At 50.6% G+C, this 57,671-nt stretch carries 43 protein-coding genes (2 of these 43 only partly in view); 27 read left to right on the forward strand and 16 right to left on the reverse strand.

Annotated features, from left to right (window positions below):
• Positions 1-890, reverse strand: the 5' portion of a protein-coding gene (locus tag CLV60_RS09940) for a cytochrome P450 (RefSeq protein ID WP_106595224.1). It extends 436 nt beyond the left edge of the window; the window shows 890 of its 1,326 coding nt (coding positions 1-890); the start codon lies at positions 888-890; its stop codon lies off the left edge, out of view.
• 103 nt (positions 891-993) lie between these two features.
• Positions 994-1,473 carry a Dps family protein gene (locus CLV60_RS09945; RefSeq protein ID WP_106595225.1) on the reverse strand — a complete coding sequence of 160 codons (480 nt, stop codon included), beginning with the start codon at positions 1,471-1,473 and terminating at the stop codon, positions 994-996.
• Positions 1,474-1,709: 236 nt separating this feature from the next.
• Between CLV60_RS09945 and CLV60_RS09950 the strand changes: the two genes are divergently transcribed.
• From CLV60_RS09950 to CLV60_RS09960, 3 genes are all read left to right on the forward strand, one after another.
• Entirely contained in the window at positions 1,710-2,363 is a 654-nt protein-coding gene (locus CLV60_RS09950; protein WP_229210900.1) for a lipid-binding SYLF domain-containing protein, read from the forward strand.
• An 8-nt stretch (positions 2,364-2,371) separates the two neighbouring features.
• Complete coding sequence (locus CLV60_RS09955; protein ID WP_106595227.1) at positions 2,372-2,569, forward strand: KTSC domain-containing protein; 198 nt, start codon at positions 2,372-2,374, stop codon at positions 2,567-2,569.
• Positions 2,570-3,027: 458 nt separating this feature from the next.
• Entirely contained in the window at positions 3,028-5,574 is a 2,547-nt protein-coding gene (locus tag CLV60_RS09960) for a TonB-dependent receptor (protein WP_106595454.1), read from the forward strand.
• 191 nt (positions 5,575-5,765) lie between these two features.
• On the opposite strand, the gene CLV60_RS09965 is transcribed toward CLV60_RS09960, so the two are convergent.
• Positions 5,766-7,478 (reverse strand): GMC oxidoreductase, encoded by a 1,713-nt coding sequence (locus CLV60_RS09965; RefSeq protein WP_106595228.1) that lies wholly within the window; start codon positions 7,476-7,478, stop codon positions 5,766-5,768.
• Between the two features lie 238 nt (positions 7,479-7,716).
• Positions 7,717-8,895, reverse strand: coding sequence for an esterase (locus CLV60_RS09970; protein WP_106595455.1), 1,179 nt, complete (start codon positions 8,893-8,895; stop codon positions 7,717-7,719).
• Positions 8,896-9,075: 180 nt separating this feature from the next.
• On the opposite strand from CLV60_RS09970, the gene CLV60_RS09975 reads away from it, so the two are divergent.
• Complete coding sequence (locus CLV60_RS09975) at positions 9,076-11,196, forward strand: S8 family serine peptidase (RefSeq protein ID WP_170118756.1); 2,121 nt, start codon at positions 9,076-9,078, stop codon at positions 11,194-11,196.
• 130 nt (positions 11,197-11,326) lie between these two features.
• Positions 11,327-11,962 (forward strand): hypothetical protein, encoded by a 636-nt coding sequence (locus tag CLV60_RS09980; RefSeq protein WP_146151546.1) that lies wholly within the window; start codon positions 11,327-11,329, stop codon positions 11,960-11,962.
• Positions 11,963-11,989: 27 nt separating this feature from the next.
• On the opposite strand, the gene CLV60_RS09985 is transcribed toward CLV60_RS09980, so the two are convergent.
• The 3 genes from CLV60_RS09985 to CLV60_RS09995 all read right to left on the reverse strand — a co-directional run bounded on the left by CLV60_RS09985 (position 11,990) and on the right by CLV60_RS09995 (position 17,295).
• On the reverse strand, positions 11,990-13,504 hold the full coding sequence (locus CLV60_RS09985; protein ID WP_106595231.1) for a DUF1501 domain-containing protein: 1,515 nt from the start codon (positions 13,502-13,504) through the stop codon (positions 11,990-11,992).
• A gap of 2 nt (positions 13,505-13,506) precedes the next feature.
• Positions 13,507-16,731: a DUF1553 domain-containing protein gene (locus CLV60_RS09990; protein ID WP_106595232.1), complete on the reverse strand. Its 3,225-nt coding sequence runs from the start codon at positions 16,729-16,731 to the stop codon at positions 13,507-13,509.
• A 336-nt stretch (positions 16,732-17,067) separates the two neighbouring features.
• Positions 17,068-17,295: a hypothetical protein gene (locus CLV60_RS09995; protein WP_106595233.1), complete on the reverse strand. Its 228-nt coding sequence runs from the start codon at positions 17,293-17,295 to the stop codon at positions 17,068-17,070.
• Positions 17,296-17,601: 306 nt separating this feature from the next.
• On the opposite strand from CLV60_RS09995, the gene ypfJ reads away from it, so the two are divergent.
• Complete coding sequence (gene ypfJ / locus CLV60_RS10000; protein ID WP_106595456.1) at positions 17,602-18,447, forward strand: KPN_02809 family neutral zinc metallopeptidase; 846 nt, start codon at positions 17,602-17,604, stop codon at positions 18,445-18,447.
• Between the two features lie 12 nt (positions 18,448-18,459).
• Here the strand turns inward: ypfJ and CLV60_RS10005 are convergent, their stop codons facing one another.
• Complete coding sequence (locus CLV60_RS10005) at positions 18,460-18,690, reverse strand: DUF4287 domain-containing protein (RefSeq protein ID WP_106595234.1); 231 nt, start codon at positions 18,688-18,690, stop codon at positions 18,460-18,462.
• A 125-nt stretch (positions 18,691-18,815) separates the two neighbouring features.
• Between CLV60_RS10005 and CLV60_RS10010 the strand changes: the two genes are divergently transcribed.
• From CLV60_RS10010 to CLV60_RS10040, 7 genes are all read left to right on the forward strand, one after another.
• A complete protein-coding gene (locus CLV60_RS10010; protein WP_106595235.1) occupies positions 18,816-19,196 on the forward strand; it encodes a response regulator in 381 nt (126 codons plus the stop codon).
• 54 nt (positions 19,197-19,250) lie between these two features.
• A complete protein-coding gene (locus CLV60_RS10015; protein ID WP_106595236.1) occupies positions 19,251-20,957 on the forward strand; it encodes a PAS domain-containing sensor histidine kinase in 1,707 nt (568 codons plus the stop codon).
• 98 nt (positions 20,958-21,055) lie between these two features.
• Complete coding sequence (locus tag CLV60_RS10020) at positions 21,056-24,319, forward strand: SusC/RagA family TonB-linked outer membrane protein (RefSeq protein WP_106595237.1); 3,264 nt, start codon at positions 21,056-21,058, stop codon at positions 24,317-24,319.
• Between the two features lie 21 nt (positions 24,320-24,340).
• The gene (locus tag CLV60_RS10025) at positions 24,341-25,783 is read left to right on the forward strand and encodes a SusD/RagB family nutrient-binding outer membrane lipoprotein (protein WP_106595238.1); all 1,443 of its coding nucleotides are present in this window, start codon (positions 24,341-24,343) and stop codon (positions 25,781-25,783) included.
• A gap of 120 nt (positions 25,784-25,903) precedes the next feature.
• The gene (locus tag CLV60_RS10030) at positions 25,904-26,164 is read left to right on the forward strand and encodes a hypothetical protein (protein WP_229210901.1); all 261 of its coding nucleotides are present in this window, start codon (positions 25,904-25,906) and stop codon (positions 26,162-26,164) included.
• Between the two features lie 20 nt (positions 26,165-26,184).
• Positions 26,185-27,444 carry a ComEC/Rec2 family competence protein gene (locus tag CLV60_RS10035; RefSeq protein ID WP_106595240.1) on the forward strand — a complete coding sequence of 420 codons (1,260 nt, stop codon included), beginning with the start codon at positions 26,185-26,187 and terminating at the stop codon, positions 27,442-27,444.
• Positions 27,445-27,602: 158 nt separating this feature from the next.
• Positions 27,603-28,556, forward strand: coding sequence for an alpha/beta fold hydrolase (locus CLV60_RS10040; RefSeq protein WP_229210902.1), 954 nt, complete (start codon positions 27,603-27,605; stop codon positions 28,554-28,556).
• Positions 28,557-29,124: 568 nt separating this feature from the next.
• On the opposite strand, the gene CLV60_RS10045 is transcribed toward CLV60_RS10040, so the two are convergent.
• Positions 29,125-30,165 (reverse strand): NAD(P)-dependent alcohol dehydrogenase, encoded by a 1,041-nt coding sequence (locus CLV60_RS10045; protein WP_106595242.1) that lies wholly within the window; start codon positions 30,163-30,165, stop codon positions 29,125-29,127.
• A gap of 351 nt (positions 30,166-30,516) precedes the next feature.
• Here CLV60_RS10045 and CLV60_RS10050 point away from each other — a divergent pair, with 351 nt between their 5' ends.
• The 5 genes from CLV60_RS10050 to CLV60_RS10070 all read left to right on the forward strand — a co-directional run bounded on the left by CLV60_RS10050 (position 30,517) and on the right by CLV60_RS10070 (position 38,842).
• On the forward strand, positions 30,517-31,446 hold the full coding sequence (locus CLV60_RS10050; RefSeq protein ID WP_229210903.1) for a DUF6268 family outer membrane beta-barrel protein: 930 nt from the start codon (positions 30,517-30,519) through the stop codon (positions 31,444-31,446).
• Positions 31,447-31,536: 90 nt separating this feature from the next.
• The gene (locus tag CLV60_RS10055) at positions 31,537-32,832 is read left to right on the forward strand and encodes an esterase-like activity of phytase family protein (RefSeq protein ID WP_106595243.1); all 1,296 of its coding nucleotides are present in this window, start codon (positions 31,537-31,539) and stop codon (positions 32,830-32,832) included.
• A gap of 68 nt (positions 32,833-32,900) precedes the next feature.
• On the forward strand, positions 32,901-33,788 hold the full coding sequence (locus CLV60_RS10060) for a hypothetical protein (RefSeq protein WP_211302229.1): 888 nt from the start codon (positions 32,901-32,903) through the stop codon (positions 33,786-33,788).
• 167 nt (positions 33,789-33,955) lie between these two features.
• The gene (locus CLV60_RS10065; protein ID WP_106595244.1) at positions 33,956-37,288 is read left to right on the forward strand and encodes a SusC/RagA family TonB-linked outer membrane protein; all 3,333 of its coding nucleotides are present in this window, start codon (positions 33,956-33,958) and stop codon (positions 37,286-37,288) included.
• A 12-nt stretch (positions 37,289-37,300) separates the two neighbouring features.
• Positions 37,301-38,842 carry a RagB/SusD family nutrient uptake outer membrane protein gene (locus CLV60_RS10070; RefSeq protein WP_106595245.1) on the forward strand — a complete coding sequence of 514 codons (1,542 nt, stop codon included), beginning with the start codon at positions 37,301-37,303 and terminating at the stop codon, positions 38,840-38,842.
• A 57-nt stretch (positions 38,843-38,899) separates the two neighbouring features.
• Here the strand turns inward: CLV60_RS10070 and CLV60_RS10075 are convergent, their stop codons facing one another.
• Positions 38,900-39,652 carry a DeoR/GlpR family DNA-binding transcription regulator gene (locus CLV60_RS10075; protein WP_106595246.1) on the reverse strand — a complete coding sequence of 251 codons (753 nt, stop codon included), beginning with the start codon at positions 39,650-39,652 and terminating at the stop codon, positions 38,900-38,902.
• 142 nt (positions 39,653-39,794) lie between these two features.
• Between CLV60_RS10075 and CLV60_RS10080 the strand changes: the two genes are divergently transcribed.
• The gene (locus CLV60_RS10080) at positions 39,795-40,160 is read left to right on the forward strand and encodes a DUF4406 domain-containing protein (RefSeq protein ID WP_106595247.1); all 366 of its coding nucleotides are present in this window, start codon (positions 39,795-39,797) and stop codon (positions 40,158-40,160) included.
• Here CLV60_RS10080 and CLV60_RS10085 read toward each other — a convergent pair whose 3' ends face one another.
• Both CLV60_RS10085 and CLV60_RS10090 read right to left on the reverse strand, forming a co-directional pair.
• Positions 40,161-41,459 carry a sensor histidine kinase gene (locus CLV60_RS10085; protein ID WP_229210904.1) on the reverse strand — a complete coding sequence of 433 codons (1,299 nt, stop codon included), beginning with the start codon at positions 41,457-41,459 and terminating at the stop codon, positions 40,161-40,163.
• A 156-nt stretch (positions 41,460-41,615) separates the two neighbouring features.
• Positions 41,616-44,033 carry a TonB-dependent receptor gene (locus CLV60_RS10090; RefSeq protein ID WP_106595249.1) on the reverse strand — a complete coding sequence of 806 codons (2,418 nt, stop codon included), beginning with the start codon at positions 44,031-44,033 and terminating at the stop codon, positions 41,616-41,618.
• A gap of 121 nt (positions 44,034-44,154) precedes the next feature.
• On the opposite strand from CLV60_RS10090, the gene CLV60_RS10095 reads away from it, so the two are divergent.
• A complete protein-coding gene (locus tag CLV60_RS10095) occupies positions 44,155-47,937 on the forward strand; it encodes a hybrid sensor histidine kinase/response regulator (RefSeq protein WP_106595250.1) in 3,783 nt (1,260 codons plus the stop codon).
• A gap of 280 nt (positions 47,938-48,217) precedes the next feature.
• Here the strand turns inward: CLV60_RS10095 and ytxJ are convergent, their stop codons facing one another.
• A complete protein-coding gene (ytxJ, locus tag CLV60_RS10100; RefSeq protein ID WP_106595251.1) occupies positions 48,218-48,550 on the reverse strand; it encodes a bacillithiol system redox-active protein YtxJ in 333 nt (110 codons plus the stop codon).
• Between the two features lie 260 nt (positions 48,551-48,810).
• Here ytxJ and CLV60_RS10105 point away from each other — a divergent pair, with 260 nt between their 5' ends.
• Entirely contained in the window at positions 48,811-49,362 is a 552-nt protein-coding gene (locus tag CLV60_RS10105; RefSeq protein ID WP_106595252.1) for a hypothetical protein, read from the forward strand.
• Positions 49,363-49,372: 10 nt separating this feature from the next.
• The gene (locus CLV60_RS10110) at positions 49,373-49,711 is read left to right on the forward strand and encodes a helix-turn-helix domain-containing protein (protein WP_106595458.1); all 339 of its coding nucleotides are present in this window, start codon (positions 49,373-49,375) and stop codon (positions 49,709-49,711) included.
• Here the strand turns inward: CLV60_RS10110 and CLV60_RS10115 are convergent.
• Together CLV60_RS10115 and CLV60_RS10120 are read right to left on the reverse strand one after the other, a co-directional pair.
• Positions 49,680-50,606, reverse strand: a complete 927-nt coding sequence (locus CLV60_RS10115; protein ID WP_106595253.1) for a S1C family serine protease — start codon at positions 50,604-50,606, stop codon at positions 49,680-49,682. The genes CLV60_RS10110 and CLV60_RS10115 overlap by 32 nt on opposite strands.
• Before the next feature lie 111 nt (positions 50,607-50,717).
• Positions 50,718-51,674 (reverse strand): NADP-dependent oxidoreductase, encoded by a 957-nt coding sequence (locus CLV60_RS10120; RefSeq protein ID WP_106595254.1) that lies wholly within the window; start codon positions 51,672-51,674, stop codon positions 50,718-50,720.
• Between the two features lie 96 nt (positions 51,675-51,770).
• Here CLV60_RS10120 and CLV60_RS10125 point away from each other — a divergent pair, with 96 nt between their 5' ends.
• Positions 51,771-52,631 (forward strand): AraC family transcriptional regulator, encoded by an 861-nt coding sequence (locus CLV60_RS10125; RefSeq protein WP_106595255.1) that lies wholly within the window; start codon positions 51,771-51,773, stop codon positions 52,629-52,631.
• A gap of 7 nt (positions 52,632-52,638) precedes the next feature.
• Here CLV60_RS10125 and CLV60_RS10130 read toward each other — a convergent pair whose 3' ends face one another.
• Positions 52,639-54,639 (reverse strand): T9SS type A sorting domain-containing protein, encoded by a 2,001-nt coding sequence (locus CLV60_RS10130; RefSeq protein ID WP_106595256.1) that lies wholly within the window; start codon positions 54,637-54,639, stop codon positions 52,639-52,641.
• Positions 54,640-54,867: 228 nt separating this feature from the next.
• Here CLV60_RS10130 and CLV60_RS10135 point away from each other — a divergent pair, with 228 nt between their 5' ends.
• From CLV60_RS10135 to CLV60_RS10150, 4 genes are all read left to right on the forward strand, one after another.
• Positions 54,868-55,254 (forward strand): DUF2958 domain-containing protein, encoded by a 387-nt coding sequence (locus CLV60_RS10135; RefSeq protein ID WP_106595257.1) that lies wholly within the window; start codon positions 54,868-54,870, stop codon positions 55,252-55,254.
• Positions 55,255-55,359: 105 nt separating this feature from the next.
• Complete coding sequence (locus tag CLV60_RS10140) at positions 55,360-56,298, forward strand: ring-cleaving dioxygenase (RefSeq protein ID WP_106595258.1); 939 nt, start codon at positions 55,360-55,362, stop codon at positions 56,296-56,298.
• 112 nt (positions 56,299-56,410) lie between these two features.
• Positions 56,411-57,034, forward strand: coding sequence for an alpha/beta hydrolase (locus tag CLV60_RS10145; RefSeq protein ID WP_106595259.1), 624 nt, complete (start codon positions 56,411-56,413; stop codon positions 57,032-57,034).
• A gap of 2 nt (positions 57,035-57,036) precedes the next feature.
• Positions 57,037-57,671: the 5' portion of a pirin family protein gene (locus CLV60_RS10150; protein WP_106595260.1), read on the forward strand. 82 nt of this gene lie beyond the right edge of the window; only the first 635 of its 717 coding nucleotides appear in the window; its start codon is at positions 57,037-57,039; its stop codon lies off the right edge, out of view.

The raw sequence follows: 57,671 nt of genomic DNA on the forward strand, positions 1-57,671 counted from the left end.
TCGAAGCCGGGAGTCGCTTCGAAAATTTCACTTTCCTTTCGTATCCTCGCCACAATCTCCGGTTGGGCCGAGAGCTCCCACAGCAGCCAGCTGAGCCCGGTCGCGGAAGTTTCGTGTCCTGCGGCAAACATGGTAATGGCCTCGTCGCGGATTTGCTCATCGTTCATTTGCTCGCCGGTTTCTTCGTCGGTGCTGTCGAGCAGCAGTTGGAGCAGGTCGTTGGGTGTTTCGCCCGACAGGCGACGCTTGCGTATAAAGTCGTAAATAAGGTTATTGAAATACGCCAAATCGGACTTAAAACGGCGGTCTTCCCCATTGATCGCCATCAATGGCAGGCGGTAGGGCTTGCGGGCACGTGATACCAGATAGGTTTGTGTGCGGCTTACCTGCTGGTAAATCTGATCCTTATCCTCGGTGTTCATATTCCCGAACAGGGTTTTCAGTGCTATGTCGGAAGTGATACCCATCATTTTGGCATCCACATCGATAGCGTCCTTCCCACGGCATTGTTCCAGCTCATCGACGAATGCAGCCGTAAGCTCGCCCATCGTGTTAAATAAATCCAGCAGGCGCTCGCGGTGGAATGCAGGCTGGACAAGCCTTCTTTGCCTTAACCAAAAATCGCCGTCGCTGATCACCAGCCCGTTTCCCAAAACCGGGCGGAGCATTCTGACGGAATTGCCTTTCTTGAAATTCTTGTGGTGCTGTTGCAATACGTGCCGGAAAAACGCCGGATCGCGGGTAATGATAAATTCCCTGAACAGCCTGATTTTGTATGTATCACCGCATGCGTCGAATCCCTGCCGCAAAAAATGCAGCGGATCGCCCGCAAAGCGGATGGGGGCTAAAAGGGGAATTCGGCTGATCTTGAATTCAGGAATAGTGCGCATGATCGGCTATGGATAGGATTCAATGCAAATAAACTATTCCGGAGTCTATAAAAAAAGCCGCGTTTCAATCCGAAACGCGGCCGCAGGTGTGCATAGGTATCTTTTATTTCTTCCCGGCGAACGAGCGCAGCATCCAGGTATTCTTTTCCTTGAACTGCATGAAACGGTTCACCATATCGTTGGTGCCATCGTCACCGGCTTCCTCGGTGGCGGAGAGCAGTTCGCGTTCGAGGCTGATCAGTTTGCTGAAATCGTCGAGCACAGCGTCCACCATGTCGAGGTCTTTCATGCCGATGGTATTGATTTCCTTGATTTCCGATTCGTTGATGTAATCCGCAAAACGGCTGTGCGGCGGCTTACCTAGGGTCAGTACACGTTCTGCGATTTCATCGATCGTTTCCTGTGCATTGGTATACAATTCTTCGAATTTCACATGCAGCGTGAAAAAGTTCTGCCCTTTGATGTTCCAGTGACAGCCTCTCAGTTTCTGGTAATGGATATGGTAATTGGCGAGGTAGTCATTCAACAGGTCCACAACGGGTTTTACGTCGGTTTCGCTCAGACTAATTGCTTTGGCATCCATAGTAAATATGATTGGGATTGACATTGTTTCCGGTAATTCTGTCATCAAAAAACATACCAACGGATCAGAAATGGCGCAGTGGTGCGTTAAAAGTTGCGGATGATGGCCTGTTGGTGCCCAAATGCGGGTTTCCGTTGCCGGAATACCGTCCAAAGAGGCAGACGGGCACGATCCTTGAAGTACTTTTTTATACCCATTAATTACATCCATTTATGTTTCTCAACAATTTAAAATCCATGAAAACGCAGGCCATCCTCCTGATCGGACTGGCATTTTCGGCCCCTTCTTTCGCACAGAATAAAGAAGAAGACAAAATAAACGCCGCCACCGCGGTACTAAGTGATTTTAACGGCATCCAAATCCCCGCGCAGCTGATCGAAGCTTCCAAAGGCATTGTCATTATCCCGAGGATGATCAACGGCGGACTGATCGTCGGCGGGAAGCATGGCCGGGGCCTCGCGATGGTGAAACGCGAAGACGGAGAATGGAGTGATCCGGTGTTTGTGACTATTACCGGCGGCAGTGTAGGCGCGCAGATCGGCGTGCAGGCGGTGGACCTGGTATTGGTGTTCAAAAGCGATAAAACGTTGATGAATATTGAAAAAGGGGACTATACCCTCGGAGGCGACGTGTCGGTAGCGGCCGGGCCGGTCAGCAAAAACGCCTCTGCCACCACGGATTACAAGCTGGAAGCGGAAGTATATTCCTATTCACGGGCGAAAGGCCTTTTTGCCGGCGTAACCGTGAACGGCGCCATGCTCGATGTCGACGTCAGGGCGAATACGGGTCTTTACGGCAGCAAAGCCACCGTCAAATCTATTTTTACGGATTCCAACATTTCGTCCAAGGCGATCGACGACCTCCGCGAAAAGCTGGATGATTTCAACTAAATGCCGCCATGCCATCCACAGTCGTTGCGCAGATGATCTACAACGAGGAGAAGCAGACATTACGCATCGTATATGTTTCAGGGATGGTGTATGACTACAAAAACGTCCCCTGGGAAGTGTACCAGGCCATGAAGGCCTCGGGCTCGAAGGGGACGTTTTTGAACAAACATATCAAGGGCAATTTTGAGTTTGAGAAGGTTGAGTGAGTGGATGAGTGGATAGTCATGTGTAGTCATTGGTAGTCAGGAATAGTAATTTGTTGTGTCCAAAACAATACCTGACAACTCTTGACAATACCTGACTATTCAATCATTTATAATGCCGTTAGGCATGTAATATTGGTAGCTATCGTCTCCATAAATCCTTTCTAATGCCCTTGGGCATGCAACTTTTGTGCATTGTAACGGGCGGGATGCCGTTTGTTATGTTGTTACATCCCTGACGGGATTTCGCCAATCCGATTATCGAAAATTGCTACCAATGTTGTATCGCTACGCGATTGGGCTGCGTGGCGATACCTTCTGGTTTGCGGTTCCTGATCTGTTTTTTGAGCTACTCAATCCAACTTTACAAAAAATGAGTGCACTGGTACATCGGGCCCAACGCAGTTTTTATTTTATTTTGCGATATTTCCATTTGGACATAACGATTGATGTCGCATCGCATGAAGTACCTATTTACTACGCTGATTTTTACATTTCCAATCATTTGCCGGGCGCAAAGCCAGCCTGATACATTGAAAGCGCGCTCGCTCGACGAAGTGGTCGTGACGGCTTCGCGGGTGATCGAAAGCATTTTGGTGTCGCCGGTGAGCGTACAGAAAGTGAGTGCCAAAACTACGGCGCTGTCGCCTGCCTTATCTTTTTTTGATGCATTGGAAAATGTGCAGGGTGTGCATATGATCACCCCGTCGTTGGGTTTTAAGGTGCTGAATGCGAGAGGTTTTTCGAATACGACCAACGTGCGTTTTGCACAGCTGACCGACGGCATGGACGTGCAGTCGCCGCACATCGGCGGAGCGATCGGTAACGCCCTCGGGCCTACGGACCTGGATATCGCCAGCGTCGAAATATTGCCCGGGACTGCCTCTGCATTGTACGGAATGAATACCGTCAATGGCCTTGCCAATTTTTTTACCAAAAATCCATTTGATTCCGAAGGACTCTCAATTCAGCAAAAGACGGCCATCAATCACCTGAACGATAGCCATAGCAAGGCCAGGCCATTTACGGAAACGACGCTTCGTTTTGCCAAAATCATTACTCCCAAGCTGGCATTTAAAATCAACGGCGCTTTTACAAAAGGATATGACTGGATCGCGTCCGACCAGACCGAGCTGAATGGTAATGCCAACAGCAGTACGCAGTTGTTCGGGGCGGATAATCCCGCGAGCGACCCCGTGAATAAATATGGTAACGAAAGTTCCAATCGCAAGACTGTTACACTCGGCGGCAAACGCTACGTGGTAAGCCGCACGGGTTACCAGGAGGCCGAGGTAGTAGACTATAATTTGCAGAATATCAAAGGCGACGTAGGCCTTTACTACAAGGTGGCACCCGGAGCCATGCTGACCTACACCTACCATTTTGGCCTTTTGGACAACGTATACCAGCGCGCTAACCGGTTCCGGCTCGAAAACTATCTCGTGCAGCAGCACGGTCTTCAATACCAGTCGGCTTCTGTGCAGGCTAAGTTGTATGTCAATTCCGAAAATACCGGCCGCTCCTACAACCTGCGTTCGATGGCAGAGAATATGGACCGCAGCTATAAATCCGACAATGACTGGTATGCCGATTTCACCAAAGGCTTCAACAGTGCCGTCACCGGAGGGGCCGCGGTGGCCGACGCGATGCGCCAGGCCCGCGCCGCTGCCGATGCGGGCCGGTACCAGCCCGGGACGGATGCTTTCAATGCGCAACTGCGCAAATTGCAGGACATCAACAACTGGGACGCAGGTGCCGCATTGCGCGTGAAGGCCGATTTTATACATGCCGAAGCGCAGGTAAGCCTCACCGAAAAGTACCTCAAAGCCTGGAAGGATAAGTACGAGCTCGATATCCTCCTCGGCGCCGATCACCGGACCTATATCATCGTGCCCGACGGCAATTATTTCGTGAACCCCGAGCCGGGAAAGGATGGGAAAAGCATCACTTATGGCAAAACGGGTGGTTTTGTTTCCTTAAATAAAGATCTGTTTCAGAGGAAATTGCGTCTCGGGGTGATCCTTAGGGCGGATAAGAACGATTATTTCAAAACCACATTTAACCCGAGATTATCAGCCGTTTACAGCCCGGTGCACGACCACAACATCCGGGTTTCGTTCCAGACGGGCTACCGCTTCCCGAGCATTTTCGAGGCATATAGCAATGTCAATAGCGGCGGTGTGAAGCGGGTAGGAGGGTTACCGGTAATGTCGCAGGGTATTTTCGAGAATGCGTGGCTCGCCAATTCTATTACGAGCTTCCAGCAGGCTGTTTTAAATGATATTAACCAGAATGGCCTCACGCAGGATGCTGCGATCGAGAAGAATAAAAGTTTGCTCAAAAAGAACCCCTACACCTACGTGAAACCCGAGCACACCAAAACCTGGGAGGCGGGCTACAAAGGGCTTTTCTTCGACCGGGCATTGTTTGTGAATGCAGATTTGTATTTCAACCGGTACAGCAATTTCATAGCACAAACCAACATGAATGTGCCGGTCTCGACCGACGCAGCTACTATTCCGCACGACCTGTACGACAAGGCCCGTCAGGCCCAATACCGGATGTATACCAACTCCCGCTCGATCATCAACAACTATGGTTTCAGCGTGGGGCTGAACTACCAGTTGGAAAAGAAATGGGTTTTCGGCGTGAACACGACATTTGCCAAGCTGAAAAACGCCGAAAACCAGGACGGCCTCGAAGACGGTTTCAACACGCCTAAATGGATGTGGAATGGCTCTGTTTCCCGCACCAACCTGCTCGATAACCTCGACGCCACCGTTTCCTACAAATGGCAGTCGGGCTACTATTCGCAGACATTCCTCGTAACCGGCAACGTGCCGTCATACAGCAGTCTCGACGCCCAGGTGACCTACCGCGTGCCTGCATTGAAAAGCCAGATCAAAGTGGGCGCCAGCAATTTGCTGAACAAATACTACGTCTCTTTCCTCGGCGGGCCGTCGGTTGGGGGCATGTATTACGTTACGGTTGCTTTTAATGTTGAATGACCGAATGATTGAATGATTGAATAGTCAAATGTGGTCAGGTATTGTCAAGAGTTATCATTGATGGTATGAAATGGTCGTTTCTAGGCGTAAAATCTCACACACACTAATTAAAGCCATCTGACAAAACCTGACCATTCACTCATTCGGTCATTCACTCATTCAGTCATTCAATCATTCAAAATTAAGTCAACTCAAATATTCCCTTTCCGCATCTCGCGTACTGCATAATCCGCTGCACGCGCTGTGAGCGCCATGTAGGTTAGCGACGGGTTTTGTGTGGCAGTGGACGTCATACACGCGCCGTCGGTGACAAATACGTTGGGGACGTGGTGCATTTGGTTCCATTTGTTGAGCAGGGAGGTTTTGACGTCCTTACCCATTCTGGCGCCGCCCATTTCGTGGTTTTCGCTGCCGGGATTGCGGTGCGTGTCGGAGGTTTTGATGTTTTTAAAACCGGCCTTATCCAGCATTTCGCTGAGCTCTGTATAAAAATCCTTCACCATTTTCATGTCATTCTCGTCGAACGAAACATTCATACGCAGCTGTGGAATACCCCAGTCGTCTTTCAGGCTATCGTGCAGCGCCACAAAGTTGGATTCTTTCGTTACCACCTCGCCCATCATTTGTGCACCGAGCGACCAGCCGCTTTCGTCCGGAGCAAACAGGCTGGCTTTCAGCGATTCGCCCAGGCCGTCATTTGCATTCCCCACTTTGGAAGCTGAAAACGAGGTGGCGTATCCGCGGAGAAAGTCGGTTTCCTGCTTGAAAACATTCCGGAAACGGGGGATATAAGCGCCATTCGGGCGGCGCCCGTCGGTAGTGCGGTCGTGGAAGCCGTCGAAATCGGCGGTTACCCGGCCGCGGTAATTGTGGAAACCGATGAATTTGCCCAGCATCCCGCTGTCGTTGCCCAGCCCGTTTGGAAACCGGCTGGATTTCGAGTTAAGTAGTATCAGGTTGGAATTGATGGCCGAAGCATTGATGAAAATGATTTTGGCATAATACTCGGTCATTTCCTTCGTCTGCGCATCCACCACGCGCACACCCGTCGCGCGTTTCTTCTTTTCGTCGTAAATCACGGAGTGCACCACCGAATGGGGTCTTAATGTGAGGTTTCCCGTTTTTTCGGCCCACGGCAGCGTAGCGGCATTCGTACTGAAATACCCGCCGAATGGGCAGCCCCGCTGGCACATATTGCGGTGCTGGCATTTGGCACGGCCTTGCTGGGTGTGGATCGGCTGCGGATCGGTGATATGCGCCGCCCGGCCGATGATTACGGGCCGCGTGCCTTTGTAGTTTTTCGCCGTTTGGTCGCTGAAATGCTTTTCGACGCAGCTCATTTCGTGCGGTGGCAGAAACTCGCCGTCCGGAAGCTGCGGCAGGCCATCCTTATTTCCGGAAATGCCCGCAAATTTCTCCACATAGCTGTACCAGGGTGCAATATCCTTGTAGCGGATCGGCCAGTCAGTAGCGAAGCCGTCGCGTGCCGGGCCTTCGAAATCATAGTCCGACCATCGTTGCGTTTGCCGCGCCCACAGCAGTGAGCGGCCACCCACCTGGTAGCCGCGCATCCAGCTGAATGGCTGGTCTTGCACATACGGATGCTCGTAATCCTTTACCACAAAATGCATGGCATCTTCCCGGAAAATGTAGTGCTTGCTGGCCATAGGACTTGCCTCCCGCACTGCCAGCGGCGGCAACCCGCGGTGCTCGAATTCCCAGGGCATCATATTCGTGGTCGGGTAATCTACAATATGCTTCACGTCGCGCCCGCGTTCGAGCACGAGGGTTTTCAATCCCTTTTCGGTAAGTTCCTTCGCCGCCCAGCCACCGCTGATCCCGGTTCCCACGACAATCGCGTCGAAAGTTTGCGCCTTGGCGGCATCGATATTGAAATAGCTCATCTTTAAATGATTAATGACGGAATGAATTTTGAATGAGTGAATGACTGAATGAGTGAATGACCGAATGAGTGAATGGTGGGTCACTTATAGTCAGGTGTTGTTTTAATTGTGATGGACTATCGAATGACTACTCCTGACTATAATGACTACCCTTGACCATAAATGACTAATCTCGACCATAAATGATCGCCTGACCATTCACTCATTCACTCATTCAATCATTCAATCATTCAATCATTCACTTCCGAAACAGCCCCGGAAGTAACTTCTCGTGCAGCAGCAAACGCCAGGTACCCCAGTCGTGTGCGCCTTCGCCGCCGATGAAATAGTCGTGTTTGATACCCGCTTTATCCAGGGCGGCATGCGTTGCAGCGGATCTTTTTCCTACAAAATCCAGTTCACCGCTGCCTAGCCCCACGAGCAGGTAATCCACCTTGTCTTTGATTTTGGGATCGCTGAAAAATGCAGGATTCAATTTTTCGGGTTCCAGGTCACCGGCACTCAATATCCCGAAAGAACTGAACAAATCGATCGCATGGAAACCTACGGCCTGGGTATGCCTGCCGCCCATCGAAAGTCCCGAAATGGCCCGCCCTTTCCGGTCTTTTACTGTGCTGTAATGGGCGTCCACGAACGGCACGATCTGTTTGCGCAGTTCTTCCTCAAATAATTGGTACGTCTTTTCGAGGTGTTTGGGATCGTTCCTGTGAACGACCTGGTTGTTAGGCATTGCGATAATCATCGGTACGATTTTCCCTTCTGCAAGCAGGTTATCGGCGATCAGGTTAGCGCGGCCGTCGAGCGTCCAGCCCGAAGCCAGTTCGCCGCTGCCACCAAGCAGGTACAGCACCGGGTATTTCTTCTTAGGATCATAGCCAGGTGGCGTGTACACAAACATTTCCCGCTCGCCATTCAGGACATTGGAATGATAAATATGCCTTGTAATGCTGCCATGCGGCACATTCCGGGCATCATAGTACGCGGGCCCGCTGCCGTGTACGACGAGGTTGCTATATCCCGGCTGGTTTGAAGTGCCCGTCAGCGTATTGTTCGGGTCGGCCACCGCCACGCCGTCGATCAGAAAGCGATACACATAGATATTCGGCGTCACCGGCCCCACTGTCAGCGTCCAGAGCCCCTCGGCGTCTTTTGTGAAAGGGATATTGGCCTTGCTTTTCAATGCGAGCAGAATCGGCCCGCCCGTCAGCTCGACTTTCTGTGCATCGGGCGCTTTGAGGCGGAAGGTTACCGTATGGTCGTCTCTGACTTCCGGAGAAATGACATTCCCGCCGTAGGGCACAAGCTGCTCGGTGTTTTTCTGCGGCGCCCAATCGAGATTGACGTTGGCCTGCTGGGCTAATGCAAGCATTGGCGTCAGCAGCAGGGATGTGATGATGTATTGTTTTAAGGGTTTCATCCGGATATTCATTTCGAGAAGAAAGACGAGGAAATGGGTTGGATACTCTACCGGAAGGTTGATGATTTTCCGGTTGTCTATTCGAAACTACCGGTTGAGAATCGTATATAGTAAAGCGGTTGGGATGGATGTAATATGCCTGAAAATAAAAGGTCTATTCATCATCCAAACTCAATTCGTATGAAAAAACTTCTTTTCCTCTGTCTGTTAGTAGGTTGGTTTCATGTCGTCGCGCAACTCAGGCAGCACCCCGAAGTTTTGCTGGCGCATCCTATAATGCTCAATCAGGAAGGGGAGGAGTCGGCTGGTTTTACGGACTTGGTTATTGCAAAACCTAGGGATGGTGTTACCGAATCCGAGATCACAGCAGCGTTCCGCGCCGGTGATTTGGACGTGCGGATTGACAGGACAGATACCGATCCGAATATTTACGTAACCAGCCCTGCGGTATTGAGTGATCCATTAACAGTTTGTGAAACGCTTAATCAGACAGGTCTATTCGAATATACGCAACCCAACTGTCTGCGATTTGTCGAAACAGCAGGTACTCCCAACGACCCACTATATTCGGCTAACTGGGGCTTGGCCAAAATAAACCTGCCCGCGGCGTGGGATATGACTACTGGCTGCGCGAATATCAAAATTGCGATTATTGATGATGGTGTGCAGTTGAATCATCCTGATTTAGTCGCGAATATGCTTCCCGGTTTTGATGCCACGAATAGCGGAACAAACGGAGGACACGTAGCCGGTGAGGAAATGCACGGGACATTTTGCGCGGGCTTTGCAGCAGCTTCCGGAAACAATGGCATTGGTGTAACTGGTGTGGCCTATAATAGCAAAATTATTCCCATAAGAGCACTAAGCACAAACTTGGCTAGCGACATTACCCTTGACCAATTCATAGCCACGGCAATAAATCATGCTGTTAATGTAAAAGGGGTAGATATCCTTTGCATGTCGTGGGGTCTGGTTGCCAGCAACCCGGCTATCGACGCAGCAATCTACAACGCCCTTAATAACGTCGCGATAAGCGGTAGAAGTGGAAAAGGCACGATCCTGATCGGAGCAGTCGGAAACAAGGGAGAGCCAACCTTTAGACCGTTGCCTGGCAATGCTACTTCTGTTTTAATGGTTGGAGCATCGTTATCAAATGACACTAGATGGCCAAAATCCAACTATGCAGTGAAGCAGGTTGACGTGATGGCTCCCGGTGCTCTTGTGACAACTATCGCTGGAAGTGGCTATGCAAACCAGCCTGCTGAAAATGCCACTTCCTGGTCGGCTGCTGCGATTTCGGGATTGGCTGCGCTCATCTTATCAGTTAACCCCAACTTAACTGAGACGCAGGTAAGAAGGATTATTGCCGAAAGTGCTGAAAAGGTAGGCGGCTACACTTACGCAGTTGGTAATGGGGCCACTTTTGCAGATTTGTCTCACAATAATGAAATGGGTTATGGTCGTGTCAGCGCATTGAAAGCCCTTGAAAAAGCGGCCGGAGCACCAATGATTGGGCCTGATCTAATTTGCAATAATGGCGGATACACTTTAACTGCTTTTCCTGCCGGTTCTTCCGCTGTTTGGTCTGCATTCCCCGGCCTTTCTATGAATGGGAATCTGGCCACCCGGCAAAATGGATACAGTGGAGCTGGCACGATAACTGCAACGCTTACGGTCCCAAACGCCTGTGCAACAATTCCTGTCAGAAGAACTATTTGGGTGGGAAATCCAAATTTAACCAAAACGGTCAATGGGGCGGTTTCTGGCACGACGTCGGTAAGCCCAGGAAGTAGTTACAATCTTGCAGCTTCATCCAGTAGCCCTGGCGCCACGTTCAATTACAATAATTATGCTGGGTCGGGGAATATGACCATTGATCTATACACTCCCAATAATCCGACGTCTCAAATGTATGTCTACTCCAACTCAACAGACGGCTTTCGACAGGTAAAACTCACTGCCACCAATGCGTGTGGTAACTATGCGGAGGACTTTGTTTTTCTGTTGGAATCAGGATTTAAAGTATATCCAAATCCGGCAATGGGAAAAATCACTTTGGAATTCGCTAATACTGCCATGCTGGCGGCTATGCCTTCAAAAATTGAACTGTTTGCTGAGAAATCAACACAATCCGTGCGCTCGGTGGTAATAAGGGAAGTTTTTGACATAAAAGGCTTTCATGAAGGAAACAAATTGCATTGGAATGTGTCTGATCTCCCGCGCGGGACATACTATTTGCATGCGACGAGGTCTGAAAATTCGCGAGAGGTTGTCGATAAGTTGAAAGTGATCCTTGAATAGCCCCATGAAATCCTATGAAACCAGCACTATTACGCTGACAATCCGACAGATGAAGTATGTTTTATCAACCTTAGCAGTAATTTTCATCGTAAGTTGTTTATGTCCGTCTGTGAGCGCTCAGCATAAAGGCATGGATTTAGGCATATCTGTTTCTACCGGCAGGAATTTCTACGATAAAAAGTACTATGATCAGCCTCAGTTAGTGCCAGGCTGGGAGACGAATTTCAAAACAAACTATTTATGGTCGGCAGGTATGTGGACGGAAAAGTCTCTAAGCCCGCATTTCTCGACCGTAATTGAGTTTCGGTTTATGGAGGAAGACGTGCCCGAAAATATGCTCTGTCAATGCAACACTGTCCTGGAAGTTCTGGACACCGACGAAAAGCATCATTGGGCGACGGTCGAGACTGGGTTGAGATATTATATTAAGCCTACCTCCAAATTATCGTTATTCGCGGATGCCCGGGCTGAGATAAACTGGCTGATCGCCGCCCCGACGGAAAGGTACTTCATGAACGACCTCCTGGCCAAAACATATGTCAATTGGAATGCATTCGGCTATAAGCGCTTTGTACCCGGGGTATCGCTTTCATTGGGTGCGAAATGGAAAAGGCTGACATTGAACTTGGGCGGCATGACGAACCTCGCCCGCTCGATGATACGCAATCCAGGAACCTACAATCAAGTTGTTCACCCAATCAAAACCGGCTTCTTCGGCAAAGGCTTTTTCCTAAAAACCTCATTTACATTCATCAAACTCAAATAACCCCTTAACCCGAACCGCGCAAAATCATCACGCGAGAATATCTTTGACCAATTTCCCATGCACGTCGGTCAATCGGAACCGCCTGCCCTGGAATTTGTAGGTGAGCCGTTCGTGGTCGACACCCATCAAATGCAGCAGGGTAGCGTGGAAGTCGTGAACATGCACGGGGTCTTTGATGATATTGTAGCTGAAATCGTCGGTTTCCCCGTAACTGATACCGGATTTTACGCCTGCGCCGGCCATCCACATCGTGAAGCAGCGCGGGTGATGATCGCGGCCATAGTCGGTCGCGCTGAGCTTGCCTTGCGAATAAACGGTCCGGCCGAACTCTCCACCCCAGATCACGAGGGTGTCGTCGAGCAAGCCGCGGCGTTTCAGGTCCATAATCAATGCGCCGGTGGCCTGGTCGGTGGCTTTACATTGCTGGGCAATGGCTTTGGGCAGGCCACCGTGCTGGTCCCATCCCTGGTGGTAGAGCTGTACAAACTTGACGTCCTTTTCCAGCAGTTTCCGTGCGAGCAGGCAGTTGGCAGCATAGGTACCCGGGTCGCGACTGTCGGGCCCGTAGAGTTCAAACACATCGTCGGGCTCCGCGGAGGTATCCATTACGTCGGGTACGGAGGTCTGCATGCGGAAGGCCATTTCGTATTGCGCAATGCGGTTGTTGATTTCCGGATCGCCGTATGCGTCGTTTTGAAGCTGATTCAGTTTGGAAAGATAGTCGAGCATTTCTTTCCGGTCGTGGCCATCGTAACCTTCCGGATTGTTGAGGAAAAGCACCGGGTCCTTACCCGACCGGAACTGTACGCCCTGGTGCCGCGATTCGAGAAACCCATTTCCCCACAAGCGCGCGTAAAGCGGCTGGTCCTTGGGCGCATTTTTGGAAACCAATACAATGAATGTGGGCAGGTTGTTGTTGTCGGTACCCAACCCGTAGCTTACCCAGGAGCCGATCGACGGTCTGCCCGGAAGCTGATTGCCGGTTTGGAAAAAGGTAATGGCCGGGTCGTGGTTAATGGCCTCAGAATAAATGGATTTGACAATGCAAAGATCGTCTACCACCTTGGCCGTGTAAGGCAATAGCTCGCTTACCCAGGTCTTGGTTTTACCATGCTGGTTAAACCCGTAGATCGACGGCGCCATGGGCAAGACACTCTGACTGGCACTCATCCCCGTAAGCCGCTGACCTTTCCGCACCGAATCGGGCAGATTTTGGCCTGCCATCTGGATCAGTTTCGGTTTGTAATCAAATGTTTCGAACTGCGACGGCCCGCCGGCCATGAACAAATACACCACGCGCTTCGCTTTGGGCGCGATATGCGGCAATGCTTTCAGAATTTCCGACTCCAAGTCAGCGGATGGAACCGCTGCTTGCCGGGATGCCGAGCCATACAATTTATCCAGCCCGAAAAGCGACCCCACCGCCATCGCACCGAGCCCGAGCGAGGTTTGGGTAAGAAAACGGCGGCGGTCCAGTTTCCGGTGAAGCTCGTTGAACTCCGGCGTATGCAGGCGGAAGTCTTCTTCGTGATGGTGCTGCATGGTTATCGTTTGGTTAAGGCGGCGTCTGAATTGAGAATGGTACTGGCTACCACGCTGTTGGCAGCAAGCAATGCGGGGTCAAGCGTTTTGTCGGCCGAATGCTGACCGGTATGCAGCCACCCTGCGGTCTTTTTGGGATCTTTCCGGAACTTGTCTTCCTCCACTTTTCGCAACGTCAGCAGCAAGTCCACTTCTTTCAACGGTGGTTTCCGACCGGTCAGCTTTCGGTAGGCTGAGGTAATGGATTGGCGTGCGTCGGGAATGCGGCTCATTTGCTCGCCCATGACGCGCATGGCTTCCACGAATGTCGGGTCGTTGAGTGTCACCAGAGCTTGCAGCGGTGTATTGGTCTTTTGCCTGCGTACCACGCAGAAGCTCCGTGAAGTAGCGTCAAATGTTGCCAGGGTAGGGTTCGGTACCGAACGTTTCACAATCACATACAGGCTCCGGCGGTACACAGCATTGCCCGAATCGGGCGTGTAGGTGGTGTTGTTGATCGACCATAGCCCTTCCGGTTGGTAAGGTTTCACACTCGCGCCGCCTATTTCGGTATTCATCAATCCGCTTGCCATCAATGCATTGTCTCGGATCATTTCGGCCGACATCCGGTTGGCAGGGCCGCGTGCATACAGACGGTTTTCCGGATCGCGATCGCGCACGTCCCGGCCCGCACGGGAGTCCTGGCGGTAGGTGGCCGACATGACAATCAGCTTGTTCAGCTTTTTAATATCCCAACCCGATTCGCGGAAGGTAACGGCCAGCCAGTCGAGCAATTCAGGGTGTGTTGGCAGCCCGCCCTGGTTACCGAAGTCCTCTGTCGTTTTGACCAGCCCGGTACCGAAGAAATTCTGCCAGTAGCGGTTCACAGCCACGCGTGCGGTCAGCGGGTTATCCGCGTGCGTGAGCCATTGCGCGAGCCCGTACCGGTTTTTGGGTAAATTTTTAGGGTATTCCAAAATTGAGGCCGGCGTCGACGGGAACACTTTTTCGCCCAATGCATCATAATTCCCGCGAAGCAGGATGTGCGCTTGTTTGGGTTTGGGCATTTCCTGCATTACCATCAGTTCGCGGATGTATTCGGTAGAATCCGAGAGCTGCGTGCGGGCGTCGCGCAAGGCCACGCGTGCTTTTGCCATCGCAGGATCAACTGCGGAAATGTAATAGCTTTTCAATGCGGTGGTCTCCGCTGAGGTCAGTTGCGCGGCAGGCTTCGCAATTACGGTCGACCACGAAGATTTACGGGCTAGTATTGCTGTTTCAAATGGCGTGAGCTCACGGTTATATACGGTGATGTCATCGACCTGCGCATTTTTTAACCCAAAACCACGCCACCACGCACCGACCTGCAAGCCGGGCTGAACGGAAGATTTGAAGAGAATGTCCTTTGTCAGCTGATCCATAGTCGTTTCCATCGCGGCTTCCTGCCCATTGACATACAACTTGAACCCGGCGGCTTTCGACGAACCATCATAAGTGACAGTCAGTTGTACCCACTGATCTTTCGGAATGGGTTGCTTGCTGACCCTGGTGAGCGCGTCCGACGGGGCAGTATGGGCCATATTCAGTTCGAGGCGGTCGTTTTTGAGGTATAAATGGTAGCCCCGGAAGTTGTAAAGGCGCTCCGCCTGGCTTTTGTGCATTATCACGCCTTCGTGCAGTTCTTTGGGGATATTCACCCAGATCCCCACGCTGAACGGCTCCGATTTCCGGAACACACCGTTTTGGCCCAGGTCGAGGAAAACATCGCCGTCGAGCCTCAGCGACTTGCCGTCGGATTTAGCTGCAAATACCGGATCGCCGCCCGGAGAGCCTGCCTCCCGCTTCATCACGCCCGTCTCTTTGGCATTTACCGCGTTGCGCAGTGAGCCGTTTTCAAAAGTATAATAGGCCTGTAAACCAACTTTCGGCAGCGGCTCCCTGGCAAGGTTGCGGTAGCCCGCTTCGTTCATCCATTGCTTAAAACCGGTTTCTGAATTGCGCTGGGTGGCTGCAAGCTGCTGTTCTTCGGTTTTGATCCTGGCCTGGATAAACCGGAGCGTCTGCTCTTGCGCGGTAGTTGGCAATAGCATGGTCGGGGTAGGTAACGCGTCGTCCCATGATATCTGCCCGGCTTCTTTGACATTATTGAAGAAGCTGAACAGTTCATAGTAGTTTTTCTGCGAAATGGGATCGTATTTATGGTCGTGGCATTTGGCGCAGCCCACCGAGAGGCCGAGAAATGCATCGCCGAAGGTGTTGGTGCGGTCGACGACATATTCGGTCTGAAACTCTTCTTCAATAATACCGCCTTCCATGTTCTGCTGGTGGTTGCGATTGAATGCGGTGGCAATGCGCATGTCCTTCGTCGGATTGGGCATCAGGTCGCCGGCGAGCTGCCAGTGGATGAACTGGTCATAATGCATGTTTTTGTTAAATGCATTGATCACCCAGTCGCGGTAGGGCGACATGTCCCTGAGCCTGTCGACAGTGTAACCATGCGAATCGGCAAAACGGGCCAGATCGAGCCAGTCGACGGCCATTTTTTCACCATAATGTGGGGACGCGAGCAGCCGGTCGACTTGCTTTTCGTAGGCATTCGTCGAATTGTCTTTCAAAAAAGCGTCTGTTTCGGCTAGCGTCGGGGGCAGGCCGGTAAGGTCCAGCGAAACACGGCGGAGCAGTATTTCTTTCTCTGCCTGTGCCGAAGGTTGCAGTTTTTCCTCTTCCAGTTTTTTAAATACGAAATGATCGATGGGATTCACTGCCCGGTTATCGTATTGCGTTTCGGGTAGGTCGGACTTTTCAGGTTTTACGAATGCCCAATGCGGCTTGTACTCGGCACCTTCATCGATCCACCGGATCAAGATGGCCTTCTCGCGGGCGGAGAGACTGAGGTGCGACTCAGGTGTGGGCATCACGTAATCCGGATCGGAGGACATGATACGGTGGAAAAATTCGCTGTCGGCCAGGTCGCCGGGATCGATGGCGGTCAGTCCCGAATTTTTGGAGACTTTATGAAATGCGGATTCAGCCATATCGAGCCGGAGGCCACCTTTTTGCTTGGCTTTATCCGGACCGTGGCAGGCAAAACATTTGTCGGACAGTACGGGTTTTACGTGTTGGTTATAATCCAGCTTATCGGGCAACGCTTTCATGGCAACCTCCACATCCTCGGGCAGTTTGGGGGAACAAGAGAAAAAATGCCCGGTCAGCAACACCCACAGAATGAAAAACTTAATATGCTTCATGCTCAATGATACCCGTTTGATCTCGTTCGGCTTCCTGGTTCAAAAAGGCAAAAGCCGCCGGCTGTGTTGTTATACGCTTTTTTCATCGATGTTTTGTTCATGGATGAAGTTACCCGGTATAGGTGACCGGGGAAAGCGTCCTTAATTGTGTAAAATATTATTGATTTTGTGCAAAAATACGGAGAATAAGTTCAAAAAGCTGATGGCTTATTGACTTAAAGTGATACCCGGTTTGCTTAGCCGGGAGGCAGCGTTTGATGATTTGGCGGGTATTGCCAGAAAGAAGAGAAAGAAAAAAGAGGAACGTCAGGGGTTGAGTGATTCAGCAGTACTGCGCTACTGCTGCGCAACGGCCGCCGGGTCGTTGTTTCGGATGGACACGCGAATGTCCTCGATTTGATGGTGGTTCAGCCAGCGTCGAAAGTCCAGTGCGTGTTCAGGCTGATGGTGGATGATCGCCCCGTTGGTCAGCATAAGTGTGAATGTGCTGTACGCCTGCAAAAACTTGCAGACCTCCTTGGAGTGATATTCGAATCCTGCAAAGTAAGGTTTAGTGTAAGACATAGGCCGATTTAATTAACTTCTAGTTGCCTAAATTTAAATACATCGTTCATCGGACGAAGAATTTATTGAGCAATGTTTCTGAATTACTTATTTAACGGCTTTACAAGTTATTGTATGGAGAAAAGCCTTTACGGAATATGCATATTGTAGACTTTGCCGACAATACTTGTACAGCAGGGCGTCCTTTGTAAAATTATCGTGGCACACCTCTTTTCATGGCTGGCATTATTTCTATATTTGAGTGCTCCGGGTTCGGAAAGCAGGCCCGTATTAAATTCTATTTTTAACCTAAAATACATCAACAACATGCGTTGGCAGGATTTACGCAGAAGCAGCAACGTGGAAGACCGCCGCGGAATGTCGGGCGGGGGCAAAGTTGCATTGGGAGGCATCGGGGTGATCATCGTGGTTGCTATCGGGTTGCTGACCGGTCAGGACCCTCAGGAAATACTCTCGAACATACAAGGCGCGCAGACCGAACAGGCCGAAAGCCGGCCGGCAGGGCCGCGCCCGGATGACAAGACAGCGGATTTTGTGTCGGCGGTGTTGGGAAGTACCGAGGATGTCTGGACGCAGATTTACGCGCAAAACAATGCGGAATATGAAAAGCCGGTGCTGCAAATGTTTTCAAATGCAACACAAAGTGCCTGCGGCGGGGCTTCGTCGGCGATGGGGCCATTCTATTGCCCTGCCGATCATAAGGTTTACATTGATCTCACTTTCTGCGATGAGCTGCGTGATCGGTTCAATGCGCCGGGCGAATTCGCGGTGGCATATGTGGTGGCGCATGAGGTAGGGCACCATGTGCAAAACCTGATGGGCATTTCGCAGCAGGTGCAGGAGCAGCGGAGAAATTTGAGCGAGGCCGATTACAACAAGTTGTCTGTTAAACTGGAACTACAAGCTGATTTCCTCGCGGGTGTGTGGGCCAACCACGCTAACCAGATGAATAAAATTCTCGAACCGGGCGATCTGGAATCCGCGCTCACCGCCGCCAATGCCATCGGTGACGATAAGCTTCAGAAGGAATCGCAGGGCTACGTAGTGCCGGACGCATTCACGCACGGCACCTCGCAGCAGCGGATGTACTGGTTCAAGAAAGGTTTTGAGACCGGTGACCTCGCTCAGGGGCGCTTTCAGGATATCCGATAGCGCTTGCTAACGTTAATCGCTGTTTTCGTCTTTGATCCCTTTCAACAATGCGTAAATAGCCATGGCGTGCCCCTGTCCGAGATCGTAATCCGTTTTGAGCCATTGAACAATATCGCCAGCCTTCGTGCTGGCTTTTAATTGTCCGTTGGCGGTGAAGCCTTTTTCTTCCGCAAGCTTCCGGAAGTCGTCGGGGCCTTTGCCGGTTTTGGCCAGGATGGTTTTGAGGTATCCCTGGAATGACATAGTGTTTTCGGTTGGTTTAAGGTTTCGAAGCGCAAAATATAGGGTATATAAAATTCGTCGCAAAAGTTTACTTGATTTAGGTCATGTTGTAGTATAATTTGCAAGGGTTTTACACCCCCTATCGAATGCTTTATCAGAATATTCTTCTCATCGATGATGACGAAGATGATCAGGAGATCTTCCTGACTGCCCTTGAATCCACCCGGAAGCCGGTTCGATGCACTGTTCTGGACAGTGCCAGAAAGGCATTACGCCAGATTATCCAGGGAGAAATCGAAGCCGATCTTATTTTTCTCGACCTCAATATGCCCTTGATGAACGGGCAGCAGTTTTTAACGGAAATCAAAAAGGATGAACAACTCCGTAAAATTCCGATCGTAATCTTGTCCACTTCTTCTAACGCTGCCACGGCTATGCAGGTAAAACAGCTCGGTGCTTGCCATTTTTTTACAAAACCGGACCGTTTTGAAGATCTGGTAGCAATTCTCAATGAAGTATTGGTATAGCCTGCTCATTCTGGCGCGATTATAGTAGGGGCATTTGCGTATTCATTCACCGATATGGATTTACGTAGGCCCACAGACGACCAATTTTTTCATTTTATTCAGGGAGGCGGCGAAATGGGTGCCCTCACGCGCTCGTTCGACTGGTCTCAAACGCCGATTGGTCCGCCAGATCAGTGGCAGCAAAGCTTGCGGACAACCCTGGGTATTGTGCTGCATTCCGCATTTCCGATGTTCCTTTTCTGGGGCGACGACCTGATTTGTTTCTATAATGATGCATTCCGCCCGAGCCTGGGAGCCGAGGGCAAACATCCCGCGCTGGGGAAGAAAGGCAAGGAGGTATGGCCGGAAATCTGGGATTTTATCGGACCGCTGCTTAATAAAGTGATGACCAGCGGGGAGCCGGTCTGGTTTGAGGACCAGCTTGTGCCGTTTTTCAGGAACGGTAAGATCGAGGATATTTACTGGACATTCAGTTATAGTCCTGTTTACGACGACAGCGGGCAGGTCAACGGGGTATTTGTCACTTGCACCGAGACAACCCAGAAGGTGATGATATTCAACCGGCTGCATGATTCCGAACGGCGCTTTCAGAACCTGGTAGTGAATGCAACGGTGGGGATAATCGTACTCATCGGAGAGGATATGGTCGTGGAAATTGTCAACGACGCATACGGACAGCTTGTTGGCCGGTCGCGGGAAGAATTGCTTGGAAAGCCGCTTTTTTCCGTGATCCCGGAAACAGAACCGCATTTCAGAGATTTGCTCGACGCAGTCAGGACCACTGGTGAACCGATCTTCCTGAGCGAGCATCCCTATTTTGTGTTTGTGGATGCCGAGAAAAAAGAGGGGTTCCTGAACCTGGTATACCAGCCCTACCGGGCTGACGACGGCAAAGTGCATGGGGTAATGATCCTCTGCCAGGATGTGACAGTGCAGGTGATCGCGAAATTGAAAATGGAGGAGATCGTGGCCGAGCGCACCCAGGAGCTTGCAAGCGCGAACCGGCATTTGCAGCGTTCCAATGCGGAGCTGGCGCAATTCGCCTACATTGCTTCACATGATTTGCAGGAGCCGTTACGGAAAGTAGCCACGTTTACGCAAATGCTGGAAGCCGAGCTGGGTGGGACCACCGATCGCCAGCGGAATTATCTGGACAAAATCAAAAACGCGTCGTCGCGAATGCTGCTGCTGATCCGTGACGTGCTTACTTTCTCGCAACTGGCAAGGGACTCGGACCTGGTTACCCAAACGGACCTTGGCACCGTGCTCGATAATATAGTAGATGACCTCGAATTATTGATCGATCAGAAACACGCGTCGATCACTTACAAACGGCTTCCTGTGGTGGAGGCAGTTCCGCTGCAAATGGCGCAGCTCTTCGGAAACCTTATTTCGAATGCATTGAAGTTTACAAGGAACGGCGTGGACCCGATCATCTCCGTTTCGGCAGAAATGTTGGATAAAACCGCATTGAAATCGTACCCGATGCTGGACACGCGATGTGCCTATCACCATTTGCAGGTCAGCGATAATGGCATTGGCTTCGAGCAGGTTTACGCGGAGCAAATTTTTGAAATTTTCCAGCGCCTGCACGGTAAAAAGGATTTCGAAGGAACGGGTATCGGGCTGGCGATGTGCAAGAAGATCCTGCAAAACCACCACGGGCATATTCACGCCACATCCACAGAAGGCAAAGGGGCCACATTTCATATTCTGATACCTGAAAACCAGTCTTGTTTTGCCGATTCGTCGACACTTTGACCCTAGTCGTCGATTTCCTTGATCTTCATCAAGTACCCATCAGTATACGTATTTTGATTTCGCCTTTAAAGAATATTTAATCTTTAAATTTTACAAATATGGCGCAATCAATACGAAGTTGTTTATCGGTCTTACTGGCCGTGCTGTTTTGTGCATATGAAGCAGCCGGGCAGGAAAGGCGTGTGAAAGGAAAGGTTACGGATGAATCCAATGCCGGTATACCGGGCGTGAGCGTGCTTGTTAAGGGCACCAACAACGGTACCAACACCGACGCGGAAGGGAATTTCAGCATTGCGCTGTCTGCCGGCAGCCATGTGCTTACCGTGTCGTCGATCGGACATGTGACCCAGGACGTTAACGTACCCGTTGGAATGACTGAGGTGACTGTCAAGTTGAAAGCGGACGTGAAAAGCCTCGGGGAAGTGGTGGTAACTGCGCTTGGGGTGCAGCGCAGCACGCGGAATGTCGGGTATGCCGTGCAGCAAATCGACGGCGGGGGCATTCAGGAGGCCAGGGAAGTAAACTACATCAACTCCTTACAGGGAAAGCTGGCCGGGGTGCAGATCGGCGGTAACAGCGGCTCGATGGGCGGCTCGTCGCGGGTAACGATCCGGGGTTTGAAATCCATTTCCGGTAATAATAATGCACTATTTATTGTCGACGGGGTGCCGATGGCCAATATGAACCTGAACTCTTATGGCGTTACGGGCGGGCAGGGGACAGGCGGCGGCGGTTATGATTATGGTAACCCTGCGCAGCTTATCAACCCCAACGACGTCGAGAATATTTCGGTATTGAAAGGTGCCGCCGCTACGGCCCTTTACGGCAGTCGGGGGCAGAATGGGGTCATTTATATCACCACCAAAACAGGCAAGGGCTCCGGCAAGCTTTCTTTGAATTATGACCTGAATATCCAGGCGGACCAGGTCTCGCTTTTACCTAAATTCCAGAACCTTTACGGCGGCGGCGGAAGTTCGAGTTTTACGAAGTTGTATATCAATCAGAACCCGTCCGGTTTCCTGCCCGGCGGCGGTACTTACGATGATGGCGACGGGAAAGGCCGCTATGACCTCATTCCGGACTACGGTACCGACGAATCGTGGGGGCCGAAGATGGAGGGGCAATTGGTGCGGCATTACTGGTCGTGGGATCAGGATCGCAACAATCCGAATTTCGGTAAAACCGCTCCTTGGAGCCCGCATCCTGATAATGCAAAGGATTTTTTCAAAACCGGCGTCACATTCTCGAACAACCTCTCGGTAGCCAGCAGTGGCGATAATGGTTCGATCCGTTTTTCTGCCGGGCAGACCAAGCAGAACTTTATTTACCCGGGCAGTAACCTGAACCGCTTTTTTATCAGCCTGAATACGGTTTATAAATTCAACGAGAAGTTCACATTCAGCGGTGGGATCAACTATGTGAATGACCATTCCAAAGGCCGGCCCGGAACGGGTTTCTTTGGCAATAACCCGATGCTGTTTTATGTGATGTTCGGGCAGCGGCAGATCGATGATGCTTACCTGCGCAACTACAAATATGCCGACGGTACCGAGCAATCGTGGAACCGCACGGCCTGGAATATCCAGAAACCTGCATTTACACAAAATCCTTACTGGAATCAGTACGAAAACTACAATACCGACCAGAATAACCGGTATTTCGGCAACGCGGGCCTTACCTACAAGCTTACGGACTGGCTGTCGGCCGACGTCCGTGTTTTCTCGGACTACCTCAACCACCTCGACGAAGTCAGAAGCGCGAAAGGCTTTTTTGTAGGTTCTTATGCCAAACGGGCGGTGATTAACAATGAAAACAATTACCAGGGAACGCTGAATGTCAACAAGAGCTTTGCCGACTCCAAGTTTACACTGGAAGCAGTGGCCGGGGGAAATATATTAAGGATTAAATCGAGCATCGATGCCGGCAATACGAATGGCGGGTTGCAGAATCCGATGGTGTACGTGCTGCAAAACTCGGTGACGCCTGCGACGGTTTCCAATTCTTACGGGAACAAGCAGATTAACTCGGTTTTCGGCTCAGTGACATTGGGTTATAACAAATACCTGTTCCTGACTGCCACGGGCCGTAACGACTGGGCTTCGACTTTGAAACAGACCGGCAACTATTCCTATTTCTATCCATCGATATCGGGCTCGTTCATTTTCTCCGACCTGATCACCGATTTGAAATGGCTCACGCTCGGGAAGGCGCGCCTCTCGTATGCACGCGTGGGTAACGATGCCGATCCGTATTCGGTCTCGAGGTACTACGACTACGTGGCGCCATTTGATACATATCCCTTGCAAAGCACTTCCGATAAGCTTTTCAATAGCCGCCTGAAACCGGAATTGTCATCGGAAACCGAAGCCGGTGTGGATTTTAAATTCTTCAATGACCGCCTCGGAGCGAATTTTACCTACTACAACCGCAAGACCAAAAACCAGATATGGAACGTGCAGATACCTTCCGAAAGCGGGTTTACCACCAAAGTCGTGAATGGAGGAACTGTTCAGAATAAAGGAATCGAGCTCACCTTATCGGCTAAACCTGTGCAGACTACCAATTTCAGCTGGCGGGTAGGGCTTAATTTTTCCAAAAACAAAAACATTGTTCTTGACCTGAACAGCACCGGCGACAATATTGCGGGCATCGAGCGATTCATTATCGGTACCGAGCGCCGTACGAACAAGGTATCGATGGTAGCGCAGAAAGGAATGTCGCTCGGTACCATGCTGGGAACGGATTATGTGTATGATTCCAAAGGCAACAAAACGGTGGCCGACAACGGAACTTACAATGTGACGCCAACCCCGGTAATCATCGGGGATGCCAACCCGGATTTCATCGGCGGCTTATCGAATATGCTGAGCTACAAGAATTTTTATCTTTCGGCGTTGGTGGATTTTCAAAAAGGTGGTGATTTCTTTTCCTACACCAATTTGTACGGAAACAAATCGGGTATGCTGAAAGAGACTGCTGAAAACGGTATCCGCGAAAACGGGGTGGTCAACCCGGGCGTGAAGGCGGATGGTTCTCCTAACGACATTGTGGTGCCCGCCAGGACGCATTTCAATGCCGACGGTGGTAACCGGATCAGCAGGGCCAACCTCTACGACGGCAGCTACATTTACCTGCGTGAGGTGCGGCTGGGCTGGTACCTGCCCGACAGCTGGGCACAGAAGATCCGCATGCAGGCATTGCGCGTGACGCTCACCGGACGAAACCTCTGGCTGATCAAAAGCAATGCGCCGAACGTTGACCCGGCCAATATTACCAATTCCATCAGCAACCAGATCGGCTTTGAAGGTGGTGCATTGCCGGCCGTCCGCAGCTATGGTGTGAACCTGAATGTTACTTTCTGACCCGGTTTTAAATCGATTGATATGAAGAACAAGATATTATTACTGCTCGCCATGCTGCTGGGCTTCACGGGATGCGACAACTTCGAATCGTTGAATACCGACCCGGCGCGGTCTAGCGAAACGCAGCCGGAATTCCTGCTTTCCAATGCCCAAAAACGCGCCAGCGACCTGATGTACGATTCCTATTTCAACGGACGGATCGGCATGGAGCTTTCGCAGTACTGGATGGGCACCGACAAGACTTCCGACGGACGTTTCCTGTTTACCAATGACGGCCTGTGGGCGGGACTTTACGCAGGCCCATTGATGGATCTGAAAGAGATCAGTAATTATTATGACCGCCACCCTGCCGAAAAAAGCGCGCATACCCTCGCCGTGGCCGAGATCCTGAAAGCCTGGATTTTTCACGTGCTGACTGATGTTTATATCGATATTCCTTACACGCAGGCATTGCAGGGCGAGAACATTCCGCAGCCGGTGTTCGACCAGGGCAAGGATGTGTATACGGTGCTGCTCAATTCGCTGAAAACGCAGATTGATGTACTTTCGGGTACCTCTTCCGGTGTAATACGGGGAGACATTATCGCCAAGGGCGACGTGCAGCAATGGATCAGGATCGCGAATGCATTGCGTATGCGTATCGCCATGCGCATGGCCGATGTCGCACCCGCGGAAGCGAAGGCGGTGATTGAGGATGCTGCCAAGAATACGCTGACCGGCACAGCCCAGGATGTGTATTTTCCTTACAATGTGGCTACTACGACGAACCGCTTTCCTTACAATGACGTGGAGCGCCCATTAGTGGAGTTTGCCGTCACTTCCACGCTGGTTGATTACCTCCAATCGGTCAATGACCCGCGGTTGCCGGTTTTTGCGCGTCCTGATGATACGAATGGCAAATACATCGGCAAAGTGTACGGTACAGAGGCCAATACGCCGACGATGATCGGTCTTTCGAAGCCGGGTGTTATTGCTTACAGCGGTTCGGCTAAGGGCTACATGATCACTTTTGCGGAAGTGGCATTCATTAAAGCAGAAGCTGCGGCGCGCGGAATGAATGTCGGGAGCGAGACGCCCGAAACGCTATATAATGATGCTGTAAAGGCGTCGATGGCGCAATGGGGCATTACCGACGCGAAAGCGGTGGAAGCTTATCTGAAAGTCGTGCCTTACAAAGCGGGTACCTGGAAAAACGTGATCGGAACGCAGAAATGGATTGCGATGTACATGCAGGGGCTGCAATCGTGGCTGGAACGTCTGCGGCTCGATCCGAAGAAGCCGGATGGCAGCGCGTTGTTTATCCCCCCGGCGTCGGGCAGCCTCGATCCGGACGTGACCGATGTGCCCAAACGGTTGAAATACCCTAGTAACACGCGTGCCAGCAATGCACAAAATAGTGAAAGTGCTGCCAAGCGGATAGGCGGTGATACTCAGGCAGTGAAGAACTGGTGGGACGTCCAATGAAAATTAAGATTTTGTTAAAGCATCCTCTATCTTGATTCGGCTCCTTACCTTTGGCGCCGAATTAAGTTTGGATGTGAGATGACGCACGAAAAAATATTTGTTTTAGAAACCGGAAGAGCCGTGAAAGTAAAAGTGGAGGGCGTACTAGCCGACGACCTCTCGAAAGTAAGTATCCAGGTCGATGTTTTGATTAAAGATCCGAAGGAAGAAGAGTTCAGGCCGCCCATCGGGCTGACTCACCCGAAGTACTGGAAATTGAAAAACCTAGAACCCGAAAAAGCCACTGCGCTGCAAATTCAATACAGCGGCGTGCACAGGAAGCAAATCAGGAAAACCATCCGGGAGTTTGATAAATTGCATGCTTTGGAGGTACAAGCATAAACCCTTTTTCAGTAAGCTAAATGAGGTACACCACTATCGTAAAATCAGGCCTGGCCATTCTTTGGCTGGGCTTCAATGCCCCGGTTGCTTTCGGGCAAACCGTTGGTCAGGCACTACCTGCCTGGCATGAGGGCGAAATGGACATTCACCATATCAATACCGGTATGGGCAACGCGACGTTCATGATCCTGCCGGACGGGACGACGCTTTTGGTGGATGCCGGTGCGCTCGATCCTACCGAGGCGCGCACGCAAAGCCCGCGCAATACGAAGGCAAAGCCCACCGCCGAACGCCAGCCCGGCGAATGGATAGCGCGCTACATCCGCAAGGTTTCCAAGGCCCCGGTAGTGGATTATGCGCTGATAACGCATTTCCATGATGACCACATGGGCACGCCGACGAGCACTTCCAAACGGTCGGAGCAGGGGAAGTATGCATTGGCGGGCATTACCGAGGTGGCCGAGTTTGTGCCGATAAAAAAGATTATCGACCGCGGCTGGCCGGATTATTCCTACCCGCGACTATCCGCGGACACGATGGTACGAAACTACCGGACGTTCCTGGACTGGCAGGTGAAGAATAAAGGGCTGCGTGTAGAGGTGAGCGTTCCGGGCAGGAACGATCAGATCGTTTTACTTCATGATCAGCAGAAATACAAAGGTCTGTTCGAAGTGCGGAATATTTCGGCTAATGGTGAAATCTGGACCGGTGTGGGCACGACCACCCGCAAGCATTTTCCCGAATTGAAAGATCTGAAACCTGAGCAATACCCGAGTGAGAATATGTGCAGCATTGCCACGAAAATCAGTTATGGGAAGTTTGATTACTTCACGGGTGGTGATACGCCCGGCGTTTTGCAACCGGGAGTTCCAGCCTGGCATGATGTAGAAACGCCGGTGGCGAAGGCCGTTGGGCCCGTGGACGTTCATATTCTGGACCACCACGGCAACCGGGATTCGCAAAATGATTTCCTGCTGAGCGCATTGCGTCCGCGCGTGCTGGTAATCCCCGTGTGGTCGTCGGATCACCCCGGGCACGACGTGCTCGACCGGATTTATTCACAGCGCATTTACCAGGGTGAGCGCGACGTGTTTGCCACCGATATGCTGGAAGCCAACAAGCTGGTCATCGGTGAAATGTTGAACCGTTTGAAAAGCGACAGCGGCCACGTGGTCGTGCGGGTGGCTAATGGGGGAGATAGTTACAGGGTTTTTGTGCTGGACGACCGCGATGAGCAGCTGAAAGTCAAGTCTATTCACGGGCCTTACATCTCCCGCTGAAAGGAAAGCCCGAGCGAGCTTCTCTGCTTTGGGCATTTAAGCCGCTGCATTGTCCATTTCAAGCGCTGTTTCGTCGATTTGAATCTTATCTTGATTTCCCGTGCTGGTATGTGAATCTACTTTTGACCCGTCAATCATTCACATACCAAACAATTAAAATGATGAAAATCAACACGGGTGTTTCCTTAAAATCTGTATTCTTTTCCGCCTTGCTCGCATTCGGGCTGGTTTCTTGCAACAATGATGAAGCCTCCGGCAACGAACCCACGCCGGTAGCAGTGGACTATCATCAGACGGCTAAAACACAATTTATCGAAGCAGGAGGTGTGAAGTATGCCTATCGCATGCTCGGAAATCAGGCCGGTGTCCCGTTGGTGCTGCTGGCATCGCTCGGCAGCTCGATGGACGACTGGGATCCTGCTATTACCAATGGGCTAGCGCAGAAGCATAAAGTGATTTTGTTTGATAACCGGGGCGTGGGTAGTTCCACGGGCCAGGTACCTGCCACCATTGCAGAAATGGCGACTGATGCCGTTGTGTTTATGAAGGCAATGGGTTTCACGAAAGTAGACCTGATGGGTTTCTCGATGGGTGGCTTTATCACCCAGCAAATCCTGCTCACCGAACCGGCGTTAGTCCATAAGGCCATTCTGACGGGCACAGGGCCGAAAGGAAGCGAGGGACTTGCCAATCTGCCGAATATCATCGCATCGACTGCGGGTCTTACGCCGGAAGAAACTTTCCTGACGTTCGGTTTTACCAAGTCGGAAGCGAGCCTGAAAGCAGGAAATGCATCCTACCAGCGCATTCAGCAACGCAAAACCGATCGTGACCAGCCTTTGAGCCAGCAGGCAGGTGGCGCACAGCTGTCAGCGGTATTAGCCTGGGCGAAGCCATCCCCCAATGCGTTGAATGAACTGAAAGCGATTCAACAACCGGTTTTGTTTGTGCAGGGGAAAAATGATGTGCCCGTTCCGGTGATCAATGCCATCAATGCCTCGCAGAGCATTCCCAACGCAAATCTGGTCGTGTATCCCGATGCGGGCCACGCGGCATTCTGCCAGTATGCCGACCGATTCGTGCAGGAAGCAGTTGATTTTCTGGGAGAGTAGAGCTACGGCTTAACCAGTGAAGTAGTGTGCCGTTCGGACATTTTCCGGGCGGCACTTTTGTTCATACAGTGCTGCTTAGGTTCCCGCAGGATAAACGGTATTTTATTTGCTTTGAATGGGGCGAGGCGTATTATATATTCGCTTGAAACAAAGGTACTTTCAATCAAACGACACCTTATGGAACTGGCGAACTACATCTCGTGGGCCATTATGATAGGCACCGGAAGTTGGGGATTATTTTCGGTAATTAAATACATCTCGATCTTTTTTAAGGATGAAGTGACGTTCACCAACCTCAGAAATGGCAAGACAATTACAATTTGGGAAGCATCACCGAAAAGGTCAGGCTGAGGAACTTCTGGATTTTTTTGAGTGAAAATGTCCTCAACCAGAACCAGGAGAAGGAAGACGGTTAGCAGGGCAGATAGCTCGGTAACTGCAATCGCATCATTCTATTCCACTATTATCTTCCACTTCCCTGAATCTGGATTAAAGGGAATTCAATATGGATTGATGTCCGTCAAAAATATCTACCCCAGCACTATTTGCAGTACCGGGGTAAACAAGCCTACAAAGTAGCCATATCAATCACGAACCGGTACCGCACGTCGCCTTTGAGCATGCGAGCGTAGGAAGCGGTGATGTCTTTAATGTCGATCAGCTCGATGTCGGACACGATGTCGTGCTCTGCGCAGAAATCAAGCATTTCCTGTGTCTCGGCAATGCCTCCGATGCCGGAACCTGCCATGCTCCGGCGGCCCGTCAGCAGCGAAAACGGCTGAACGGAATAAGGCTCGGTGGGCACACCTACATTGATGAGCGTTCCGTTTGTGCGTAGTAGCGATAAGTAAAGATCCATATCGTGCACGGCAGAAACGGTGTCGAGGATAAAATCGAAACTGCCTTTTACGGCATTCACCTGCTCGGGATCGGAGGTCACCACGAAATGATGCGCACCAAGATCCTTAGCCGCCTGCTCCTTGGAAGCGGAAGTACTGAGCACGGTCACTTCGGCACCGAATGCTACACCAAATTTTACACCCATATGGCCGAGCCCGCCAAGGCCGAGCACCGCCAGCTTATGACCTTTACCGACTTTCCAGTGGCGAAGCGGCGAGTATGTGGTAATACCTGCACACAGCAGCGGAGCGGTGGCTGCCAAAGACAGTTTGTCGGAAACAGAGAGCACGAATTCCTCCCGCACGACAATGGTGTTGGAATAACCACCATAGGTAGGTACACCGCTGCGGTCGAGATTGTTGTAGGTTTGAGTGTTACCATCGAGGCAGTATTGTTCCAGGCCGTCCTTGCAGTTTTCACAAACCTGGCACGAATCGACCATACAGCCTACACCGGCCAGATCGCCTGCTTTGAATTTCTTCACGTGCGCGCCTACCTGCGTGACTTTTCCAACAATTTCATGTCCGGGGACCATCGGGAAAACGCCCGGAAACCATTCGTCCTTGATCTGATGAAGATCGGAATGGCAGACACCGCAATAGTGGATTTCGATCTGAACGTCGTGCGGGCCGACATCCCTTCTTTCAAATTCCCATGGCGTGAGATCGGTCTCGGGTGTTTGGGCTGCGTATGCTTTTGCTTGTATCATGTCAGAAAAAGGGGTTTAATACGATCACAAAATTAGCAGGCAGTTTCCTATCGGGGTTAATACTTTCAAATCAATGCTTATAGTTTTCAAACAATGCCTTTTAGAGCTCCGTTTTCGGCTACTTTGTTTTTGATGAGTTATGATGAGGCAATTGGTCAGATAAAAAAATGGGTCGGTATATCTGAATGGACGTCCGGGACGTTTATTAATTCATATTGCCCATACGTATATATGTAATGCGTTCCCGCACCGATTTTGGCGCGGAACTTAATCTATATAATGCTGCGTTATTGGCTCATAGCGAATAATTTAGTGCAACTTAGAACTATTACAACCATTTACAGGCGAAGTATGCAGTTTCGGAAGCCGGAGGCATTTGCATTTTTCTTATCCTTGTGGGGCATAAGCATGGTTTGCTGTGCCCAGAAGCCTGGTTTGCCGGGTATGGCTCCGTCCAAATGGATCACCTTCCGCACGACCCACGCGCCGGGGAAGGTTTATCGATTCGCAAACGGAGGTACGAAGACTTTTACAAACGAGGAAATGTATGTCCGGGCGTGGTTACCGGTGCTCAATAAAAAGAATTTTGCGGTTGTCGTAGGCCCCAACTACCGGGCCGAACAGCTTGAATTTAAAAGCAGTGGCGAGAATCCGGCCAAAAAATTCGAGGGGTGGAACCTTCGCACGTTCGCATTGGATGTGAACTCGTTTGTCAGACTCGATAGCACGTCCTGGCTTTTACTCACCTCACATATTAACAAGACGGGTAATTTCGCGATGCTTTCCGCTAAGGAGATTCCGCTGAACTACACTGTTTCTGCTTCCTATCTGAAAAGAACGTCGCCGAACAAGGAAATCGGTGCGGGGATCATTTTTAACAAAAGTTATAAATTGACCTTCCTGCCTGTTTTTATCTTTAACTACAACCTCTCAGAAAAAGAAGGCATCGAAATTATGCTGCCTAAGAAAATGGCCTGGCGGCATAACCTTTCGCCAAACGACCGCCTTTATTTCAAAGCCGAGGCCGTTACGCGGACGTATTACCTTAACCGTGTGGCCGAAGGAACACCTGATGTTTGCCGCAGGATTGACGTCGATATGGGCATTTCTTACAACCGCAGGTTCGGGAATTTTGCCGGTGTGGAGGTGTTTGGCGGTTACCGCAAGAACATTTCCAATAAAATGGTGCAGGATGCCGTTCCTGTGCGCACTTCCGGCTTGGCCGCCACGGTCGAATTCTACGTTCAACCGCCTAGTTTCAGGGGCAAATCAAGGAAATAGGCCTTAACAATATGTTGATTTGAAGCACGGGGAATTAACTTTTGGGTAAAATCGGTCGGTGTAGTTTTACGCAAACTAACCTGGACACAGATGAAACCCTTTTTACTTTCCTTTATTTCGACAGCCGCGGCCGTCGCGATATTGAATGGCTGCACAGATCACGGTCTTCCCAATGAAACTTATCCGGACAAGGCCGAAGCGCAAAACCCGACCGTCGTTACCCAGGTCGGTAATGTAAAAGTATACAACGGCGGTTTCGGGTCGGCTGTGGTGCAGGACCCGAATGACCATATGGCGTTTTACCTGCTCACTGATCGTGGTTCCAACATCGATGGTACAATTACCGATTCAAAAGTGTTCGCCGATCCGGGATTTGCACCGCAAATCGGTAAATTCAGACTGATCGGTGATCAGCTGGTTTTGGAAAAGACGATCGAGTTGAAAAACGAAAGCGGAGCAAAGCTGAATGGCCTCCCTAACCCTCCCGGATTTGGTTATACCGGAGAACTGGCCCTGGACGTGAACAACAATACGCTGCCTAACAGCATCGACGGCCTCGATTCGGAAGGCCTGGCGCTCGCGAAAGACGGCACGTTTTGGGTGAGCGACGAATATGGCCCGCATATCGTCCATTTCGATGCGAACGGCAAGACCATCGAGCGGATCAATCCGTTCGGTAATGGCACAGGCGGCCGCAGAATTCCGCTGGTTTTTGCCAAAAGGCGCCCGAACCGTGGAATGGAAGGGCTGACGATTACGCCCGACGGCAAAACGCTCGTTGGTATCATGCAATTCCCGCTTTACAATCCGTCGGCTTCGGATGTGTCGGGCTCGCTGGTGACGCGTATCCTTAGTTTTGACATTACAACCGGCCTCAGCAAGGAGTATGTATACCTCATCGACCGTGCCAATTTACAGGCGAATAGCGAAATCGTGGCCATTGACAATACCACTTTCCTTGTGCTCGAACGTGACGGCGAATATGCTACCAATGCCAACCGCGCAACGGTGATCAAAAAGGTGTACAAAATCGACCTGGGTAATGCTACCGATATTTCGGATCCGGCCAATGGTGCGAACGGCAAGTTGTACGGTGGACTTACCGTAGAACAGTTGAAAACTGCCGCTAACCTGGCTGCTAATGGTATCAAGCCCGTGACCAAGACACTCGTGGCGGATCTGATGACCGACATTCCAACGCTCTATCCTCACGATAAAGCCGAAGGTATTGCGATTATCAATTCCACCACCATCGCTATCTCCAACGATGACGACTTTGGGGTAGTAGGAGCCGGTGGTGTATATGCACAAAAACTGCTTCCGGCCACCGGTGCTGTCGATCGTAACACGATCTATTTCGTGAAATTGAAACAGCCACTTTGGTAAGAACCCGAATTTTCGAAGCGGGTGTGGGGTTTTGCTCCGCACCCGTATTTTTTAATACCCATATCCAAATGAAACGATTGAAACTCCTGGCCTTGGCGGCCATTGCCGCAAGTGCGGTAGCCATTCCTGCATTCATTATCCCGGGAAAACCGGAAGTATCGCTTGTTTCCTCGCAAACCATCGATTCGCTTGGTGCATGCCAGGGCGCGGCTTACCTGGATGGAAAAGTGTATTTGTATGGAGACCGTGAGGTGGGAATGGTGCGGGAGTTTAGCCGGAAGGGCAATTCCATGCATTACACAGGAAGGGAAATCCGGCTGACCGTCGATGGTATGGATGTAATCAATCACCCGACCGGCATTGCGAAGCATGGCAAGTTGCCGGTGTTCATGGGCAATAGCATCCGGCTGAATGCCGAGGGAACATTGTGGCGCGCTGTGATTTACGAGGTCGATTGGAAGGGCTTGCTGAAAACTGGCACCCTGGATGGCAACCTGGTTCGCACGATCGAGGATGATGCCTGCATTCAGGGGACGAGGCCGGAGTATGTGGAGTACAATGGCAAATGGCTGGTAGCGACAGCCGATTACGGCGACAAACGTAACGAAGTGCGGCTCTACGACCCGGCTGTTTTGCAAAAGGTAGATAAGACGAGCGCGCCGGGCGTATTGGTGACGAAATTTACCTGCGGACCCTGGGTTCAAAACTTGCATTGGGTGCCCGAAAAAGGAGTTTTAGTATTAATTCAAAACCAGATTGAAGGCCGGCGTTGGCGTTTCACATTTGTAGATCTGAAAAAATCGCTTGAAAAAGGGGAGCAGGTAGTGCTTAACTCGGTGGATATCGACAAAGCAGATGAACTGGAAGGTTTTACATTCACTGGTAATTCTTCGAAAGGCATCGCGGTGACCTCATCCCGAAAAAGCAATGTGCATGAGCTACGCGTGACCTGGTAGATGGCTACTTCTGGTTCTTGAAAATTTTACATTTTCATAATAAACACGTTCGATTCACTTAATAGTCCAAAAATACTTTTGCGCTCGATTTTTGAGCACGGAGTAGAAGGGATTTAAGGTGAATCGCAACGTGTTTTCTTGTTTTTGTTAAATTTTTTAAAACTATTATGAAGAAACTGATACTGCCAATTGTTCCGTTGGTAATGACAGGTATCCTGGTTTTCAGTCCGGGCAGGCATGCAGTGGCTTCCGGTAAAGGCCGGATGATGTTGGAGAGGCCGACCCGCGCATTGACCGTGACGGGGAAGGTGGTAGACGAGACCGGTCAGCCGTTGCTGGGTGTAACGGTGTTGGAAAAAGGCACCAACAAAGGTACTGTAACTGATGCAGCGGGTACGTTCTCGCTTGAAGCAGGTTCCGGCGCGACGTTGGTGTTCTCATTTGTGGGCTTCATCGCGCAGGAAGTAGTGGTATCGGGCAATGCACCGCTGGCCGTTACTTTGAAAGAGAATGCGATGATGCTGAACGAGTTTGTAGCGGTAGGTTATTCGACCATGCGTAAGAGCGACCTCACCGGTGCTATTTCGAGTGTAAAGGCAAAAGAATTGAACCTCAGCTCACCCACTGTCGGCCAGGCATTGGTCGGTAAAGTGGCTGGTGTGCAGATCTCGCAGGTGAGCGGTGCGCCTTATGTGGGCACGAAGATCCGCGTGCGTGGCGTGGGTTCGGTGAACGCGAGTTCGGATCCATTGTATGTGATCGATGGCTACCCGGCCGGTAACGACGTTTTCATTAACCCGAATGATATCGAATCGATTGACATCCTCAAAGATGCGGCGTCGGCGGCCATTTACGGCTCACGTGCCGCGGGTGGGGTGGTGCTCATCACGACCAAGAGAGGTAAGGAAGGCAAAGGCCGGCTGGAATATGAATACCAGTTTGGCGTGAACCAGCTCAGCAAGAAGGTCGATCTTTTGAATGCCTCTGAATTTGGCCAGCTGATGATCGATGGCCGCAACGCGAGCTACCGAGACCTGATGGTGAATGCGGGCAAGACCTGGAACGACGGCATGTATTCGGACGACAATGCAACCCGTATCAAAAACGTGGGTAATGCGGGTTCTGTAAGCATTCCGACCGATTTGTACGACTTCGCGAACCAGAAGCTGATCACTCCAAAATACAATACCGATTGGCAAAACGAACTTTACCGCAATGCGCCCGTACACCGTCATAATATCTCGTTTTCCGGTGGAAAGAACGGCTTGCGGTACGCGATCAGCGGCGGGCAGCTCAACCAGCAGGGGATTATCCTGAGCACAGGCCAGCACCGGACCAATTTCCGGACGAACCTGGATGCAGATGTGACCAAGAAACTGAAAGTAGGCGCTAACCTCGCATTCACCTACAATACCAATCGCGAAGTGCAGGAGGGCCGTTTCGACAAGGGGCCTATCCTTGGCGCGTTGATTTACATGCCGATTTTCAAGGCATACAATGAGGACGGAAGCCTGGCGAAAAACGAGGCCGCTTCACTGAGCTCGGCATACGGCTACCAGTCTATCGAAAACCCGGTGGCATTGGCGACCGAAACGCATATTAATCGTCGCGGCCAGCGTGGTACATTCAGCGGTTTTGCCACTTACGAGATTATCCCTGATCTGAATTTCAAGGTTAACCTCGGTTTGCAGACCTACAATGAGAAGTACGAATTCTATTCTCCTACCAGCCTGAGTAGCGGTGCCAACCCTCCGGGATCACCACAGGCGATCGCCGCCGCGAATGCGGTATCGCAGATGACGACGCAAATGGACAAGCTCGCGGAGTTTACTTTGAACTACAAAAAACAACTCGGCAAGCACAGTATTGATGGTTTGGTGGGTTACACGGCGCAGGAAAATAACCGTGACATCGTTTCAGTAACGGCCCGCGGATTTTCCAATGACCGTATCGAGGAAATTACCGGAAAAGGAGCGGACGCAACCCTTTTTGCGTTGAATACCGGAGCGGATCAAACCGGCAAGGTAAACTGGACGCTGCTTTCCTACCTGGCACGCGCGGCATACAACTACGACGGGAAGTATTATCTGACTGCCACTTTCCGTACCGATGGCTCGTCGCGTTTCGGCCCGAACAACCGCTGGGGTAACTTCCCGTCGGTGTCTGCCGGCTGGAACATTTCCAACGAGGATTTCTACAAAAATGCATTAGGCAATACTTCTACACTTAAACTGCGCGCAAGCTGGGGATTGAGCGGCAACAACAATATCGGTAACTACAACTTCCTGCAAACCATGGCCGCTCCCGGCGGCGTGGTGTATGGAAACGGTTCCGTCAATACCGCTATGTGGGCAACGGGCATCAAGGACCTGAACCTGGGCTGGGAATCGACTTCGCAGTACAACTTCGGTGCGGACCTGGGCTTGTTTAACGACCGGTTGTCGATCATGGCGAATTACTACATCAGCCGCTCGTTCAATCTGTTGTTTAATCAGCCGTTGTCGGCCATTTCCGGTGCATCGACCATCCTGACCAACCTTCGCAATTCGAAAGTACAGAACAAGGGTATCGACCTGCAAGTGGACGCCCGCGTGATTTCCACCAAGGATTTTGACCTGAACATAGCCGGTAACATTTCTGTGAACCGCAACAAGGTACTCGATATGGGCGGCGCCAGCACGATCATTACCAACGGTGCCGAGCGTTCTTACCTGACGCACATCACGCAGGAAGGGCAGCCGATCGGGATGTTTTATGGCTTTAAGGTGAAGGGAATGGTACGCGAGAAGGATATGGAGAATATTGCCGCCGACAATGCGGTGTATAATTCTTCGACGCAATCGTTCCCTGCGGGTTATCAGCTCAAAGGACCTGCGCGTTCGACGGCCTCGACCAACCCGCTTCGTCCGGGCGACCTGTATTTTGAGGATGTGAACAATGACGGTGTGGTAAACGATGCCGACAAGCGCGTAATAGGCTCGCCGCATGCGAAATTTACTTACGGTTTCGCGATTACGGCCAGCTATAAGAGCTTCGATTTCAGCTCGTCATTCAATGGAACTTATGGCAACAAGGTACTCGACGGCCAGGATTACTATCTCTACAACATGGAAGGATCGGGTAACCAGTACGCCAAAGTGGCTAACCGCTACCGTTCGGAATCGCAGCCGGGCGACGGGCACGTATACCGCGCCTCACGCGGAGGGACGCAAAGCAACAGCACGCGTTTGTCGACCTTCTACTTGCAGGACGGCTCATTCCTGAGATGTACCAACCTCACATTGGGTTACAACATGAACAGCATCGGCAGCCTGACCAACAATGCCATCAGCGCATTGCGTGTGTATGTAGGTGTGGACAATGCTTTCACTTTGACCAAATACCTGGGCTACAACCCGGAGGTGGATTACAACAACGGGGCTAACCTGACGCCGGGTGTCGATTACGGGAAATACCCGCTCGTGCGTGCCTACAACATCGGTGCCCGTATTACATTTTAAGCAGCAGAAGAGATGATCAAGCGTAAATACATTTTCAATACATTGTTTTCAGCATTCGGACTGGTGGCCCTGGCGGGATGTTCCAACGATTTCCTCGATCAGGAAAATCCGAATGCGGTGTCGGCGCCTACCTTTTACAGGACGCCCGACGACGTGGCTCTGGCCATAAATGGGATCTACAATTCGCTTCGCGATGGTAATGGGATCGGCGAAAACAGCGGGTTGTTCAGCGAGGAACGTTCCGATAATACCGGCCGCAACGACAACCAGTCGAATGCGGGCGAGCCGTTCCAGTTCAACGATTTTTCGCTGTTGCCCAGCAATACTTACCTGAAAAACCACTGGCTGACGCTCTTCCAGATGGTAACGCGCTGCAACCAGGTGCTGGCGGGTATCGAGCGCGTGACTTTTACGGATGCCAACCTGAAAGAGCAGTATAAGGCCGAGGCGAAGTTTATCCGTGCATTGACTTACTTCCACCTCGTGCGCAAATGGGGCGATGTGCCTTTGGTTACCAAAGAATTGCTCAGTACTGATGAGGTAACTGCCGCGACGTTCCGCGAGAAGCAGGATGTCGTGTACAACCAGATTGCACAGGACCTGAAAGACGCCGTAGCTTCGACTTTGCCGGACAAACAGACTGCCAACACGAAAGGTAAGGTGACCAAAGCTGCCGCCAATGCATTGCTGGGGCAGGTGTACCTCACCATGGCGACTACGCTGGATGCTGCCAACCGCACGGCTAACCTGAACGAGGCTAAAAAATACCTGATGGCGTCGTACAACCTGCGCTCATTCGGCGAATTGAAGGAAGTTCCTTATGTTGATGTGTTCGATGTGGCTAAGAAATCGACCAATGCGGAGATTATTTTCCAGGTAGTGAACAAGCAAGGCGATATCAACTTCTCGTCTTCGATCGCTCGTAACAACCAGGCGAAAGGCGAAACGATCAATTCACTGTTCGCGTCGTCGGGCTCGGGCGGTAATGTTACGCCAGATCTTGTGCAGGATTACGAGGAAGGCGATGTGAGAAAAGACTTTTCGATCAAATTTGCCAACGACCCGATCGTGAAGGATTATTTTATCACCAAATACCGCGACGCCAGCTCAGCGGCGACTACCAACGGCTACGGCGGCAACGACTGGATACTGATCCGCTACGCCGACGTGATCCTGATGCTCGCCGAGGTGAATATGCAATTGGGCGACGAGCCGACTGCTATTGGTTTCCTGGACCAGGTGCGTGAGCGTGCGGGCCTGCCGAAATACGCGGCTTCCAAAGCCAATGCAGATTACGCCGCGAAATACCCAACCCTGAAACTCGCTATCCTGCACGAGCGTCGTGCGGAGCTGGCATTCGAAAACCATCGCTGGTTCGACCTGCTGCGCTTCTTCACGACCGACGAGCTGGTGACTTATTTCAAAAGCAAAAAACAGGAGGATTTCGGTATTGCGAAACTCAGCAATTTTGGAAAGAAGGACCGTTACTATCCGATCCCGTTTGACGAAACCAAACTGAACCCGGAGAAAATGTACCAGAACGAAGGTTACTAAAACCTGAACCGGACTATTGCCAGCCCTGCGTTAATAAGCGCAGGGCTTTTTTGCTTATTACCCGGCGATTTCCACGTGCAGCCCGCTTTGCTGCAATGCAGTGGTTTTGGCAGCGTCGGCATTGGTAATGAGGGTATGAATGGCCGAAAGCTCCGCGAATTTTACATAGCTGTCTTTGCCGATTTTGGATGCATCGCAAAGCAGCATTACCTGGCCCGCATTGCGGATAAATGCGGTGGTAATGGTCGATTCGTGTTCGCTGTGCGCGGTAAGGCCGTTTTCTGTGGATAGGCCATCCACACCGATGAACGCCTTGTGTGCGTGGTAGCCGTTAATATGCTGCACCGCCTTGTCGCCGTGAACGGCTTTTCGCGCCTTGTTCAGTTCCCCGCCGATGAGGTTGATCTGAATTGAGGGCACATCGATCAGTTCTGCTAAAATGGGCAGCGAGTTGGTAATCACCCGAATGCTTTTCTTTTTCAAGAACCGGCACATTTGAAATACGGTGCTGCCGCAATCGAGAAAGATAATGTCGCCATCCTGCACGAAAGAGGCCGCCTTTTCGGCGATCTGCTCTTTGACAGGATTATTCACGCCCGATTTCTCCGAAAACCCGGTCAGTACCGGGTTCTCCATTTTCATGGCGCCTCCGTGCGTACGTATGAGCAATCCTTCCTCCGCGATGTCGCCCAGGTCACGCCGGATCGTCGCCGGCGAAGCTTCCAGTATTTCGGCCAGCTCAAACACGGTGAGGCTCTCCACATCGTCCAGTGCGGTGAGAATTTTTTTCTTCCGTTCTTGAAAGTTCATAGTAAATGTTTACTTTTGATCAATATTAATCAATTTTGATTAATATTGATCAATCTATTAGCTTTGAATGGCATTAATGCTCGCCAAAAGTAGCATATATGATCAGTTTTAATAAAATCATTTCACTTAAATCAAATCAGCCATGAGTGGATTAATGATCCTGGTTGCCGGACCGTACCGGTCGGGGACGAATGACGATCCTGTTTTAATGCGTAAAAACCTCGATTACCTGGAATCAGTGACGTTGCAGCTATTTCGTGCCGGGCATCTGCCGGTGATCGGGGAATGGGTAGCGCTTCCCCTGCTCAAACTGGCAGGCTCCAAAGTGCCGGGCGATGCGCCTTACGAAGAGATTTTGTACCCGGTAGCCGGGCGCCTTTTGCACAAGTGCGACGCAATCCTAAGATTAAAAGGGGAATCAAAAGGCGCTGATGAAGATATCAGGATCGGCCGCGAACGCGGTTTACAGATTTACTACGACCTTGCTGATGTGCCCGGCTGCGGGTGATCATAGCAAATTAGGCTGGCGTGCCTTGTTTTTGTCGAACATTGGTACCGAGATGTAGAAACAAGTTCCAGCTCCCGGCATGCTTTCCAGCCAGATTTTTCCTTTCTGGGCTTTGATGAACTCCATGCAGAGCATCAGGCCCAGGCCAACCCCTTTCTCGTTGTTGGTACCGAAGGTCGACTCGACATTGAGTGAAAAGACCGACTGCTGTTTTTCCCAGGACATCCCAATGCCGTCGTCTTGCACGGAAATAAGGCAATTGTTGCCCTGTGCTTCGGCCTTCACCATAATATGGCCGTCCACGCCGGTGAATTTGATGGCATTTCCCACGATATTCCGTAGGATCAGCTGCATCATGTCGCTATCGGCGTAAATACTGGCGGATGGGTCAAAATAGTAGTCGAGGGTGATGTTTTTCCGGGCCGCAATATTGCGTTCCAGGTTGAGCGTCGGTTCGAAAAGCGATTGCACATTCAGGTATTCCATGTGTGCTGAAACCCCGTGCAGCTGTGATTTCGACCAGTCGAGCAGCTTGGAGAGCATTGCCAGTGTGTTTTTGGTCGAATTGAGGAGTTCGTTTTCGATGTCGAGCTTTTGTTCTTCTTCCAGTTCGTGCTGCGTAAGCAATTCGAGGAAATTCTGAATGCTTGCCAGCGGCGAACGCAGGTCGTGCGCGACGATGGACATCAGCTTGTTTTTCTCTGCATTCAGCTTTTCGAGTTCTTCATTCTGTTTAACAATCTGAGTGTTTTGCAATTCTATCGCCTTCGATTTTTCGAGGGTGGATAGTTTTTCGTTTTCATAACTTCCCCTGATGTAATGGATGCAGAAATAGGTAATGGCTGCAACCACCGCGTACGCCGACATGTGGTCGACAAAGCGGTTGGAGCGGGTCGTGTACGTATCCGGAACCAGGTGAGGGTAATAGAATTCGATGAGATTGAGGATGATCAGGACCGTGACGTTGATCGGTATCCACACTTTATACTGGTCCGCAGGGCTGATAGCGATGCTGAGCAGCAGAAAGAGCAGGAAGAACAGGTCGGTAGGCCCGCGCAGGCCCGAATTGAGAAAATAGTTGACCAAAAACAGCGATAACCCGACAATGTTGGCGATCAATGTGCTGACACTGACCATATTCTTGAAGCGGGACGCATAGTACAGCGCCATCGTGATCAACAAAACGATAAGACTGGCCAATGCTATTTTGGGCAGTCCTATCGCATAGTTGAACGGTACATTATAAAGTAGTGCGAAGGTCGAGATCAGGCATACCGAATGGAAAATACGGGCGTTCATCGGAAACACCGAGGGGTCACCGGATAGGTTAATCCAAGTTCGATAGATTGAATCTTTGAGAGGCAAGATGTGTAGGGTTTCTTTCCTACAAATATAACGTACGCATTTTCATTAAACACAAGTAGAATTAATATTAATTGCCGTGTGGAGATCTATTTAACCTTTGATGCGGTTCAGCTCATCTTCGGACCCCGATCTTCTGCTGCGCGCAGCCTTGATTTCCTTGCTTCCGAAACGGTAATTGAAGTTGACACGCAGCATCTGGCCTTCAAAACGGAACCGGAGGCGTGTTTCGATCCCCGCATATGCCGATGTGTACCCGCCGCGCGCCGTATGGAATACGTCGCTGAATGTTGCTTTCAAACTGGCATTATCCTTCCAGAATTTCTTTTGGACGCCAATATCCACCATGCCCATTTGCCAGTTGTAATCAATGCGGCGGTAGGGTGAATTGTACCAGCCGGATAGCTCGATCGTCCAGCTGTTTTTGAGTTTGAACGTATTCTGTCCGTTGAGGTTGAATGCGGTTGTCCGGTTGTTGACCACCACGCCATTGTCCAGCGCGGCTTTCCAGAGATTGTGGTACCCGCTGATATTGAAATTGAGCTCCCACCATTTTGTGATCGGCGTGGTAAGGCTCATATCCAGACTGAAACCCTGCGAATAATCGAGGTTTTCCGTGATGAAGTAGGTGCGGCTGCTATCGTAGGGAATGCGCAGGCCGACGACCGGAAACCTGGTGCGCCGGTACCCGAATGAAGTCGTGAGTATGCCCTTGTACACGTGTGAAAGTTTGAAACTGTTGGCATATTCGGGTTTCAGAAAAGGGTTTCCTTTGGAATAAACCAGCTCATCGATGCGGTACTCGAAAGGATTGAGGTTCTGGTAACTCGGGCGGTTGATGCGACGGCTGTAATTGAGGTTCCAGGTGTGGTTTTTGGAGGCCCGGAACGAGATAGCACCACTTGGAAAGAAACTCAGATAGGTCGTATCGACTTTATCGAGGTCGTTATGTTTGTAGCTCGTCAGGTCGCCCAGCGATTTGGTATGCTCGGCGCGGAGCCCGGCTTGCAGGTCCCATTTTTTGCCAAGGGATATGTTGTAGTTGACATAAGCCGCATACACGCGTTCGAGGTATTTGAAGCGGTTGCTGCGGTTAGTATCGATGACCTCCACATTTTGTAAAACATTGAAAAAATTGAAGGTGTTGTCCGATTTTACATCCGACAGCTTCACGCCATAACCCAGTTTTCCCTTTTTGAATGGCTGCTCGTAGTCGATCTTGAAGGACTTAATGGTAATGTCCACGGGTGTTTTCGAAACGTAATTCCGCTCGATAGGCGTGTCACTGGTTGTCTGAAAATGATATTTGTTGGGCTGGTAACTGATCCCCCGCGAAGAAAACCGGCCGTAATCGGCATCGATGTTCAGTTCGTGCCCGGTGGTATCGGCATAGCGATAGTTCACATTCAGGTTCAGGTTCTTGTTTTTCTCCGGGTTGGACGTCCGCGACGACAGGATGAGCGAGTCGGCAGTCAGATTGTTACGTTTGCTGATGAAAGTCTCGCTCTCTCCGCCGCCGTTGTGGTTGCTGATGCGGCCATTGGCGCTGAAACCGAGGGTGTTTTTGGAATTGATAAAATAATCGGCCCCAATTTTGGCACTGTGTGTGGTGTCCCGCCAGATGCCATGCCATACTTTGTTGTAAGCTATATTGTTGAGGATCTGATCGTCGTAAGTCGTGTTATGCCACGCGCCCTGGTTGAAACCGTAATTGCCGAAAACGTTCAGCTTCTTGTCCCGGTGATTCAGGTTCAGCGATGCATTGTATTTGGGTGTTATGCCAAACATGCCACCCAGGCTGACATTGCCGTTGGTGCCCAGCCTGGCATTTTTCTTGAGACGGATATTGATAATGCCGAGGTCTCCCGCGGCGTCGAATTTGGCGGAAGGGTTCGTGATGATTTCAATCGCTTCAATATCAGCTGAATTCATGCTTTTTAAGGTGGAGGCAAGGTCTTTGCCTGCCAAAGGTGAGGGACGGCCGTCGATATAAATGCGGACGCCCGTTTTGCCCCGTACCAGGATATTCTCATCCCTGTCGACCTGCACGCCGGGTGAGCGTTGCAGGAGGTCGAGCGCATTGGAACCGGTGGCATTAATGCTCGCTTCCACATTGAAAACCATCCGGTCGTTTTTTACCTCGATGAGCGGCTTGGTACCGGTTACCTTCACTTCACTCAGTTGTTTCGCCTCGGGTAACAGCGAGATCGCGGACAGTTTCACATCCTGCCCAGCCACATCGAACACGGCCGAATGGTACATTTGTTGTCCCACCGCTGAAATGCGCACAAAATACTTACCATCGGGGATGCCGCTGATTTTGAAGGTGCCCTGCTCGTCGGCGACGTCGGCTTTAACCAGTGTGGAGTCTTTGGATTGATTGATGGAAACCGCTGCAAATCCGACGGTTTCATTTTGTTGGTTTTTGACATTGCCGCTCACTGTGAATGTCTGGGCGAAGCCGGCAAAGGAGAGTCCATGAATTAGCAGGCTGAGTAGTGTTTTTTTCATAAATGGCTAATATTCGTATAGCCCAAAGAGTAAGAATTGGTTTGGATGTTGCATTGGGTCATAATTTTTCTACATTTAAACCGATAATCGACGTTTCTTATCCAGAATTGATGAAAGTGCCATGAAGGCCATATTTTGCAGGGTTGTGCTGCTTTACATCCTATGCTTTCAGCATGTTTTCGCACAGGAGTTGACGCCCAGGTTCAGGCGGCTTACCACGGACCAGGGCTTGTCCCAGAGCCATGTGAGCGCGATTCTGAAAGCCCGGGGAGGCTTCATGTGGTTCGCCACGGAAGACGGCCTCAACCGGTTTGATGGTTATAAATACACTCATTATAAACACGATCCGGCGGATCCGGGCTCCATTCACGACAGTTTTGTATTATCGCTGCTGGAAGACCATGAGGGGAAATTGTGGGTGGGAACCTCCACGGGCCTGGACCGGTATGACCAAGCGACGGACAGCTTTACGCATTATCCGCATCCGCGGCGCAGCCTGGCGATCAACACCATTTTTAGGGATAGCCGTAACCGCTTCTGGCTGGGCACCGACCAGGGCCTTTATCTTTTCGACCGCAGCCGTGGGACCTACCAGCTTTTCCGCTACCCGGGGAGGGACGCAGGTCAGGGAAGTGAATTCGTAACCAGTATTGCAGAGGGAAAGGGCTATATACTTTGGGTGGGAACGGAAAATGGGCTTTTCAGGCTCGATGTGCAATCAGGAGTTCTTGCAGCATATGAGTATGGAGCCCGTTCAGGTGCTGGGCGCATCCAGGCAGCCGCGAACCGCAATGCGTTAAAATCCGACTGGGTCAAAGTGTTGCATTTCGATCGTAAGGGCAATCTATGGGTAGGGACGCATGGCGGGGGCGTTTCGGTCATCGATCCGTCGGGAAAAATTGTGAGGCATTTTGAGAACAGACCACGCGACCCGTGGAGTCTGGGGCACAACGACATTCTTTCGATGGCCGAAGACGGCACCGGTAAGCTCTGGATCGGTACGGAGAATGGGGGAATCAGCATTTATGACCCGCCAACCGACCGGTTCTTCTCGGTGCGTAACAATCCCGACGACCGCTACTCGCTTAGCAACAATTCGGTGTACGCGATTTACCACGACAATGCGGAAAATATGTGGGTCGGTACCTATTCTGGCGGCGTATCATACCTTCCGAAATTCGGGCCGAAATTTGACTCTTACCGTCGGAAAGTTAATAATGCCAATAGCCTGAGCAACAATGCGGTGCTGGCCATTTGCGGCGATAGTACCAGCGACGATATCTGGATCGGTACCGATGGCGGAGGGCTCAACAGGTTTAACCGTAAAACAAAGAATTTTACATTTTACAAGCACCTTGCGGGTGACCCGCATTCGATTTCGAATGACTATGTCATTTCGGTGATCTGGATCGCCAGGGACGTGCTTGCCCTGGGCTTTCACAATGGCGGGTTTGATTTTCTGAATGTCAAAACCGGTACGATCGAACACCATTTGCCGGAGGAGGGTAACCCGAATAGCCTTTCGATTTCGGACGTGAACAATATGATGCGGGACCGGGACGGCAATCTCTGGATCGGTACATGGAAGGGCGGGCTTAATTTTTACAATGTCAAAACAAAAGAGTATACACACTACCGGCACGACACAACTGACCCCACGAGCATCAGCGGCGACATCATTACCACAATTTTTCAGGATAAAAAGGGGAATATCTGGGTAGGGACATTCAATGGCCTAGACCTGCTGCTGCCCGGCCGCACGGGTTTCAGGCATTTCCGCAGCAGGCCTAATGACCCTTCGAGTATTTCCCACAACAAGGTGCAATCGATCCTGGAAGCCGAAAACGGCGATCTCTGGATAGGAACGGTAGGCGGTGGATTTTGCCATTTCGACCAGAAGAAACAGCAATTCAAGTCGTTTACGGAAAAGGATGGGCTTGCGAGTAATGTGGTATTTGGAATTCAGAAAGACAATAAGAATAACCTCTGGCTTAGCACAAACAAGGGTATTTCCAAATTTAACCTGCCAACTAACAGTTTTCGGAATTACGGCATTGCCGACGGTCTGCCGGGCAATGAGTTCCGGGACAATTCCCGCTTTCAGACGGCCGACGGGCAGATGTATTTTGGGGGTATTAACGGTTTTATCAGTTTTTATCCCGACAGCCTGCGTTACAACGATTTTGTGCCGCCCGTGTACATTACAGATTTTCAGATATTTAACCGCCAAGTCGTCACAGGAGGCAGCGATCATATCCTCAAACAGCAGATCAGCGAAGCCAAAACCATTACCATCCGTCACGATCAGTCGGTGATAACTTTTGAATTCGCAGCATTGAGCTACACCGTCGCAGAGAAGAACCAGTATGCCTATATGCTGGAAGGTTTCGATAAGGGTTGGAATTACAGCGGTAACAAACGTACGGCTACCTACACCAACCTCGACCCGGGCACATACACATTCAGGGTGAAGGGCTCCAACAACGACGGGTTGTGGAATGAAAAGGGTGTCGCTGTGGAATTGATTATCAAGCCGCCCTTTTGGCTCACCTGGTGGTTCAGACTGTTGACCGCTGCATTGATTGTTGCACTGATTGTAGCTCTGTATCAGATCCGGACTTACACGATCCGCAAACAAAAGCGGGTTCTCGAGCAGCAGATTAAGGAGCGGACAAAACAGCTCGAACGTGCGATCGGTGAGCAGCAAATGGCGGTGGAAAAGGCTGAGCTGGCGAATAGGGCCAAAAGTGCATTCCTCGCCACGATGAGCCATGAGATCAGGACGCCGATGAACGGGGTGATCGGCCTGGCTTCGCTGCTTGCCGAAACTGACCTGACCGAAGAGCAGCGTAATTTTACCAAATCGATTCAGACGTCCGGGAGGGATTTGCTGAACGTGATCAACGATATCCTTGATGTTTCCAAAATTGAGTCGGGGAACATGGAGCTCGAAGAGAAAGAGTTTGGCTTGAAAGCCTGCATTGGTGAAGTGATGGATCTTTTCCGCGCTAAAACCGCTAGCAAGCCGCTGGACTTGACATTGGAAATTGAGGAAAATGTGCCGTCACGCATTGTGGGGGATCGTTTGAGACTTGGGCAGATTGTGACGAACCTCGTAGGCAATGCCGTTAAATTCACGCCCAAAGGCGAGGTGCGTGTGCATGTGTATGTGATCGGGCAGGAGGGCGCGGATGCCAAACTGGGGTTTGAGATCACCGACACTGGTATTGGAATCGCGGAGGATAAGCTCGATAAATTGTTCAAACCTTTTTCGCAGGTGGATTCGTCTACGACGAGACAGTATGGCGGCACCGGTCTCGGCCTGGTGATTTGTGAAAAACTGACCACGCTCATGGGCGGCGGTATCGAAGTCAAAAGCGAGTTGCAGAAGGGCAGTACCTTCCGCTTTTGGATCACCGCAAAGGTTGCTCCGGATGTACAGGAATCCAATGAAATTAGGCCAAAAACTGACGAAACGGAGAGAAAGCTTCATGCCGATTTCGCCAGCCGGCACCCCATGACAATCCTGGTGGCCGAGGATAATAAAGTGAACCAGATTGTGATCATGAACACCCTGAACAAGCTAGGCTATCATGCCGACTTGGCACAAAATGGCCTGGAAGTCCTCGATCAGGTACAAAAAATCGGTTATGACGTCATTTTAATGGATATGCAAATGCCGAAGATGGACGGGCTGGAAGCCACGCGGCAGATCAGGGCGCAAAATACCGTACATCCGTTTATTATCGCTATGACTGCCAATGCATTGCAGCAGGACAAGGAAAAGTGTTTTGAGGCCGGAATGGACGATTATCTCAGCAAGCCGGTTATCCTCGACGACTTGGTGGTGCTGCTCGAAAAATGGGCGGCCCGTTTGGAACCGCGCCATTCGGGCAATGTGTAGCCCCCGGCGATTTCGAAAACTCTGGCAAAACAAGAAGAGCAGCTTTTAGGCTGCTCTTTTGCGTCTGTTTGTGATGAAGTGTTAATAAGCTTTGACGATAGCCTGCTTGGTACAAAATCCATACCATTTGTTCGAAAGTGATCGAATAGCGTAGGGCGTCATAGTTCCTGTTTGTTGATGACACAAATATAATGGATTATTTCCTTTATAATGGATATAATCCATAAAAATATTTTCGACCGATTCCCGGCGAGCTGTTTTGGGCAAATAGTTGTTGGATTTAGTTCAAAGAAGCCAGTGAATCCCGCAAGGAAACGTCCTCGTGCGACGCGTCATAAACGCACTGTCCGCCCTTCACGACCAGGATCTGGGGAGATTCGTGCACAACGCCAAAGTTGTTTGCAATGGCCTGGGATTCCTTGCGGTTCTGGATCACGTCCACAATGTAAATGGGTATCTGAATGTCGGAAGCCGCATTAACTTCCGATCTGAGTTGCCGGTAGGCCATGAGACTGGTAGCGCAACGGGGGCTGTGTTTATAAATGATGGAGTAATCGGCCGATTGATAAATATTATCTACTTCTTCTTCACTATTAATAGTAATCCAGTTCATAACCTGTCAAAAATTTCGTCAAACTATTTGCAACAGGTTACACAACACACAAAACGTGGTTTTTCATTCCATTGGAATTGAAAAAATGCTCTCAGAGCAGCTCAAAGCACAAATCAGGCATTTTTGCTCCATCGAGGAAATTGAAGACGCTGCTCGAAACCGTTTGATTTTTGTGTTTGTAGAAGTCCGTTACCAAACCAGAATGTTACCGTATCAAGAATAAATGACGAGGTCTAATATAAACCTATAAGTTTATTTTTATGGAGGTAAATGGTATATTTGAAGTGGTGCCCGGTGGCTTGCACTCGATTCAGTTTGCAGGGGAAGACGATCATGAGTTTTCGAGGATATTCCGGTTGTGGAACGATGCAGAATATTTGCAATCGTTTTTCGAGATACATTATGGCGATTTACTGGCTTTTTGGGAGTATATGCCTGTTAAGGAGGCAGTAAGGGTCACTAGGATGGAAGCTGCAAGGCTTGAAAATGAAATATTGAGTATAGCTATTTCTGTCGCGCTTGGAGGTTCCGAAAATTTATCGATGATATTTAAGCCGTTAAGTCCAGCAACATGGCGCGTGGATAAAATCGAAAAGAGTAAAGCCCGCGGATTGCGAAGGAAGAGTTGGCTAAGGGTATATGCTATCAGATTGGGCGTGAACCATTTCGTTGTGACGGGTGGAGCGATTAAATTGACGCGAACCATGAACGAGCGTGAGCACCTCTACGAAGAGTTAGCAAAACTGGAAGAAGTTTGTCGGTTTTTGAGGGGCGACCAAAAAGATGATTTTGGATTATTTGAATTATTTTAAAGCAAAGGAAATGGACGCATTAACTAAATTAAAACTCATGGCAGTGCCGGACACGACCTGGATAAAGGAAGCTACATTCCGTCAGGAAAATGCCTACTGGCTGGATGTGTCATTTGACATCGCATTAGAAGTCTTATGTACATTGCGTGAAAAAGGCATGACGCAACGTGACCTTGCTGAAATGATGGGCTGCTCCCCGCAGTACATCAGCAAAATCCTGAAAGGTTCCGAAAACCTTACGCTTGAGACGATCTGTAAAATGCAAAAGGTGCTTCAAATCAAATTGATTGAAACACCTTATAGCCGTTTACTGGATGCTAAGCCTTCTTCTCAACCGGAACAACAATAAAGTTGAGCAGTTCCGTGTGCCGGATCACCGAAATGTCCGTTATGCGAAGGATGTCGCGGGTGGTGAGTGCTTTGAACAGTTCATTGGAATTGCGGACAGGCTTGCCGTTGAATGAAACGATGATGTCGCCTTCCATCAGCTGCGAGCGCGATGCAGGAGTATTCGGTTCAATGTGCGTGATGAAGATGCCCTCGTGGTTTGGGAGCTTGTGGTGCTGACGGACGCGCTCATTCAAAGGGACATCCTGCAATTGCAGCCCCAGGTAAGCCTTGAATACCTTACCGTCGCGGATTAGTTGCCGTGCAATCTCCTTCGCCGTATTAATATCAACCGAAAAACTCAGTCCCTGAGCTCCCTGAATGACTGCTGTGTTGACGCCGATCACCTCTCCATCGGTATTGATCATCGGGCCGCCGGAGTTTCCCGGGTTCAGCGCCGCATCCGACTGGATTACATTATCGACAAACCGGCCCGATTGCGTCTGCAAAGTCCGGCCGAGCGCGCTTACCACGCCTGTGGTGACGGTATGCTGGTAGCCGTAAGGGTTTCCGATCGCGATCACAAACTGGCCGATCTGCAATGCGCCCGAATCGCCGAGTTTAGCTACCGAATAGCCCTGGGTGTATATTTTGAGGATAGCGAGGTCGGTGTCCGGATCTTTGCCTACTAGTGCGGCTTCGATCTCGTTCTCATTCAAAAGGCTGACCATAATTTTCTCAGCACCATCGACTACGTGGCTGTTGGTAAAAATGAGCCCGTCGGAAGAGAATATAAACCCCGAGCCGGAGCCGGCCGGGCGGATTTTACCATTGATTGTCTTGAATATATCGATTTTTACAACGGCATTTTTGATCTGATCAACCGCGCCGATGATCATACTTGAAAAGGTGTCCATAGCTGCTGGATATCGTTTTAGGGATGCCTGTTCAAAAAGCTGTCCAGCAGGCCCTAAGTGCCAAAGTGGCGCGCTGCGGAAGTACAGCACGCCAAAAGGGCATGATAAGCATTAAGGCAGGGTCAGCACAATCTTCCCGAGCGACTTTCCGGTTTCTATTTCGTCGTGCGCTTTCGCGATGTCTTCAAACGGATATGTGATGGAAACGTAAGACCGGATCTCTCCGGATTTGAGCAGCGCGGCGAGTTGCCGCATGTCCTCACCGTTCGAAGTGACATTGAGCGTGTGAGCATATATGTTCTTTTCCTGTACTTTCTGAATCAGTTTTTCGTCGGTGAAAGGTACCAGGAGCGCGATGAGCCTGCCACCTTCCTTTACGGCTTCCAGCGAACGGAATATGTGATCGCCGAAGAGCGAATCGATCACAATGTCGGCGTCGTGCACAAGGTCTTCGAACCGGGCAGCTGTGTGGTCGATGAATTCGTCCGCGCCAAGGCCCAGGATAAAGTCTTTCTTGGCTCCGGAGCCCGTTCCGATGACGTAGGCACCGAAATGTTTGGCGATTTGCACGGCGTAGTGTCCGACACCGCCGCCGGCTCCGTGAATCAATACTTTTTCTCCCGGTTTCACTTTCCCATAAGTAACCAGGGACTGCCAGGCTGTGAGTGCCGCCAAAGTGGCGGCAGCAGCCTCTTCGTGCGAAATGTTGTCCGGTTTCAGTGCGAGCTGGTCGGCGGGAGCGGCCACGTATTCGGCATATGCTTTGCCACGGCCGCGGAAATTGACCATTCCAAATACCTCATCTCCCGCTTTCCATTGACTGACCTCGCGGCCGACGGCTTCAACAACGCCCGAAATGTCCCAACCAATAATGACCGGCTCGCCCGGCTGCGGCTGAACAAACATGTCGAGGGCGAATGCATGGGTTCTCACAAATGCATCGACCGGGTTAATACCTATTGCTTTGACGCGAACCAGTACTTCATTCTCTTTGATCGAAGGTGTAGGTATGTCGTTGATTATCAGGTTTTCAGTCCCTCCGTTGTTTGCTAATGTGATGGCTTTCATAATTTGCAATGGTTTTGATTTGATGTCTGCAAATTTCGTGGGCCACTCACTTTTTCGGGTTGTAAAAATTTGGGTTAAATCGGTAACTTTGGGGGTATGCGTATCCATCATATCCACCAGCCCTTCGATGTCCTGCTAGTGACGGTCGATGAATGCCCGATCAAGGAGCACAAGAATACCTTTATCGAACTGGTGTATATGTTCGATGGGGCAGGGACATACCACATCAATCAGAATGAGTTTCGGTATCAGAAGGAGAACCTGTTTTTGGCGATGCCAATGGATTTGCATTATACCGAGGTGAAGGAGACGACGGCTTTTATGTTTATTCGTTTCAATAATATCTATTTGAATGCACAAAAGGCCCGTGATGAGTATAGTAACCTGGGCGACTGGATTCATAAATTGGAATATATCTTCCATAACAACAATCACCTGCAAGGTTGTATTCTCAGAAATCAGCACGATAAGCCGCTCGTGAGGGCATTGATGGAGGCGATCAGGCAGGAGTATGCCAACCGGCAGACGCTGCACAAAGAACTTGTACAACAATTACTCAACACCCTGCTGACAGTTGTCGCCAGGAATATTACCACCCATATTCCGGAAAAGACAAAGCTCGCGCAAAACACATCCCTGGATATTATCCATTATATCCACCAAAATATTTACAACCAGGATCTGCTGCGCGCCGAGCGCATTGCTTCCCATTTCAATATCTCGCTCAATTACCTCAGTGAATATTTCAAAAAGCACACGCACGAGACGTTGCAGCAATACATTATCAACTATAAAATTGCATTGGTAGAAATTCGCCTGAAACACAGTGATATGCGTATCAATGAAATAGCTGCCGAACTGGGTTTTACAGACGACAGCCATCTCATTAAGACTTTCAGGAAACACCGCGGTATGAGCCCGCTCGAATACCGGCGGGAAGCTCTCGCGATGGTATAGGTGAGCCCTATTTTACGATTTTCAGCTCGCGACCATCAACCGATACAACGTACAAACCCTTTGGAAGGTGAGCGATGTTCAAATGAACGGCTTTTTCTCCGGTTTTGGCGCTCTGCACCAGCTTGCCCGCGCTGTTAAAAATATCGATACGGTTCAATGCCTGACCGGATTCCACGGTGATCAAATCCGAAGCAGGGTTAGGAAAAACGCGTACGGTTTCATTTCCATTGACGCGAACGCTCACAATGCGTGTAAGGTCGGTTCGGCCGTCTGCGTCAACTTGCTTCAAGCGGTAGTAATAGATGCCTTTTGGAAGAAATTCATCTTCATATTGATAAAAAGAGCTGTTTCGGGTGTTACCCATGGCATTCACGGTTTTGACGGTCACAAATGTCCGGGAGTCACTGCTCCGCTGCACTTCGAAGTGTGACGCGTTCACCTCGGAAGCCGTCGCCCAGTCGAGCGTTACGCGCCCGGTAATGCCCATATGGGCGCTGAACGATTGCCAGGTTACCGGCAGCGGGGTTGCCAGTACATTCAATGCAGGAGAGAAAACCGTATTGCGGTTGGAATCTACGACTTTGAGTTTGTACAACCCCGCCCCAACGGTCCATTGTTGCGAAGTGCTTTGTACCTGGTTGCAATCGCCGAAATTGAGCCAATTGTATTGGGAGCCACCCGGCAACGAAGGGCCTGTAAATGTGACCTGCGAACTGCCCGGTACGTTAGCAGCGTCGACAGCCGGTGGCGGTGTCGCGGCATACGGGTTCGATTGGCTGAGGAAATCGGGCGTGATTTTGTCTGCCCAGAAGCCTGCAAGGGAAATAAGTCCCGAGTAGATTTGTCCGTCGGGCGAGGTGGTGACGCCATCCCCGCGAAAGTGAACCTCGTCGTGGCGATATTCAATGCTGTAATACGGATCCGTTTCGGGACCCTGAAATACATGAGGATAAAGTCCGTCGTTGTTGATCAGTTCGTTTTGGGCATTTACCACATTGGCCGAAACGCGGGTCGCGCCGTTGACGGTAAATCGCGAAGCACGCGCCACTACCCAGCCAAGGTTCGGCTTTCCGGTGAGGTTGCGGCTTGCGTTGACAACGTCCCAAAGCGCCGACAAATACCGGTTGTAGGTGTTGTCGCCCGGCTGCTCGAGGTAATTGTCCGATTCTCCCTGGTGCCATAAAACTGCCCTCACGCCCAGTTGAGCAATATAATAGTTCAATGCAAGCCGTAAATGCCCGAATGGTAGCCCCGCTGGGAAAGTGTAGCCGAATGCGCTCGTCGTTACGCCGTTGGGATCGATCGTTTGTTTCCAGTTATCGACCCCGGTACTCGACCACCCGCTGTTGAATATCATTACCGGCACGCGCAGTTTCTCGTAAATCTTGTCACCAAAAGAACCCCAACACCAAGCATAATTGCCAAATGGTGCTGTTTTTACGTTGGCATCCAGTTGCACAAACTCAGGGCAGGGGAGCTGGACATTGGAATAGGGGTTAATGGTCGATGTTCCCGGGTCCACATTCTGAAAGTTGACGCTATTGACCTGGTCATGCGCCGCAGCGGGGCCATTCGGATTGGAATCGCCGCCCGTCGCGTTGGATTGACCGGCCACTACAAAAACTTCACCCACGCCTACGCGGGAAAGCGTCGCGATCGCGGAAGTACCTCCGCCATTTGCTACGCCGCGAGCTTCCAGCTGGTACCAGCCGCCTTTTAAATGTACGGACCCCAAAAACTGGCCTGCCGAAATCTGGTCGTCGAGCGTTGCCCAGCCTCCGCCTGCGGGAAAGGATTCACCCTCAGCGGGTACGCGGGGCGTCAGTCTCACCTCGATCTTCTGGTAGGGCTGCGTAATATACCCACCTATATATACGTCGGCCTCATTGGCGTTGTTGCGCTGAAATACGGCCCTTTCGGTGGGAAATGTTACTACAACCTGGGATAAGATTTTGTGTGAAGTGATGAGAACTAATACTAAAACAAGGAGTGGTAGTTTTCTTTTCATAGGTTACTTTTTACGATAGATGGATAGCGTTAATGTGATTTTAAAATGCCAAAAGCCGCCCTTACATTCCTATCAGGAACGCATATGCAATTTCCGGTAAGTTGTGGAAGGACATTTCTCGTCGAAATTTAGGCAAATAAGTGATCCGAAATGCAGCCGTCGACGGTTCGATTTATTTTATGGTGCTCCGGCGCTCGGGTGCCCGGACAAAACCTCTAAATTTGCCTCATGTCAAAAATGATCCCGCAAAACCTGATTGAAATAATGGTCCACAACGCGCAAGAGGTACAAAACCAGCTTGCGAAGGACCATGCCCCCGTTGTGAAGCTGCATTCCAAATATGGTAAGGCCATTTGGCTGCTTTCCGAGCTCGATCCTGTTAATAATATCGCTTTCGGCCTCTGCGACCTGGGGCAGGGCAATCCCGAGCTTAGTTATGTATCGCTGTCGGACCTTGCCAGCCTCAAACATGCGCGCCTGAAAGTACCGATGGTCGAAACGGACCCTGCATTTGATGGGAAATATCCGATGAGCGTGTACCTGAAAGCGGCGAAAGCAGCCGGCAGGGTAGTGGAGGAGGACGCTGTGCTGAGTTTACTGAGCCCGCTCGAATAATTTTCCAGTTTCCGTTTTTCTTGTCCTAGTTCAATGCCTTGCCCCTGCCCGGGGATATACCTTTGTATCATCAAAAACAAAGAAACATCTTAACTGAACAAGACAATGGAAAATACAATCAACGGCATCCACCACATTACAGCTATCGCTGGCGACGCCAAAACCAACTACGATTTTTATACAAGGGTATTAGGCCTGAGAATGGTGAAAAAAACCGTCAATTTTGACGACCCTAATACCTACCACTTTTATTACGGTGACGAAAATGGTACGCCAGGTTCGATCCTGACTTTCTTCCCATGGGGTAATCAGATCCCTGCCGGACGCCGCGGAACCCGCCAGGCAACCGAGATCGGATATTCGGTACCCGAAGGCAGCCTCGATTTCTGGTTGAAAAGATTGGACGCGAACAAAATCACTTATAACAAACCTGCTGAAAAATTCGGGGAGCAATACCTGACCTTCCTGGATCCCGACGGTTTGAAATTTGAATTGACCGTTCCCAAAATCACCGACAACCGTATTCCATGGACAACTTCGGAAGTAGCGGCAGAATATGCGACCCGCGGCTTCCACAATGTGACGATCACGACCAACAATATCGAGGAAACAGCCAAAGTATTGACCGACATCTTCGGGTACCGCCTGGCCGAGCAGCATGTGAACCGCTTCCGGTTTGTGACCGACGCTGTTGAGAATGCCAATATCGTCGACCTGGTGGAAGCTCCCGGTGAAAGAGCCGGTCACGTGGCCAAAGGTTCGGTTCACCACATCGCGTTCCGTGTTGCGAATGATGATATTCTGATGGAGTTCCGCAAAAAAGTACTGGATGCAGGTTTGCAGATCACCGATAAAATCGACAGAAACTACTTCTACTCGCTCTATTTCCGCGAACCAGGGGGCGTTTTATTCGAAATCGCGAGTGATAACCCAGGCTTCGCAACCGACGAAACCGTAGAACAACTGGGTTCAGGCTTAATGCTGCCTCCTCAATACGAACCTCGCAGAGAGCAGATCGTGAAAGTGTTGCCGGTACTTAATTAATGACTGAATGACTGACTGAGTGAATGACCGAATGAAATCCTATTCAGTCATTCACTCATTCAATCATTCAATCATTCACTCATTCAATCATTCAATCATGCAAAATTGACTCATGTACACCCATAGCAAACAATTCATCACAAGCGGAGTTCCCATTCAGCAAGCCAAAAAGGCGATCATTATGCTGCATGGCCGGGGTGGGACTGCCGCTGATATTATTTCCCTTCAAAGGGTTTTGAATCTGAGCGATTTTGCGATTTATGCGCCTCAGGCCACGAATAATAGCTGGTACCCTTACAGTTTCATGGCACCGGTCGCGCAAAATCAGCCTGCATTGGACTCGGCTCTGGCATTGGTAGGGGACGTAGTGGCCGAAATTGAGGCCGCGGGAATTCCTGCCGAGCAGATTTATTTCGCCGGTTTTTCGCAGGGAGCTTGCCTTACACTGGAATATACCTCGCGCAATGCCCGTAAGTATGGGGGAATCGTTGCTTTTACAGGCGGGCTGGTCGGCAAGGAATTGGAGATCGACAATTACAATGGCGATTTCAAACAGACGCCGGTGTTTGTTTCGACTGGTAACCCCGACCCTCACGTGCCCGTGTCGCGGGTGCAGGAGAGCGTGACAATCCTGGAAGACATGAATGCGGTGGTCAATCAGGTGATTTACCCGGGCCGGCCGCACACGATTTCAGGCGAGGAAATTCAATTGGTGAACAACACGATTTTGAAGTAATCATGAAAAATTCCGTACTGCATCCGGCAGCGTCGCGCTTTTACGCCGACCATGGATGGCTCCAAAGTGCACAGACTTTCAGTTTTCACGGAAATTATGATCCTCAACGCATTCAGTTTGGTGCGTTGAGGGTTTTAAACGACGATACTGTCAACGGCGGCAAAGGTTTCGGACGCCACCCGCATGATAACATGGAGATTATTTCGATCCCGCTGGAAGGTACGCTGGAACACCAGGATAGCATAGGTAACGTGGCGGTGATCCGTCGGGGGGAAATTCAGGTCATGAGTGCCGGTACCGGTGTTTATCATACCGAATTCAACAAAGACCCGGACGAGCCGGTGACGTTTCTGCAAATATGGTTGTATCCTAAAAAACTGAATGTTGCGCCTCGCTACGACCAGATGGATTATACTGCCGGCGACCGTCATAACCGTTTTCAGCAAATACTATCGCCGGACCCCAGTGACGATGGCGTATGGATCAACCAGGATGCCTGGTTCCATCTGGCCGAATTTGACGCGGGTTTTGAAACTCAATATCAGCTGAAAAAGGGAGGAAACGGCGTTTATGTGTTTGTGATTGACGGGCAAGTGGAGGTGAATGGACAGTCGCTTTCGACGCGTGACGGCTATGG

Origin of the sequence: Dyadobacter jiangsuensis (assembly GCF_003014695.1) — a bacterium.
Lineage (GTDB): Bacteria > Bacteroidota > Bacteroidia > Cytophagales > Spirosomataceae > Dyadobacter > Dyadobacter jiangsuensis.

Coding starts and splice junctions, on each gene's coding strand:
- CLV60_RS09945 (WP_106595225.1), bottom strand. CDS start 1,473: ATGGATGCCAAAGCAATTAGTCTGAGCGAAACCGACGTAAAACCCGTT.
- CLV60_RS09950 (WP_229210900.1), top strand. CDS start 1,710: ATGAAAACGCAGGCCATCCTCCTGATCGGACTGGCATTTTCGGCCCCT.
- CLV60_RS09955 (WP_106595227.1), top strand. CDS start 2,372: ATGCCATCCACAGTCGTTGCGCAGATGATCTACAACGAGGAGAAGCAG.
- CLV60_RS09960 (WP_106595454.1), top strand. CDS start 3,028: ATGAAGTACCTATTTACTACGCTGATTTTTACATTTCCAATCATTTGC.
- CLV60_RS09965 (WP_106595228.1), bottom strand. CDS start 7,478: ATGAGCTATTTCAATATCGATGCCGCCAAGGCGCAAACTTTCGACGCG.
- CLV60_RS09970 (WP_106595455.1), bottom strand. CDS start 8,895: ATGAAACCCTTAAAACAATACATCATCACATCCCTGCTGCTGACGCCA.
- CLV60_RS09975 (WP_170118756.1), top strand. CDS start 9,076: ATGAAAAAACTTCTTTTCCTCTGTCTGTTAGTAGGTTGGTTTCATGTC.
- CLV60_RS09980 (WP_146151546.1), top strand. CDS start 11,327: ATGGATTTAGGCATATCTGTTTCTACCGGCAGGAATTTCTACGATAAA.
- CLV60_RS09985 (WP_106595231.1), bottom strand. CDS start 13,504: ATGCAGCACCATCACGAAGAAGACTTCCGCCTGCATACGCCGGAGTTC.
- CLV60_RS09990 (WP_106595232.1), bottom strand. CDS start 16,731: ATGAAGCATATTAAGTTTTTCATTCTGTGGGTGTTGCTGACCGGGCAT.
- CLV60_RS09995 (WP_106595233.1), bottom strand. CDS start 17,295: ATGTCTTACACTAAACCTTACTTTGCAGGATTCGAATATCACTCCAAG.
- ypfJ (WP_106595456.1), top strand. CDS start 17,602: ATGCGTTGGCAGGATTTACGCAGAAGCAGCAACGTGGAAGACCGCCGC.
- CLV60_RS10005 (WP_106595234.1), bottom strand. CDS start 18,690: ATGTCATTCCAGGGATACCTCAAAACCATCCTGGCCAAAACCGGCAAA.
- CLV60_RS10010 (WP_106595235.1), top strand. CDS start 18,816: ATGCTTTATCAGAATATTCTTCTCATCGATGATGACGAAGATGATCAG.
- CLV60_RS10015 (WP_106595236.1), top strand. CDS start 19,251: ATGGATTTACGTAGGCCCACAGACGACCAATTTTTTCATTTTATTCAG.
- CLV60_RS10020 (WP_106595237.1), top strand. CDS start 21,056: ATGGCGCAATCAATACGAAGTTGTTTATCGGTCTTACTGGCCGTGCTG.
- CLV60_RS10025 (WP_106595238.1), top strand. CDS start 24,341: ATGAAGAACAAGATATTATTACTGCTCGCCATGCTGCTGGGCTTCACG.
- CLV60_RS10035 (WP_106595240.1), top strand. CDS start 26,185: ATGAGGTACACCACTATCGTAAAATCAGGCCTGGCCATTCTTTGGCTG.
- CLV60_RS10040 (WP_229210902.1), top strand. CDS start 27,603: ATGATGAAAATCAACACGGGTGTTTCCTTAAAATCTGTATTCTTTTCC.
- CLV60_RS10045 (WP_106595242.1), bottom strand. CDS start 30,165: ATGATACAAGCAAAAGCATACGCAGCCCAAACACCCGAGACCGATCTC.
- CLV60_RS10050 (WP_229210903.1), top strand. CDS start 30,517: ATGCAGTTTCGGAAGCCGGAGGCATTTGCATTTTTCTTATCCTTGTGG.
- CLV60_RS10055 (WP_106595243.1), top strand. CDS start 31,537: ATGAAACCCTTTTTACTTTCCTTTATTTCGACAGCCGCGGCCGTCGCG.
- CLV60_RS10060 (WP_211302229.1), top strand. CDS start 32,901: ATGAAACGATTGAAACTCCTGGCCTTGGCGGCCATTGCCGCAAGTGCG.
- CLV60_RS10065 (WP_106595244.1), top strand. CDS start 33,956: ATGAAGAAACTGATACTGCCAATTGTTCCGTTGGTAATGACAGGTATC.
- CLV60_RS10070 (WP_106595245.1), top strand. CDS start 37,301: ATGATCAAGCGTAAATACATTTTCAATACATTGTTTTCAGCATTCGGA.
- CLV60_RS10075 (WP_106595246.1), bottom strand. CDS start 39,652: ATGAACTTTCAAGAACGGAAGAAAAAAATTCTCACCGCACTGGACGAT.
- CLV60_RS10080 (WP_106595247.1), top strand. CDS start 39,795: ATGAGTGGATTAATGATCCTGGTTGCCGGACCGTACCGGTCGGGGACG.
- CLV60_RS10085 (WP_229210904.1), bottom strand. CDS start 41,459: ATGAACGCCCGTATTTTCCATTCGGTATGCCTGATCTCGACCTTCGCA.
- CLV60_RS10090 (WP_106595249.1), bottom strand. CDS start 44,033: ATGAAAAAAACACTACTCAGCCTGCTAATTCATGGACTCTCCTTTGCC.
- CLV60_RS10095 (WP_106595250.1), top strand. CDS start 44,155: ATGAAGGCCATATTTTGCAGGGTTGTGCTGCTTTACATCCTATGCTTT.
- ytxJ (WP_106595251.1), bottom strand. CDS start 48,550: ATGAACTGGATTACTATTAATAGTGAAGAAGAAGTAGATAATATTTAT.
- CLV60_RS10105 (WP_106595252.1), top strand. CDS start 48,811: ATGGAGGTAAATGGTATATTTGAAGTGGTGCCCGGTGGCTTGCACTCG.
- CLV60_RS10110 (WP_106595458.1), top strand. CDS start 49,373: ATGGACGCATTAACTAAATTAAAACTCATGGCAGTGCCGGACACGACC.
- CLV60_RS10115 (WP_106595253.1), bottom strand. CDS start 50,606: ATGGACACCTTTTCAAGTATGATCATCGGCGCGGTTGATCAGATCAAA.
- CLV60_RS10120 (WP_106595254.1), bottom strand. CDS start 51,674: ATGAAAGCCATCACATTAGCAAACAACGGAGGGACTGAAAACCTGATA.
- CLV60_RS10125 (WP_106595255.1), top strand. CDS start 51,771: ATGCGTATCCATCATATCCACCAGCCCTTCGATGTCCTGCTAGTGACG.
- CLV60_RS10130 (WP_106595256.1), bottom strand. CDS start 54,639: ATGAAAAGAAAACTACCACTCCTTGTTTTAGTATTAGTTCTCATCACT.
- CLV60_RS10135 (WP_106595257.1), top strand. CDS start 54,868: ATGTCAAAAATGATCCCGCAAAACCTGATTGAAATAATGGTCCACAAC.
- CLV60_RS10140 (WP_106595258.1), top strand. CDS start 55,360: ATGGAAAATACAATCAACGGCATCCACCACATTACAGCTATCGCTGGC.
- CLV60_RS10145 (WP_106595259.1), top strand. CDS start 56,411: ATGTACACCCATAGCAAACAATTCATCACAAGCGGAGTTCCCATTCAG.